Here is a 57,671-nt window from a genome sequence, read left to right as displayed (position 1 = left end):
CAGTTGCTTCTTGTTTGTTACCTTCTTGCTTGTTACCTTCTTCAGATTGTTGTTCTTCTTGTTTTTTGTTCGTATCTTCGTTTTCTTTTGCATTATCTTCTGAATTACTGCAACCTGCGATTCCGATTGCTAATACGAAACCAGATAAAGCTACAGTCCATTTCTTCTTGATAGTCAAAGAAACACATCTCCCTTGCTGAAAAATCAATTCTGTTAGACTGTATCATATCTAGTTGTCCGTTGTAAAACTGTTGTGTCATTTTTGGTACATTAGCACTCTAAATTAGCGATAACAACATGATAGTGGAGTCTTTTGCATAGGTATGAATGTAAAAAAATAATTTTCGTAAAAGGATGTGTAATCTATGCAATCCTATGAGAGGGAGCTTGCCCAAAAGGCATCCATGTATAATATGTTGTCCAATTACTACAAGTACTTAGATCCACAACGGCATGTTATGTATTACTATCAGCATTTACAATGTATGAATCAGCTTATTCATTTGCAGAATCAACAGATGATGGGGGGATATTTTCGCTCAGAACATAACTCTTCTCAACAACAATCTTTTGTACGTGCGTTTCATGCCTCACCAAATGCCCCAGCAGTAGATATTTATGTAAATGACCAAAAGCTTTTAGAAAATGTCCAATACAAACAAACAAGTGATTACATTCCTGTTATGCCTGGATCATACCGAATAAAAATCACACCAGCTGGTCAATCTCAAGCAGTTCTTACCCAAGATGTAGAGGTTCCATCAAATGCAGCTATTACGTTAGCAGCAGCAGGAAATGTTGAAGACTTAACCCTTGTTCCATATCAAGATGATCGTACCCCAGTTCAAGAGAAAGCCAAAGCAAGGTTTATCCACTTGTCTCCTGATGCCCCAGCAGTTGATATAGCTGTTAAAGGAGGAGATGTTTTATTTTCAAACGTAGGATTCAAGCAGTCTACAGATTATCTAACATTATCACCAACTACAGTAGACTTGGAGGTCCGTCCGGCAGGATCTAATCAAGTTGTTTTAACCATTCCAAATGTGAAATTGGATGCAAATCAAATTTACAATGCTGTGGCGGTTGGATATGCTCAGGGCAGCCCTCAATTAGAAGCTATTTTTATATAGAAGGTTGTAGATATTCTGAGCTCACTAAGGTGGTGAGCCTTTTTTTCTTAACAAATCATCCTAAATTATAGTAAAAAGTCAAAATATTTTATATAATTAGGGAAACGAAATAAAGGAGGAACGAACATGACACAAACTACATATGATCAACAATGGGATTTAGATGTGATTTTTGAAGGTGGAAGTGACTCTGAAGCTTTCCAGCAATACCTTCAAGATGTACAAGAGAAATTAGAAGCTCTTTCAAAGGTGGTAGAAGAGTATAAGCTACCTACAGATGTATCTCAGGTTAAAGAACTATATCATGTTATTGAAAAACTAGAAGGTGTTGCAGTTGGACTAAGAGAAAGCTCGGCATTTGTAAGCTGTTTAAGCGCTCAAGATGTAAGCGATAAGAAGGCTGGACAGCATCGTGCCAAAATTAGCGAATTGATCGCGCAATATTCAACTGTAATGACAACTCTCGATCAAAAGCTTATAAAAATTGAAGATGGCCTTTGGGAAGATCTGCTGGCTCAACCTGAACTTAAAGATATTTCATTTGTATTGGATGAAAAGAGACAAAAAGCTAATGAGAAGCTTTCATTAGAACAGGAAGCCCTAATCAATGATTTAAGCGTTGACGGTTATCAAGGTTGGGGGAACATGTACAGCACAATCGTTGGTCAAATGAAGATTCAATTTGGAGAAGACGGCGAACAGAAAGAACTATCTGTTGGTCAAGCATCAAATAAAATGAGTTCTTCAGACCGTTCTGTTCGAAAAGAAGTATTTGAAAAGCTCCAAAATGCATGGGGAGAAAACGAGGATTTATTTGGAGAAACTTTAAATCACCTAGCAGGTTTTAGACTTCAAAAGTATAAACACCGTGGTTGGGATAATGTCCTTAAAGAGCCAATGGACATCAATCGTATGAGTGAAAAAACGTTAAATGCTATGTGGGATGCAATTAATAAGTATAAAGATCACTATGTGAAATATTTACATCGAAAAGCAGACATGCTGGGGTTAGAGAAATTAAGCTGGTATGATGTCGGTGCTCCAATCGTCAATTCAGATCAAACGGTTTCATATGATGAAGGTGCTGATTTTATTGTCGAGCAATTTAACCGATTCGGACCAAAAATGGCTTCATTCGCTAAAATGGCTTTTGAAAAACGCTGGATTGAAGCGGAAGACCGTAGTGGTAAACGACCTGGTGGATTCTGCACAAGCTTCCCAGATAGTAAACAAACACGTATCTTCATGACTTATTCAGGTACAGCATCTAATGTTGCGACACTTGCTCATGAATTAGGTCATGCATTCCACCAGCATGTGATGGATGATGTACACACGATGAACCAAGGGTATGCAATGAATGTAGCAGAAACCGCTTCTACATTTGCTGAAATGATTGTGGCAGATGCAGCTGTAAAAAACGCCAGCACAGAAGAGGAACGCTTATCTTTATTAGAAGATAAAGTTCAACGTAGTGTAGCATTCTTTATGAATATCCATTCTCGTTTCTTATTTGAAACTCGTTTTTATGATGAGCGAAAAGAAGGACTTGTTTCGGTTGATCGATTAAAAACTCTAACAGAAGAAGCTCAACGTGAAGCCTATTGTGATTCTTTAAGTGAATATGAGCCTTATTTCTGGGCTTCTAAACTACACTTTCATATTACAGGTGTACCTTTCTATAACTTCCCATACACGTTTGGTTACTTGTTCAGCCTAGGAATCTATGCGAAGGCACTAGAAGAGGGTAGTGACTTTGAAGAGAAGTATATCGCACTTCTACAAGATACGGGTCGTATGAAAGTAGAAGACTTGGCGAAGAAACATCTTGATGTAGATCTTGAGCAACCAGAGTTCTGGGAAAATGCAGTGAAACTTTGTGTGCAAGATGTGGAAGAATTTCTTGAGCTAACAGAAAAATAATGTATGGAATAGGATAGGGTATAAGCCTTATCCTATTTTTTATTAAACAATAATAATATTATGTAAACAGATGTGTTTTATTTGAATGTTTCGACTTCTTTTCGATAGGCTAGATATATATAAGAAGATAAGGAGGATTGATCATGAATCTGAAAATTGGCTGTTTACAAATGGATGTAACTTACGGAAATCCTGAAGAAAATAGAGAAAGTATTCAACGTAAGATAAATTATTTACATAAAGAATTAAATAATGTCGATATACTTGTTCTCCCTGAACTATGGGACACAGGGTATGACTTGTCCCGCTTATCTCAAATTGGTGATTGGGAAGGGAGAACTGCACAAAGTTTCTTGTCTAAACTAGCAAGACAAAATGACTTTAGTCTCATAGGTGGCTCGATCGCCAAAACTAACGAACAAAGTTCAACCAATACCATGTATGCTTATAACAGAAATGGTGTAAAGATAGTTGAGTATAGCAAAGCCCACCTTTTTCAATTGATGGATGAACATCACTATTTGAATAGCGGTGATCAAAAAGGTTCCTTTGAAATAGAAGGAGTTCCTAGTACAGGTATGATTTGTTATGACTTACGTTTTCCGGAGTGGATTCGAACCCATACATCTGAAGGGGCAGAAATTCTGTTTGTTGTAGCTCAATGGCCTTTAGCAAGAATTGATCATTGGAGGTCATTATTGATTAGTCGCGCTATAGAAAATCAATGTTATGTAATTGCATGTAATCGTGTAGGGGAAGATCCTAAAACAGAATTTGGTGGTCATTCAATGGTCATAAACCCATGGGGGGGTGTAATCTCCGAGGCTGGTACGGAAGAAACTTTTCTCACTGCCACTATCGATGTAGATGAAGTGAAAAGAATTCGAAAACAAATTCCAATATTTCAGGATCGACGTCCTGAAATCTATTAAATGTACACAAAAAACGCTTGGATTCACCAAGCGTTTTTTTCCTTACTTATTTTCAAAACTTTTATACGTATCCATAAACTTCTTATCAATTCGGTGTTTTAGTAGCCATGCTAACTTCCCTTTAAGAGCAATACCTCCGTACAGTAAGAATCCTTCTTTATTTCCAATAGACATGATCGCTAAATACTTAGATTGTGGTTTATAATATTGTCCTTCGCCCGTAGATAAGAAACCCTTGATATTTTCCCAAAGTACAGGAGCTTCTCGTATAGCAAAAACCCCATTTTTAGGAGTGTCAGGTGCGTGACTTAAACTCACACAGTCTCCTGCACCGAAAATAGAAGGATATTTTTCTACTTGTAAAGTGGACTCCACTTGTAAGTAGCACTCATCATCAATTGGTAAATTAGATAGTCGAAAAAGTTCTGGAGCTCGGGGACCTGCTAACCACATCACATCTTTGTAGTTAAATTTGTTATTCTCTGTTATTACTTTCGTTGAGTTCATTTCTTGAACATTTTCATTTACATACAGTTCGATACCACTATTTTCTACAATATTTGTTATCTTTTTAGAAGTCGTTTCAGGGTAGTTTTCAAGCAACCTAGGAGAACCACTTAGTAACGTAACAGGTGTTTCATAACCATGTTTAGAACGCCAGGATTGAAGAGATAGTGCGATTTCAGTCCCCGCTACTCCACCGCCTACAATAATAGGGTTTTGACTTTTTCTCATCTGTTCAATCATTTCGGGGAAGTGATAATTCGGTTTAATTCTTCTTGCATATTCCTTAACCCCTTTAAGATCTGTATGTGCCGTTAAGGAACCAATGTCAAAAGATAAGGCATCATAACTTAACACTTCCCCTTGATCAGTTAGTAGAATCTTTTGTTCTGGGTCTACGGATACAACCGCCTGCTTATACCACGATAGGTTTGCTTGGTTACTTAACTCCTCTAGATTCACTCGTATTTCATCTAGTTCATATATTCCTTCTGTGTAACCACTAAACATACCAGAATAGTATTGATACTCAGAAGGAGATATAAGGACTACCTCTACATCAGGTAATGGGTTAGTGATTAAATTTTTAATGATATGTAAATGGGCATGCCCTGCTCCGGCTAAAATTAATTTTTGCATTTAGATTCCCTCGCTCATATTTGAATTGCTTTCTATGATATCAAAAGAAATGTAGAAATAGAAAATGAAGCCTTTTATCTATTGTTATTCAGGGATTTAATTAGGCATATACCCTCTGGGGTTGACATCAGTTCTTATACGTATTATGATACCCATATAGGTATTGAAAGAAAGCAATTATATATTTAAATTATACTGAAAAGAATTTCTAAGGAGGACTCAACATGAATGTTGATAAACAATTAGATGCTAAAGGGTTAGCTTGCCCAATGCCAATCGTAAAAACAAAGAAAGCAATCGGTGAAATTGAAAGTGGTCAGGTTCTTGAAGTTGCCACTACAGATGCTGGTGCAAAGCAAGATCTAACTGCTTGGACATCTTCTACTGGACACACACTGTTAGATGATAAAGAAGAAAATGGTGTATTTACGTTCTGGATTCAAAAGGGATAAATTTTACGTTTAAAAATACCCTTACAAGTATAAGTAATAACTAGAGGAGGATCAACATGTCTGAAACAAAAAAAACGAACATTATTTTATTTAGCGGAGATTATGATAAGGCCATGGCTGCTTATATTATTGCGAATGGGGCAGCAGCTTATGATCACGAGGTTACGATTTTCCACACTTTCTGGGGACTAAATGCTTTACGTAAAGACGGCAAAGTAGAAGCACAAAAAGGATTCTTAGAAAAAATGTTTGGTAAAATGATGCCAAAAGGTGCCGATAATCTAGGCCTTTCTAAAATGAATATGGCTGGTATGGGACCAAAAATGATTAAAAAGGTTATGAAGAAGCACAATGCACAAACTGTACCAGAGTTAATTGAAATGGCACAAATGCAGGATATTAATCTAGTTGCATGTCAAATGACTATGGATTTACTAGGTTTCCAAAAAGAAGAGCTTCTAGATGATATCACGTATGCAGGTGTAGCTGCTTATCTAGCTGATGCTGAAGATGGCAATGTGAACTTATTTATCTAAGCATATAGAAGGGATTTAGTCCTTATTAAGGACTAGTCCCTTTAATATTTAATTTTTAAATACCCTACTGGGTAATTATAAAATATATGATTATTGGACGTAGAAAAGGGTTTTACTGGAGGAGGCATATTTATGGATATTATGTTTTGGATCACCATATTTTTAATTGGGTTTGCAGGTTCCTTCGTTTCAGGAATGGTAGGGATCGGAGGCTCCATAGTTAAGTACCCTATGTTATTATATATACCACCATTATTAGGTTTTACTGCCTTCACAGCACACGAAGTAGCTGGTATTAGTGCAGTGCAAGTATTTTTCGCCACAATAGGTGGTGTGTGGGCATATCGTAAAGGTGGATATTTAAATAAGCAGTTAATTCTTTATATGGGTGTAAGTATCCTTATTGGTAGCTTTATTGGTGGATATGGTTCTAAGTTAATGTCTGATGATGCTGTAAACTTGGTTTACGGATTACTTGCCACCATTGCTGCTGTAATGATGTTTATTCCTAAAAAAGGTCTAGAGGATCAAAATTTACAAGAAGTAAACTTTAATAAAACAATTGCAGCATCTCTTGCTTTCATTACAGGTATAGGTGCTGGAATTGTAGGGGCAGCAGGTGCATTTATTCTTGTTCCAATCATGCTTGTTGTATTAAAGATCCCAACTCGGATGACAATTGCAAGCTCTCTTGCTATCACATTCATTTCTTCCATCGGTTCTACGATCGGTAAGGTAACGACTGGACAAGTTGAATATGTACCAGCTGCAATCATGATCGTGGCTAGCTTATTAGCTTCACCACTTGGTGCAAATGCAGGTAAAAAGATTAATACAAAAATTTTACAAACGATATTGGCTTTACTCATCCTGGGTAGTGCTGTTAAGATTTGGGTAGACTTTTTCGGATAAGAGAGGAGGGATTGTTCTTCGGAGCAATCCTTTTTTGTGTTCTGTAAATGAAAACTTTAAGATAAAGTATGCATGCACTATCTATCTGAAGACTCTTTTGATATAATTTCGATGGAAACAATTCAATATTGGAGGATTATGATTATATGCTTAATGTTCAAAACGTGAGCCTACGCTTTGGCGATCAAAAGCTTTTTGAAGACGTTAATATAAAATTTACTGCTGGTAACTGTTACGGGTTAATTGGAGCAAATGGTGCCGGAAAATCAACATTCTTGAAGATTCTTTCTGGAGAGATTGAATCTCAAACAGGGGATGTATCTCTAGAAAAAGACAAACGAATGGCTGTATTAAAGCAGAACCACTTCGAATACGAAGAATATGAAGTTCTTCAGGTTGTGATCATGGGACACCAACGCCTATATGAAGTAATGAACGAAAAGAATGAAATTTATATGAAAGCGGACTTCTCTGAAGAGGATGGTATGAGAGCTGCAGAACTTGAAGGCGAATTCGCTGAAATGAATGGTTGGGAAGCTGAGTCAGATGCAGCACGCCTTTTAACAGGTCTTGGTATTTCAGAAGATCTTCACAACAAAAAGATGGCAGACTTAACGGGTGCTCAAAAAGTAAAAGTACTTCTAGCTCAAGCTTTATTCGGAAATCCAGATGTACTACTTCTTGACGAACCAACCAACCACCTGGATATCCGTGCAATCCAATGGTTAGAAGAATTCCTTATTAACTTTGAAGGTACAGTGATTGTGGTTTCCCACGATCGTCACTTCCTTAATAATGTTTGTACGCACATTGCTGACTTAGACTTTGGTAAAATCCAAATATATGTAGGTAACTATGATTTCTGGTATGAATCCAGTCAGTTAGCTCAAAAGATGGCGAAAGAAGAAAACAAGAAAAAAGAACAAAAGGCCAAAGAGCTTAAAGAATTTATTCAGCGCTTCAGCGCAAACAAATCAAAATCAAAACAGGCAACGTCTCGTAAGAAGATGCTTGATCAAATTACACTTGATGATATCCAACCATCTTCACGTCGTTATCCTTATGTAGCCTTCAAACCAGATCGTGAAATTGGAAATGATCTTTTACACGTAGAAGGTTTAACAAAAACAATTGATGGCGTTAAGGTTCTCGATAATGTAACCTTTACAATGAATAAAGATGACAAAATTGCATTAGTGGGGGACCACGAAATCGCATATACCACACTATTTAAAATTATCATGGGTGAAATGGAACCAGATGCTGGTACGTACAAATGGGGCGTAACAACATCTCAGAGCTATTTCCCTAAAGATAACTCAGCTTTCTTTGAAGAGAACGACAAGAACCTAGTTGAATGGTTGCGTCAATATTCTCCAGATGATGAGACAGAGACGTTCTTAAGAAGCTTCTTAGGCCGTATGTTATTCTCTGGTGAAGAAGTGAAGAAGAAAGCAAAAGTCCTTTCCGGAGGCGAAAAAGTACGTTGTATGCTTTCTAAGATGATGCTTAGCGGTTCCAACGTACTTGTACTAGATGAACCAACAAACCACTTAGACCTAGAGTCGATCACAGCATTAAACGAAGGTCTAATAAACTTTAAAGGTTCCATGATTTTCACATCACACGACCACCAGTTCATCGATACAATTGCAAATCGTATCATAGAAATCACGCCAAATGGCATGATTGATAAGTATATGTCGTATGATGAATTCGTGAATGATGAAAAAGTTGAACAACAATTAAAAGAACTAGCTCAATAAGAGTGATGAAAGTGTAAGGGGTTATTACCCCTTACATTTTTTTACGATTTAATCCAAACAGTAAAAGAATATTGTCGCTTCCTGTTATAATATTGAGAAATGTGCGCTTACCCGGGAAATGGGAAATGAACATAACCTTTTAAGTATGTGTTTTTTCCAGTACAATTGAATAAAGATAAAAGGGAGGGGAGGAATTAGGAGTGGAGGTTTTACTCAATACATATAGCTCTGTAATCATGCTCATCGCAGTTATTTTAACTTTAATGACATCTTATACGTCTCTTGATTTATTCTCATTATTACATACTTCAGATCGACATAAACGTTCTTTGTTTTTAGCGGGAATATCATCCATGGGAATTGGTATTTGGGTTATGAACTTTCTAACAATGCTTGCTGAAGAGCCGTCTAATATAGCTAGTAACCAGCTATCAATCTCATTACTTTCGTTCATATTAGGCGTTTCCTTTACAGGGATAGCATTTTATAATGTCATCAGCAAGAAGAAACATTACCTATTTATAGGTAGTCTCTTATTAACATTAAGTGTGTTTTCTAACCATGTTATGGGGATGTACGCTTCCAATGTTGGTGTACGTTATGATATCGGAATCTTTATTTTATCAACTCTTCTAATTTATGGCTCATTTTTATTTGTTCTATGGATTCTTACCTATTATAATTTTGCAACGAACGCAAATAATTTATGGATCAAACCACTTAGCTCCATCATCGTAACTGGAGCTATATTAGAAGGGTATATTTTACTTACGCAAGCAGCTCAAACCGATATTAAGGATTCAATCCTAAGTGATTCGTCATCAGCACAAGATTCTTTTGTGCTCTATCTTGTATTATTCATCTCGATCCTAATTATTGCTGGATTGCTTTGGTCTAGTACACTTATCAGTAATCGACTTGCTACGAGTGATTCTTATATCAATGATATTAAGTTCGCCTTAGATGAATCTTCAATTGTTGCGATTACAAATGCTCAAGGGAAAATCACGTATGTGAATGATAAATTACTAGACATTACAGGTTATGAAGAATATGAACTCATAGGTCAAGATCATAACATGTTAAATTCAGGATACCATTCAAAGGAATTTTTTAAAGATCTATGGAAAACGATTGGATCAGGAGAAGTGTGGAAAGGTGAAATTAAAAACAAGAAAAAAGATGGGTCTTTTTATTGGGTAGACACAACAATTGTTCCTTTCTTAAATAAAAAAGGCAAACCCTATCAGTACATTGCGATTCGAACGGATATTACTGATCGAAAAGAAGCAGAAGTACAGTTGAAAGAAACGGTAAAAGAAGTTCAGGACATTCAATTTGCATTGGATCAATCCACCATTGTAGCTATTACGGATGAAAAAGGAATCATACAGAATGTAAATGATAAGTTTTGTGAGATATCAAAATATAGTCGAGAAGAATTGTTAGGGGAAGACCACCGTATTTTAAATTCAGGTTTCCATGATAAAGCATTCTTTAAAGATTTATGGAGAACTATCGGATCTGGTGAAGTATGGAAAGGTGAAATTCGTAATAAAGCCAAAGATGGCAGTTATTATTGGGTAGACACAACCATCGTTCCTTTTATGAAACAAAATGGCAAACCCTATCAATATTTAGCGATACGAAATGATATTACAGAACGCAAGAAAACAGAAGAAGTACTTCGTAGACAGGATAAACTTAGTGCAGTTGGGCAATTAGCAGCTGGGGTGGCTCATGAAATCCGTAACCCATTAACTTCCATACGTGGATATGCAGAATTTCTACAACTAGATGAGGAAGAAGATGAACGAAGTGAACTTTTAGCTATCATAACGGAAGAAATTGAACGTGTGAATGATATTGTGGAAGACTTCATGATGCTAGCAAAACCCAAAGAAGTTCAATTAGGTACAAAAAACATCGTTCCAATGATTCAACATGTTATGCAGCTATTGGATTACACGGCACGAAAAGCCAAAGTGCAAGTGAAATTCGATTGTTCCCTTGATGAAGTTAAAGTGAATTGTGATGAGGGGCGATTGAAACAAGTATTCCTCAATTTTATTAAAAATGCGATCGAGGCAACACCAAAAGGTGGGGAAGTTAATGTGAAATGTCAGCTAGAAGCAGATCAGGTTCATATCTTTATACAAGATACTGGTGTTGGCATTTCAAAAGAACAACTAGACAAGATTGGAGAACCATTTTACACAACTAAAGAAAGTGGAAATGGGTTAGGGTTAATGGTTAGTTTTCAAATTATCCAATCTCATAATGGAAAGGTTCTAGTGGAAAGTGAACAGCATAAAGGAACTACTTTCCAAGTAACATTACCCACTTTATCAAATTCAGCATGATAGTAGTTAGAAGAGCTTGGGAATCCCCAAGCTCTTACTTATTTTTCTAGTATTACGCTTTCTCGAAATGAAGCCATACGATAGAATTGATTATATATACATTTCTCATGTATAGTAGTAGTGCTTTATTTCTTTATTACTTTAATAGAAGCATAAAAAAAAGGAGGGAACGTAAATGAAAAAGACCGATCTGCGATTTAAAGTTGCAAACAGAGAAGCTTTAATCGGTGTTGGATTGGCCATTTTTAATTTCGTTTGGTGGTTTGGACTTGCTTATGGTTTGGGAGATCGAACACCAGAAGATTATACATATATTATGGGATTACCATCTTGGTTTTTTTATAGTTGTATATTAGGTTTCTTAATTATGGTCGTTTTAGTCATTGTTGCAGTAAAGTTTTGGTTTACTGAAGTTCCTCTCGATGATGAAGGAGGAAACCTAGAATGAATCTAACAATTATCATATCCTTGGTTGTATTCTTAATCACAATTTTTATGGTAGGCCTTTGGGCCAGTCGTTATGTAAGATCCTCTAATTCATTCCTTCAAGAATATTTCTTAGGTGGTAGACAGTTAGGCGGATTTATTTTAGCAATGACCATGACAGCTACATATGGGAGTGCCAGTAGTTTTATTGGTGGTCCAGGGGTAGCCTATACCCAAGGACTCGGTTGGGTATTGCTAGCCATGTCTCAAGTGGTAACAGGATACTTTGTTCTTATGGTTTTAGGGAAAAAATTCGCAATCATGGCAAGACGCTATAATGCTATTACTCTTATTGATTTTTTAAAAGAACGCTATCAAAGTAAATGGGTTGTTCTTTCTGCAGCCTTTAGTATTGTGATTTTCCTGTTTTCAGCTATGGCAGCTCAATGGGTTGGTGGAGCACGTTTAATAGAGTCCTTAGTGAAAATAGAATATGAAAGTGCTCTATTTATTTTTGCTTTATCCGTTCTTCTTTATGTCATTATTGGTGGATTTCGTGCTGTTGCACTTACGGATGCCGTACAGGGTACGATTATGTTTTTTGGAACATTTATTTTGTTAGTGGCAACCATCATCGCAGGTGGGGGCATTGACCAAATTATGACTGACTTAGTTAACGAAAACCCGAACCTAGTTACACCATATGGAGCAGAAGGCAACCTTAGTGCTACATACGTGTCTTCCTTTTGGATATTAGTTGGGGTTGGTGTTGTTGGATTGCCTCAAGTAACGGTTCGTGCAATGTCATATAAAAGCTCTAAGTCTATGCATCGTGCGTTAATCGTAGGAACGATAGTTGTCGGATTCATTATGTTGAATATGCATTTAATCGGTGTTTTTGCTCGACCGATCCTTCCTGGAATTGAAGTTGGCGATAAAGTGATGCCGCTTATCGCTCAAGAAGTACTTCCTCCATGGCTTGCTGGGTTAGTTCTAGCAGCTCCGATGGCAGCGATTATGTCTACAGTAGATTCTCTTCTACTCTTAGTTAGCTCTGCAGTAGTTAAAGATGTGTATCTGAATTATATTAAGCCTTCAGCAAGTGAAAAAAAGGTTAAACGATTAAGTATTGGCATAACAGCTTTTTTAGGAATAAGCGTGTTTTTACTAGCACTACAACCACCTGATTTATTAATTTGGTTAAACCTTTTTGCCTTTGGTGGTTTAGAAGCAGCATTTATTTGGCCTGTTGTACTAGGATTATATTGGTCGAAAGGAAATAAATACGGAGCTTTAGCTTCCATGCTTGTAGGAATTGGATCCTATATCTTTATCGATCAATATTCCAAAGCATATCCAAAGTTTGACGTTCATCCAGTATTAACGGAAATTTATCAATGGTTTGAACCAATTATGAACATTCTTCCGGGTATGATGGAGGTTCATACAGTCGTATATCCAGTCTTATTGTCCTTACTAGCTTTTGTTATTGGTAGCTTGTTAACAAAAAATAAAACTCTGCAATAAACTATTTAAGGTTTTGGAGGAGTACTTATGGTTGATATTATACAACATCAAGACGTAACTGCTATTAAAGGAACAGTCACATACAGCTCTGTAACATTACAAGTTTATAACTTTATAACCGATGGCATGCTGATTGACACAAGTACTATTCAGTTACTTGATGAACTTATCCCAGTTTATAAGAAGTATCCGGTTGATTTTGTTGTGATTACACATGCACATGAAGATCATACTGGTACTGCCAATTGGCTACAAAACAATCTGGATGTTCCGATTTTTATTCACCAAATGAGTATTGAAGAAAGTAAAAGAGAGGCGGATTACCCTCAATATCGAGAATTGGTCTGGGGAATTCGAAAACCTTTTAAAGCAAAACCGCTTCCGGATTCTTTTCAATCACGTAATGATTCTTGGGAAACGATTCATACGCCAGGTCATGCTCAGGATCACTTGGCTTTATATAATAAAGAGAAAAAGATTCTTTTCTCAGGCGATTTGTTTGTAACCCCTAAGCCTAAGGTTATTATGGCAAGTGAATCCATCCCAAAAATGATTCAATCGCTAAAAAGAGTTCTCACATATGACTTTCAAGAAGTATTTTGTTGTCACGCAGGCTATCTTCCAAATGGAAGAATCCTTCTAAAACAAAAATTAGACTATTTACATGACCTGAAAGAAAAAATAGTAAATCGATATAATAAAGGAATGTCGTTGGAAGAGATTGACCAAGAGTTGTTTCCCATCACACCTCCTATAGCACCCTTTTCAAGATATGATTGGGATTCAAAACATATTGTTAAATCTATATTAACGGATATATGAGAGTCTTCATTCTGAATTAGATACCCAATATTTCCAATAGGCGATAGAGCATCCGTGCTTTATCGCTTTTTCTATGTCAAAAGGTCTAATTTGTCATCTTTTTGTTAAATAGATGTAATGCTTGCAATTGAATCGTTACTAGACTGTTCTTTGATTCAATCTATTCTCTGTTATAGTAGAATTTAGTAGCTTAATAGCTCAATGGGGAGGCATCACGAATGAAAAAAACAATCATGAGTCTAGCAACAGTTGCAGGATTATCTGCAGCACTAACAACAAATGTATATGCAGCAGAAAGTATAGAAGTAGATCCTGGAGACACACTTTGGGGATTATCCCAAACACACGATGTTTCCGTAGCTAATCTAAAAGATTGGAATAACCTTGATTCAAATCTTATTTACCCAGGAGATCAACTTAAGGTAGTACCAGCAACAACAAACACACGTGTGGATAGTAATTCAAACTCCTACACCGTTCAATCAGGTGATACACTTTGGGCTATTTCTCAAAATACTGGCGCTAGTGTGAGTCAAATTAAAGGATGGAATGGTTTACAATCTAACACCATCTATCCTGGACAAACTTTAGCCCTTTCAGGTGGAGTAGAAACCAAAGAAACAAATGATGTTGCTCGTGAATTAGAAGTATCAGCAACGGCTTATACAGCAAATTGCGCTGGATGTTCAGGTGTGACAGCAACTGGTATAAATCTTTTAGAAAATCCAGATAAAAAAGTAATTGCTGTGGATCCTGATGTTATTCCTCTAGGTACAGAAGTGTATGTTGACGGATACGGTTATGCTGTGGCAGGGGACGTTGGGTCTGCGGTAAATGGAAACAAAATTGATGTATTTATCCCTTCAAGACAAGAAGCGCTGAACTGGGGTAGAAAACAAGTAACTGTTCAAATTCTAAAATAAAACATACAAAGGCTGTCTCTATCCATGAGGCAGCCTTCTGTATATCTTTTTTCGATTTTGGAATTCTAAATATGAATCGCTAAATCTGAAAGGAGAATCATTATGACTCGTGGACAAAGTAAAAAAGGGGCAGACAAAACAAAATCCCGCTTACCTCAAACCCCTAAAAAAGATATTGTAGAAGATGGACAGGACGTTGAATTTTCTCAAGAGTTTGCTGATCAAGACGATTTAAAAGCTCAACAAAGAGAGAAAGAAGCAGATCAACGAGCAGCGCAAAGAAATCAACAACAATAAGTGTTGAAAGCTATCCAGCTAATGGGTAGCTTTTTCAAATTACAAAAATATTATATGATGTAGATGTCTAGCTCCAGCGCCCAGTAACGAATGGACTTGGGCCCACACGACGTGGGTCAGATCGGCGTTGTCACAGGACGTGACGAACTTAGTCGATCATACTTTCTCCGTACGATAAGTCAACATCGATTCGTTCCACTCCCAAAGAGTTTCCTTTACACGTTTGTGACATGAAATTTTAACAAGGAACAAAATCGACGTAGTTAAAATTTCTAGGTGAAAGTACCACGGCAACTAAGCTTCTGTCTGCGCCTGTCGGCTTGCCAATCAGCAAGTTTGGTTAATCGTACTACGGGCTCAGTCCAGTCCCTTCGTTACTAATAGGTCGCTTGCGCTTTTCTAATATATCATTTGAATTTTAATGCTTTATCATACAAAATAGGAGCGAATCCTTTAAATATTGGAGGTAAGCCTTTTGAAATTACAAGACAAAAAGGTCATTCAAATAGTAAGTGACGATTTTGAAGATCTTGAACTATGGTATCCCGTAATGCGGTTACGTGAAGAAGGAGCAACTGTTCGCATTGTTGCTGAGAAGCCTGAAGAAGAGTATATCGGAAAGTACGGTGTTCCCGTCGTTTCTGATCTAACTTTTCAAGACATCGATCCAAATGATTATGATGCAATTTTAGTACCTGGAGGTTGGTCTCCAGATAAACTGCGTCGATATGAAGATGTTTTAAATATGGTCCGTGAAATGGACAAGCAGGAAAAACCAATCGGACAAATTTGTCACGCAGGTTGGGTACTCATTTCTGCAGATATTTTAAATGGGCGCAAAGTGACAAGTACACCAGGTATTAAGGATGATATGATGAATGCTGGCGCTACATGGATTCACGAACCTGTAGTTGTCGATGGTCACATTATCTCAAGTCGTCGTCCGCCAGATCTGCCTGACTACATGCGTGAATTTATTAAAGTCTTAGCAGAAAAGTAATTTAAAAAGCTACACGATAAACGTGTAGCTTTTTTTGGTATACAAGTTCCTATTTTACAGAAACTATGCTTATTCCATAAAAGGTTAGGAGTAAAAGGATGACACTTTTTCGACTTGGCTATGTAGCAATGAGCGTACATGTTCAAAATGCTTCTCCATCACAGACGATGACTTATAGCCGTTTTCAAAAGCTTCAAGATCGGGAAGCAGCAATTGCAAAGCTTGAACGTATTTCTAAATCAAATATTAATAATACACTTCGCTTATTGAAACATAATAAAGCTCTTGATATAGAGTTTTTTCGATTAAGCTCTAAACTTGTTCCATTAGCCACTCATGAGGATTTAAAGGATTGGGATTACATTCATGCATTAAAAAATGAGCTAAGAGAGTTGGGGAGTTATGCCAAAAGTGAAAACATGCGTATTGACTTTCATCCAGATCACTTTGTTGTGATTAATTCCCCAAAAGAAGACAAGTTTAAAGCTTCTATTAACGTCTTAAAATATCACTATAAGTTACTTCATTCTATGGGCATTGATCCGACTCATCGCTGTGTTCTTCATCTTGGAGGGAGCTATGATGATAAAGCGAAGTCTCTGGAACGTTTCATCGAAAATTGGGGTTCTGTACCAAGAGGCATTCAAAAAATGATTATGATTGAAAATGATGACACGATTTATACAATGGATGATTGCTTATATGTTTGTGAAAAGCTTGGAATTCCATTTATATTCGATCTCCATCATCATATGGCCAATCATGAGGATTCTAATTGGTTGAAAAACTGGGACAGGGTACTGAACACTTGGGAACATTCCCCGCTTCCAGTTAAAATGCATATCTCAAGTCCAAAAAGCGAAGCAGAATTTAAAAGTCACGCAGATTATATAGATCCAGAAATGTTCTTAAACTTTGTTAAATCTGTTAATCAATCTACTGATCAAATCGATTGTATGATTGAAGCGAAAAAGAAAGATGATGCTTTGTTTATTCTAAGAAAAACTTTAGGAGAACAGTCAAACATCGAATTCAATACAGAAGCAACATTTCAACTAAAGGATTAAAACTATATGATTTTAATATGCCATTAAAATTGTTTAAATATTTTTTATATTTAAACGAACATGATATATTAAGGGAATAAGAGTGTATTTCTTTATTTTTAGAAAGGGGTGTTGCATATGAGCCAGGTGAAATTGCACCTATCAGGCCAGAAAAAACCAACAGAAGCAACCCTTCAATCGAATAACAAGATTGAAGTAAATGGAGCTACTTATTCCCAGAATGATTTACAGTTGGATGCTCCTATAGACGGTACAATTTATGGAGTTATTCTAAATTATAAAGGAGCCTTAGAAGAGTTAGGCAGCCAGATGTATGAAGCCCCACACAAACAACCTCCACAAGCTCCAATTCTTTATATTAAGCCAGCGAACACAATGAATGCACCAAATCGTGCTGTTCCAATGCCAAGTGGGGAAACTCAATTGGAAGTTGGAGCTTCTATTGGCATTGTTATTGGTAAAACAGCATGTAAAGTTACAGAATCAGATGCTATGGAATATGTTCAAGGCTATACAATCGCTAATGATATTTCGATCCCTCATGAAAGCGTTTACCGACCGGCTGTTAAATATAAAGCACGAGACGGATTTTGTCCCATCGGTCCTTGGGTGGTTGAAAAGGAATCGATAAAAAATCCTGATGATTTTAAATTACAAGTCTATGTAAATGATGAACTGCGGCAAGAAAACTCAACTATGAATCTAGTTCGTTCTATCCCCAAATTGATACAAGACATCACAGAATTTATGACTTTAAATGAAGGAGATTTGCTTTTAACTGGAGTTCCAGAAAATGCTCCACTTGTGAAGGCTGGAGATCATGTGAAAATCTCAGTTAAAGGGATTGGAGTGCTTGAAAATATAATTAAACATGAAAGTGATTGGATGTTAGGAGGGGTTTCAAATGAAACGAGCTCGAGTCGTATATAAAGGTTCAATCTACAAAGCAGAAGAACAACAAGGGAACATTAAGCTACATAATGGGCTTTTTGTTTCTGAGGATGATATAGAATGGTTACCACCAATTGAGCCAGGGACTGTATTTGCATTGGGATTAAATTACTCAGATCATGCTAATGAACTTTCTTTTAAAGCTCCTGAAGAGCCACTCGTATTCCTTAAGGGGCCAAACACCTTTACGGGTCATCGTAGCCAAACACACAGACCTTCTGATGTAACACATATGCATTATGAATGTGAGTTAGGTGTTGTCATAGGTAAACAAGCTAGAAATGTGAAAAGATCTGATGCTTATGACTATGTAGCAGGTTATACAATAGGTAATGACTACGCATTTCGTGACTATCTAGAAAACTATTATCGTCCAAACTTACGTGTGAAAAACAGGGATCATAGTACACCGCTTGGACCATGGTTTGTAGATGCATCTGATATTGTTGATCCAATGAACTTACAACTTCGAACGTATGTAAATGGAGAAATGACGCAAGAAGGATCTACAAAGGATATGGTTTTTGGAATCCCATCTTTAATTGAATACTTAAGTGGATTTATGACCCTAAACCCTGGAGATATGATTTTGACTGGAACCCCAAAAGGGACAGTTGACACAAAAGTAGGGGATGAGGTGGTTACAGAGATAGAAGGGATCGGCTCGCTTCATAACACGATTATTGGAGACGATGAATTTATCTATTAAATGGGGGAGGAGAATAAACATGCCTCATATCATTGTAGAGTACACAGATAATATTAAACAGGAAGTTTCCATGCCCTCTTTATTACAAAAATTAAATGATGTTCTTGTTTCAAAACCAGATGTTTTCCCAGTGGGAGGTATTCGTTCAAGGGCAATCGAACTTCACGATTATGTTGTAGCAGATGGAAAAGAAGACGATGCATTTGTTCACATTACACTAAAAATTGGTGGTGGACGGACTGAAGAACAAAAAAAAGAAACGTTAGACGAACTGTTTGAAGCTACTAAAGATCACTTCCAACCGCTGTTCGACAAACGTTATTTAGCATTATCATTAGAATGGTTTGAATTTGAGAATAAGACGTATAAGCACAACAACATTCATACTAGATATAAATAAGTTAAGGACTTACGAGTGAATCAGTCTGAAAAGATTCTATAAAACGTGTAGCATGTTTGGATAAATGACGGTCTTTTAACCAAATGATCGCTGACTCTGATTGAATCATCGTATCCTCTAATTCTAAAACTTTTAATCCATAAGCGGGAAAAGCTTTTAAAGTAGACTGTGGGAGCAGAGTTGCTCCTACACCTGCTTTAACCAAAGATAATAACATAGCTGCATCTGCACATTCACAGATAACATTTGGCTGCAAATTATGCTGATTAAAATGATCGAGCACAAGCTCATATAAGCCTAGCTCACCAACACCAGCCCGGTGAAGAAGCATTAATGGTAAATCAGATAACTGATCCATACTAATCGTTTCTTGTCCAGATACTCCCCACTCATCCGACACAACAGCCACGAAGTTATCATTCGGCAAAGGATAAGATGAGAATTCACTCATATCTAATGGTTTCCTTACTATAGCTAGTTCAATATCACGATCTTTTAAATATTGAGCTAAACGGAAAGAATCACCCTCAATCAACTTAAATGATACATTGGGATATTGATTACGAAATTGCTTCATTCTCTCAGGAATATAGCAAAAGCATGTCTTAACTGAACCAATTGATAAAACCCCACGCAAACCTTCACCTGTTTCTGTCACCTCTGTAAACGTATCATTTACCTTATATAATATTTCTTTCGATCGATTATAAAGTACGTGTCCAGCTTCCGTTAGCTTTAACTCACGACCATGTCTTTCAAATAGAGAAACGCCCAATTCTTGTTCGAGTAATTTTAATTGTTGACTTAATGGGGGCTGGGCCATATAAAGCTTTTTAGCAGCTCGGGTTATTTGTCCTTCCTCAGCAATCGTTGCAAAGTAAAGGAGTTGTTTGACGTCCATTCGTTACGCCTCCTCATCTATATGATTTACATATGGATTCCAAACGTTTTGTATATTTTTCATATATATTACCACAAGATACAATAAAATCGTAGGATATTTCTGATAATTCGGAAAAGAATCCTTGAGCGGTAGTTAAAGGTTAATAGGATTACAATCTTAAAGGAGTGTTGGTATGGCAGACTTACAAGCAGCAAAGGAAAAGCTAAGAGGATCAATTGCCCCTATTATTACCCCATTTAAAGAAGATGGTTCAATTGATTATTCGAAATTTGAACAGCTGATTGATTGGCACATTCATAGTGGTACTCATGCTATTTCAGTTACAGGAACCACAGGAGAGCCTAGTTCCTTAACTGTAGAAGAGCGAGTAGAGGTTATGAAAACAGCTTCTAAAACTATTGATAATCGTGTTCCATTTGTACCAGGAACAGGTTCTACCAATCATGAGGAAACCATGTATTTAACCAAAAAAGCAGAAGAAATCGGAGCAGATGCTGCTCTTGTTATTGTCCCTTATTACAACAAACCTTCACAGCACGCATTATATAAACATTTCAAACGTGTGGCTGAATCAGTAGACTTGCCGATTATTATTTATAATATTCCAGGTCGTACAGCTACAAATCTACATGTAGAAACTCTAGCTAAGCTTAGCAAAGACTGTCCTAATATTATTGGTGTTAAAGAATCAAACAAAGACTTCGAGCACGTGAATCGGGTTCTATTGAATTGCGGGAGAGACTTCTTACTTTATTCTGGGATAGAGCTTTTATGTTACCCAATGCTTGCCATTGGAGGAGCAGGACATATTAGCGCTACAGCCAATGTTGTCCCAAGTAAAGTTGCAGAAATCTATGATGCTTGGAAAGAAGGAGATGTAAAGCGAGCACAAGATCTTCACTATGACCTCATGCCTTTGAATGATGTGTTATTTAAAGATACAAACCCGGCACCATTAAAAGCCGCACTTGGAATGATGGGAAGAATTGAACCGGTTCTCCGCTTACCAATGGATGTTCCGACAAAAGAAATTCAAGATGAAATTCGGAACGTATTACGCGACTATGTTGACCTTCCAGATGAGGTAACAGCTAAATAATTTCGAAATTAGAAAAGAAAGGAGCCTATACATTGAGTAACAAAACAGAACAAGAAAAGGGAGTTGCGGCTCACCGTAAATTAGATAATATCCAGTTATATATCAATGGTGAATTCTTAGATGGCCAGGCTGGTGAAACCTTCGAAAACATTAACCCTTTTACGAATGAGGTGACCAATTACGTAGCTGAAGGGCGCAAAGAAGACATGCAAGAGGCTATTTATGCTGCTCAAAAAGCGTTTCGTAATGGCCCTTGGGGCAAAATGAAAGTAAAAGATCGGATGGAGTATATCCATCGCCTTGCTGATTTAATTGATGAGGAAGTGGATGAAATTGCTGTGATGGAATCTTTAGATACAGGACTACCAATCCATCAAACTCGTAAAATGGTTTCCCGTGCAGCTGAAAATTTCCGATTCTATTCTCGTATGGTTCAATCTAAACTTCACGGTGAATCATACCCGGTAGATGATGAATTTATCAACTACACTGTTTATAAGCCACTAGGACCTGTTGGACTTATTACACCTTGGAATGCACCATTTATGCTTGAAACGTGGAAGGTAGCACCTGCTCTTGCCACAGGGAACACGGTAATCTTAAAACCAGCCGAGTTATCTCCACTTACAGCAAATAAATTAGCTGAATTAGCAGATAAAGCTGAAATGCCACCGGGAGTGTTTAATGTTGTCCATGGTTTTGGGGAAACGGCTGGGGCAGAGCTTGTTTCTAACCCAATTGTGGAAGCGATTTCATTTACTGGAGAAACTGTTACTGGCTCGACCATTATTAAGAATGCAGCTGATTCCTTAAAGAAAACCTCGATGGAGCTAGGCGGGAAGTCACCACTTATTGTCTTTGATGATGCGGACTTTGAGCGTGCTTTAGACGCTGCCGTTTGGGGGATTTTCTCCTTTAATGGAGAGCGTTGTACAGCAAACTCACGAGTATTTGTTCACAAAAACATTAAAGATGACTTTGTTAAAGCTCTGCGTGAACGAGTGACCAAAGTAAAAATTGGTGACCCGATGGATTCCTCCACCCAACTTGGTCCACTAATTCATAGAGAGCACTATGATAAAGTTACCGGTTATATTGAGTTAGCGAAAGAAGAAGGTTGTGAAGTGGTCCAAGGTACTGTTCCTGAAGAAGTAAGTGCAGGAAACTTTATCCCGGCTACATTACTCTTAAATGCAAAAAATAGTATGCGTGTTTCTCAAGAAGAAATCTTTGGTCCAGTGATGGCAGTGATTGAATTCGAATCAGAAGAGGAAGTCATTGAAGCTGCAAATGACGTTAAATATGGATTAGCAGGCTATGTATGGACCAATGACATTAAGAAAGGTCATCGAGTAGCAAATGCTGTTGAGGCAGGGATGATCTGGATTAACGCACAAAACGTACGTGACTTACGCACTCCATTTGGAGGTATGAAAGGAAGCGGAATTGGTCGTGAAGGCGGTCATTACGCATTTGAATTTTATACAGAACCGAAGATTATACATGTGGCGATGGGAGATCATTATATCCCGCAGTTTGGAAAGTAATCTAAAGGAGAGGTGAAAATATGCCAGCAAAAACAGGTCAAGAATATATCGATCGTTTAAAGAAAGCCAATAACAACGTCTACATTCACGGAGAACGTGTAGATGATGTGACAGAGCATCCAGCTTTTAAAAATGTAATTCAATCCATGGCTCATCTATATGATCTTCAGTATGAAAAGAAGGATAAAATGCTCTACAAGTCTCCTACAACAGGTGACTTAGTTGGTAAGACATTTATGCAGCCGACTTCTGTAGAAGAGATTATCGAACGTCGGGAAGCCATACAGGAATGGGCTCATACATCAGGAGGTATGATGGGGCGATCTCCAGATTATCTAAATGCAGAAGTTATGGCTATGGGAATGAACAATGGTCTTTTTGCTGAATCAGACCCAATGTTCGCTGAAAATGCTCGAAAATACTATGAGTATGCACGGGAAAATGATATTTCCTTAACTCATACACTTATTCATCCTCAGGTAAACCGTGCTAAAGCTCAACACGAGCAAAAAGACGCAAATGTTGCTCTACATTTAGTAGAGAAAAATAAGGAAGGGATTATCGTAGATGGTGTACGTCTATTAGCCACACAAGGCGGTATTACAGACGAGATCCTTGTCTTCCCATCCACCGTAAAACGTTCTGGTGAAAAAGATGATCCATACTCTTTAGCCTTTGCTATTCCAAATAATACACCTGGATTAAAATTCATTTGCCGTGAATCCTTTGATCAGGATAAGAGTAAGTGGGATCATCCTTTGTCTTCTCGATTTGAAGAAGGAGACGCCATCGTAACATTTGATCATGTATTTGTACCTTGGGAGCGAGTATTTGTATGTGAAGATTCAGCTGTATGTAACCGTACTTTTGGTGAGACAAACGCTGTTGTACACATGGCTCATCAAGTAGTTTCCAAGAACATTGTCAAAACTGAATTTTTACTAGGTGTTGCTCTAAACATGATGGATGCAATTGGAATCGATCAGTTCCAGCATGTTAAGGATAAAGGAACTGAAATCATGCTAGCTTTAGAGACAATGAAATCTCATCTTTATAGAGCTGAGCATAATGCAACATTAGATGAGAGCGGAACCATGACACCAGATTTTGCTCCATTAGATGCTGCTCGAAACTGGTATCCTAGAATCTACCCTAGATTAACAGAAATCATCCGAATCCTTGGTGCATCAGGATTAATGGGTATCCCTACAGAAGCAGATTTCTCCCATGAAGAGATTGGTCCAATTCTACACAGAGCTCTTCAAGGCAAAAATCTTGAAGGATATGAGCGTGTACAGCTATTCCGTCTAGCTTGGGATATGACATTAAGCTCGTTTGGTAGTCGTCAAATGCACTATGAATACTACTTCTTCGGAGATCCGATTAAGATGGGCATGACCTATTTTGATAAATATGAAAAAGATTCTTATAAACAGCTAGTCGAAAATTTCTTAGCTAAAACAGATTCTGAAAAGCCTAGTTTTGAAAAAGTCTAAGGGGGAAGAAATCTATGGATTTTAACATTATTCGTGCTGCTCGAGCAGTGCTTCATGTTCAAGATTTAGAGGCCTCACGTAAGTTTTACGTAGATGCCTTAGGCTTTATTGAAACAGAGAGTGATGATCAGCATATTTACCTTCGAGGTTTAGAGGAACATAACCATCATAGTCTTGTATTAAAAAAAGAACAGGAACCAGGTATTGAAGTGATTAGCTATAAGGTTCAATCTGATGGCGATCTAGAAATACTGGCTAAATTTTTCGATGAAAAAGGCTTAAAGACCAAATGGGTAGAAAAAGGTAAACAAAAAGCAATGGGACGAACACTTCGTATCCAGGATGTATCTGGTTTACCTGTTGAGTTTTTCGCAAAAATGGACGTTGTTGAGCGTATGCTTCAGCGATATGATTTATATAAAGGAGCTCGAGTACAACGAATTGATCACTTCAACTGTATGGTTGAGGATGTTCAAAAAGCATATGATTTTTATATAAATGAACTTGGCTTTGCTTGTTCTGAATATACCGCTGCAGAGGATGATCAAATTTGGGCTGCATGGTTGCATCGTAAACCAAGTGTACATGATGTTGCATTTATGAATGGCAATGGCCCAAGACTTCATCATATCGGCTTTTGGCTAGGTGAACCTATGAGTCTAATTCACACATGTGACGTATTAGCCTCTATGGGGTACACAGCTAGCATTGAACGAGGGCCTGGACGACATGGGTTATCGAATGCATTCTTCCTATATTTAAGAGATCCAGACGGTCATAGAATCGAATTATATAATGGTGATTACTTAACTAGTGATCCAGATTTTGAACCAATTCGTTGGGATATTAATGATAAGCGTCGTCAAACTTTCTGGGGGCATGAAGCGCCTGATTGCTGGTTTAACGAAGCATCCCATGTATTAGATATCGATTCTGGAAAACCACTTGAAATTCGTGAACCAAAATTAAAGAAACGAAAACCAACTTTTGTTATATAAGCTAATGGAGAGCATGCACATAAGTGTATGCTCTTTTTATATGAAAAAACAGAAAATATTTGAAACATTTTCCTTTCGGGCGCGTATAGTAAATAGAATAAAAAAAGGGAGAGTCGATTATGACATATCGTGTTAAAAAATGGGGGAAGCTTGGAGTTATCACATTAGCCCCTATACTGAGCTTATCTTTATTAGGACAACCTGCTTATGCGGAAACCTCCGATTCAAAACAACAACAAGAGTCTATACATAATGTAGCCAACCCTGAGAACGTGAAATTTAGTAAAGAACAAGCTATTGATAGAGTTAAAGAGTTATTTCCTGTTTTGGAAAAGGCAGAAGTTGAATCTGTACAATTAGGCCAGACGAATCGATATCCGATTCCGAAAAATCAAATGGTGTGGGAAATTGATTGGAGATACGCTATTGAAAATGGTAGTCATGGTTTTTCAAGTAAAGTAGATGCGATGACAGGGGATATTCTAAATGTTCATATTCCTTCCATTCTTACAAATGATGAACCGTCCTATTATCCTCCTGAGGTAACGAAAGAAGAAGCGAAGGAAAAGGCAAAACAATTCATCAAAAAAGCCGCTCCAAACCATAAGTATGATACACTTCTTACTGGTGAAATGCCTTATTATACAAATGACCCTTTGTTTGGCCCAATTTCCTATTATTTTAGTTTTCAACCAGAGATTAATGGTGTGCCATCTCCAAATGAGCGTTATCATGTTGAAATCTCAGGTGATGGAGATTTAGAAAGTTTCAATGTACCATCTGATTCTTATGAATATCCTTCTTCTGATGCGAAGCAAACTTTATCTGAAGCTACAGAACAATTTAAACAAGACTTAAAACTTCAATTAAGTTATATAACAGATCGAATAAATCAGGAAGAATCTAGAGTATATTTAGGCTGGGAGCCAAATCATCAAGGTTTTTCAGAAGTTATAGATGCTGAAACGGGAGAGTATCTCTTAGCAAATGGAGAACCTCTAGATGTTAAACAATCCACCTTTAAAGTAATACCAGAAGGTGATAAAACCTTTAAAGCAGTGGAACCTAAAAAGGGTGAACGCATTACGGCAGAACAAGCAGCAAATGTTGTCACCAATGCTGTAAATATTCCTGAAGGGAAACAACTCCAAAGAACTTCACTAAGAGAAGATGGTTCTTGGAATTACAAAAAGCCTGTATGGCATTTAAAATGGTTGGAGCCAGGAGCATTTGGGTATGAAAATGAAGTTCGAGCTTATGTAGATGCTAAAACAGGACAACTAGTTGAAGTAACAACTCGTTCACTTCGCCCAGGAACAAACTCATTAGAGATAGAACAAGATGAGTCCCTTACAAATGAAGAAATAACTCAACTTGCTCTTTCTAAAATTCAATCGCTATATCCAAATGCAACGAAAGATTTAAAGTGGAAACTGAATAAAGAAGCTAGTCTTTATTCAAGTCATGAAAACGTGGTTTCTTTCCAATTTCAACGCTACCTAAATGACATACCGGTCCAAAATGATGGAGTTACCATGACGTATTCCCTCGATGGTGAACTTATTCATTATAATGTTCAGCAAACGCCACAACTAGAAGAAAAAGTAAGTGATCTGAAAGAAACAATTTCAAAGGATGTGGCTAGGGAAGCATATTTGAAACATTTAATGGCTGAACTTCAATACAACCTTTTCCGTGAAGGGATCGGGGAAGATGGTAAGGAACAAAGTGATATGAAGCTTGTTTACAAAAGAACATTAAAAGATGTTCCTCATCAGCATGTAGTTTTAGATGCCGAAACGGGTAAATGGAGATCACTCTATAGTAATAATGGAGAAGAACAAACATATAATCAGCCAGCTAATCTAGAGGGACACTGGGCAAAAGACGAACTAATGGCATTGGCGAAACATAAGATTCTCCAAGTAAATGATGCAGGTGAAATCAATCCAAATGAGACGATCACATATGGCAAGTGGCTACAAATGATATCAAAAGCCATTGAACCAAATTATGAACGTTACATGGAACGAAATATGGATCAAGAAAAAAACATTAGTAAAGAAAATGAGTTTTATACAGCTCTTCTGTTTGCAGATGGAAGAGAGTGGTTAGACGAGGAGTTAAGTCAGGTCCCTGTTGAAAAAGCACTTACACGTGAGCAACTAGCTAAATCTGTTGTAAATATTCTTCAATATGATCAGTTTGCTACTTTTTTGAAACAGAAATCAAACTTCTCTGATATAGCGGATAATATTGATAAAGGAGCTATTCAGGTAGTAGATATACTTGGCATTATGAAAGGGAATCATGGAAAATTCTATCCTAATGAGAGTGTTACAAAGGCAGAAGCGGCAGTTGTAATGATGAGGATGGTAAAGCTTCAGGATAAATTGGACCAAGAATTTAGAGATGAACGTTATTAAAAAGCAATAAAAAATGCTTCGAGCTTAAATGGCTCGAAGCATTTTTAGTTCTCGTCTAATACCTCACGAAAGACTTTTAAAAACTGTTCTCGGTCTTCTGAGGTAAAGGGTTTAGGACCTTTTGTTTTTTCTCCGGCTCTTCTTGCTTTAGCACTTTCATGACGTGTTTGAAGAAGTTGATCAATATTCGATTGCGAAAAGATGAACCCTTTATGATGAAGTACTTTGCAGCCTTTACCTAAACCAAGTGCTGCGAGACCATAATCTTGCGTTACGATCAGATCTCCTTTTTTAGCAAGCTTCATGATACGATAGTCAGCAGCATCGGCACCTGTGTCTACATGAACCGTTTCTACACCTGTTGGATCAGGTTCAAGAGAAAAATGCGAAAAACTCTTCACAAGAACGACAGGTACGTCTGCTTTTTGTGCTTCTTCTATAATGATATCTTTTACGGGACATGCATCAGCATCAACATAAACCTTCATTTATCTTTCTCCTTCTATAGTTCCTTTATTTTTTTCATCTCTTAGTGAAACTAATGTGTAAATTGATGCCAATAAAGGAAATAAGGCTGTTATTCCTATGCTCCATTGTACACTTAAAAGGTCAGCAATACTACCAGCTAATAGTGCACCTATTGCATAACCGCTATCTCGCCAAAAACGATAGATCCCAAGTGAAGTTGCTCTTGTCTTAGTTGGTGCAACATCACTAATAGAAGCAATAAGAGTTGGATATACCATTGCTGTTCCAAGTCCTAAGATGATAGAAGCTATTAGCCAAAAGCCAAATCCGCTTCCGAAAGTAATTCCTATAAGTGCTATCGCTTGAATGAACATGCCGGAAGTAATGAGGATTTTTCTTCCTATTCGATCACTTAATGGACCTGTAATGAGCTGAAATATTCCCCAAGTTGCTGGATAGATTGCAATAATAAGACTAATCTGTCCTGCTGACAATCCAGTGTTTATGAAAAATAAGGGAAATAGTCCCCAAGCCATACCATCCTTAAGGTTTGTTGTTAAACCTGCGAAACTAACACTTGATAAGTGACGGTTTTTAAAAGACGTTTTTAAGAACACCTTCTTGAAGGGCTCAGTCTCTTGTTTGTCATTTGATGTATTCTTGCTCACTAATGAGGATGTATCTGGAACCATAAAAGAAAGAATAAGTCCGACTAAGACTATGCCGAAGCCTATTAAAAATGGCTCGGGTCTTGGTGAATACATGGAAGCTAAGTAACCTGTTATGAATGCAAAAAGGGCAACCCCTATATATCCAGCAAATTCATTTAGTCCAACTGCTAGTCCTCTTTGATGGGAGGAGGATAAATCGATCTTCATATTTACGGTCATAGACCATGTTAATCCCTGGTTAATACCAAGAAGAACGTTAGAAAATATAATGACCCACCAAGCAGGTGCCGTAATAATTAATAATGGAACAAATGCTCCTACAATCCATCCTGCAATCAAAACGTTCTTTCTACCAAAACGATCAGCAAGACTCCCTGCAAAAAAGTTCATTAATGCTTTTGAAAAGCCAAATGTGATAATAAAAGAGAGCGTGGCAGAGGTGGATGTTAAGCCAAATTCATCTTCGCCTATAATAGGAAGGACCGTCCGTTCTAGTCCAACCATAGAGCCAACAAATAAATTTGTAAGCACTAACAATATAAAAGAGGTTAGATTACGTTTGATTCCTGTTTGTTGTAACATGATTACCTTACCTTCCTATACGGGTATGTGTATATAAAAGTAACAATTTTGGGAGGTTAATTCAAATAATTAATGTTCACAAAGCAATGGGGGTTATGCATGAAATGAACATGATATTGGAATTAAGTCCAATTCTTCATGTAGTATATAGAGGCAGTTCACATTAAAGGAGAAGCTATTATGAAGTTAAGTGTATTAGATCAATCTCCCATTTCAAAAGGACAAACAGCAGAAGAAGCTTTACATCAAACCTTAGAATTAGCTCGTTTTACTGAACAACTTGGATACCATCGTTATTGGGTAGCTGAGCATCATAATACAAACGGACTTGCTAGTTCGTCACCCGAGGTATTAATTTCTCGTATTGCTGCTGAAACCAGGCAAATTAGAGTCGGATCAGGTGGAGTACTATTACCACAATATAGCCCATTAAAAGTAGCGGAAACTTTTAAAATGCTAGAAGCCTTTTTTCCAGGAAGAATCGATCTTGGGCTTGGTCGTTCACCGGGGGGATCTCAACAAACCCGACTAGCCCTTACAGATGGTCTTTCAAAGACATTAAGTGCTTTTTCAAGACAAGTAAAAGAAATACATGGGTATTTATACGATACACTTCCAGAGGACCATGCATATAAAGGGGTTCTTGCAACACCTCGAACAAAGAGTAATCCAGACACTTGGATTCTAGGCATAACAGAGAGAGGGGCCAAACATGCTGCTATAAACGGGACTGGATTCACATTTGGCCATTTCATTAATCCAGATCAAGCTGAAGAATCTATACAGACTTATTTGAACCATTTTAAGCCTTCGGAAGCACGAAGGGAACCAGCGATTAATGCCTGTGTATTTGTTGTATGTGCCGAAACGAAAGAAGAAGCGGAAACATTAGCTTTAAGTCAGGACAAGTGGCTTTTACAAGTTGAGAAGGCTATTGATACACGTGTTCCTTCAATTGAAGAAGTAAAGGAGTATACATTTTCATCACGAGAGTTTGAGAAAGTGAAGAACAACAGACGACGAGCCATTATCGGCACACCTGAAGATGTTTATGAAGAACTAAAATCCTTAAGTGAGCAGTATCAGACAGATGAGTTTCTCATTATTACGAACATATATGATTTTGAAGCGAAGAAAAGGTCTTATGAATTGCTAGCTAATATTGCAAATTTATGAGTTACCAATAAAAAGAAGCCTAGTCCGGTTAAAATTTGGGTTAGGCTTCTTAATTTACTAAGCATGTTTATACTTATTTTTGATCAGGGTAATCACATAACTCAATAATTGTGCCCTCAGTATCAGCAGGGTTTATATAAATTAATCTGCGACCATGGATATTTGTTCTCCGTGTATCTTCAAGGAAACGAATCCCTTGTCCTTTAAGTTCTGAGATCGCTTCATCTAGTTCAGGAACTTTATAGGCAATATGATGAACACCTTTTCCTTTTTGCTGAATGAAGCGGTGGATTGGGGATGTTTTGCTAGTTGGTCTTAGCAATTCAACTCTAGAACCATCAATATCTATAATCGTTATATGGGTCTCAACACCTGGTGCTTCACTTGTATATTCATCTACAATTACGCCACCTAGTATGTTTGTATAAAATGATACCGCTTCTTCCATTTGGCGGACAGCGATCCCCATATGGTCAAATTGTTTATGTGCTAATTGCTTCAATACGAACGCTCCTTGTTCATAATGTGGTTCATGATGTCTTGTAATTCATTCGGCTTTTGAAACTCAATTGGAGAAACGCCTTTATCAAATTGAATAAAGTCAGATTCAATTAAAAGCACGTAACGACCATTGACTTTAGCTAAATGGATATCCTCACCATAATCAGCCAGTTTTCCTTTTACGGTCGTTTCCCCAATTTTCATATTCAATTCGATCTCAGGATTCTCTTCAACCATTTGACTTGTTGCTTCAACTACTTGTTCTGTAGTGAGACGTTCTTTTAATTCTCGTTTTTCACTTGCTTCCCATATTTCAAGGTCTTCTTCAAATTGTTTTAATTCTTCACTATCTTCCTCAAAGGTTTCCTGAACATGTTCTTGTACCATACTTTTCACTTGAGTTTTCTGAATTTCAGGCATGGACTCTCCATATGCGACGAACTTTAAGAAATCCTCAAAGTAACGGGCATGTGAAGCCTGATGGATTTTTAACTCATTTGGCTCAAGCATCCCTTTTTCAGGCATATACGGATATTGAATGGATTTCATATTCTTAGTCGTTATAGCCATTTCTACAGAACGGATCAAGGTAGATTCGTCTGAAATAGAGGCAACTTTTGGTTCAAAGTCACATTTCAACAAGAAAATAAAGGGTTCGTCAAAATATTTCTCTAATGTAGCTGAAATCACAAGAAATGCTCCGCCTCTTATGGCACTCGCATCCACATAAGCATCAACAAACATTTCAGAAACCTGATAAAATTCTTCTTTGGATTGTGCAACTTGTGCTCGACGGAAGACATTATAATTCGGGTTAGAGTCCAATTCGTGTCCAGGTTCAACAATGAAATGTCCAAGTTTAGTGGGTACCTGTTCAGACCTTGGATGACGTTCCACTTTGCGGTTTACAATCTTCTTTAGTTCCCCATCTAAGAAATCCTTCAGGGCACTATCACTGTATTCTTCATAATCCATCGTTTGAAAGTGTTTATATTGTTTTTGTAGATCGTCACCTTTTCCATCTACTTGGATCACGTAAAAGGAAGCGTAATTCATTCGAAACTCCATATTCTCACCCTTATCTATCTATTCAATTCTTTAAGTATAGTTAACACAGAAGAACTCGTCAATCTAAGGGAAAACATAAAATCGTAGTATCGCCATATAATGTAATAACAGCATGAGGTGGAGGGATGAGGGTGTATTATCCATACTATTATCAATCAATGGATCGTCAAAATCAGCAATTAATCCGAGACATTGAACAGGCTATAAATGGAGAATATAGCGCAATTCAATGTTATAAGGTTTTGATTGATCAGGCAGATTCTAAAGAAGAAAAAGAACAAATAAGGGAAATTCGTAAAGATGAAAGAAATCATTATCGTCAATTCACGCAAATTTATATGAATTTAACTGGTCGCCAACCCACTCCTAAGCAGATTGAAGAGTGTCCAAAATCATATCGGAGGGGAATCGACGTAGCCTTTAAGGATGAACAGAAAACAACAGATTTTTATCTGGATATTGCAGATCAAGCAACAGAGTCCTATATCCAAGCAGCATTTCGACGAGCAGCTGCAGATGAACAAAATCATGCAGTCTGGTTTTTATATTTTTTAACTCGAAAACGTTAAACGAGATATCGTAAAGTTTTCACATAATACAAAGGGGAAATATGTTACAATCGGTCTAGATCAATGCTTAAAGGAGTACGTGCTATGAATCTGGACCTTTTATTACCTTATACCACTTCTGGTGCCATGCTTATTGGTATATTGTTTTCACTTATCTATGCTATATATATGAAAAAGAAAGAAAACATGAGTTGGCTCTTCTTCTTTCTTACTTTTAGTGCTGGAGGTATTTCAGCCGCTTTTGGTGTATCGATTTTGAGTATATTTGATATATTAAAATAAGTTATTGGTAAACGCTCATTCACTGTGAGCGTTTTTTGTTTGGTTAGGGACTATTCCTTGTTACAATAAACGATAACACTAGTAGGTGTAAGGAGATGTTTGAATGAAAGCAATTATACATAAAGGAAAAGTTGGGTTAGACGGATTGCGTTTTGGAGAAATCGATGAACCTGTTGTGCAGTCAAATGATGTAAAGGTTAAATTAAAAGCTGCAGGAATGAATCGACGTGATCTTGCTGTTACATCAAGACATAAAACAGATGATCCTGATTTGATCTTAGGCTCAGATGGAGCAGGAATTGTAGAAGAAGTCGGAAGTGACGTAACTCGCTTTAAAGCCGGAGACGAAGTGGTTATCAATCCAGGATTAGGTTGGAAAGAAAAAAGCGATGCACCTCCTCAAGGGTTTGAAATTGTGGGATTACCTGGTCATGGTACATTTGCAGAGTACTATGTTTCATCTGAAGATTACATCGAGCCAAAGCCACAATTTCTCTCATGGGAAGAAGCTGCTGTACTTCCACTAGCTGCTCTTACTGCCTATCGTGTCTTATTCTCTCGTGCCAGAATTACAAAAGAGGATACAGTGATGTTGCCTGGTATAGGAAGTGGCGTGTTAACCTTTGCTTTAAAGTTTGCCAAAGCAATAGGCTCTCGAGTGATCGTCTCTTCTCGTAGTAAAGAAAAACAACAAGAAGCTTTACAGTTAGGTGCAGATTTAGCTATTGATACAGAGTCGGACTGGAATAAAGAGCTTGCAGGTGAGTCAATTGATGTCCTTGTAGAGAGTATTGGACAAGCTACGTTTGATAAATCACTAGGTATTATACGAAGAGGAGGAACAATTGTAACGTTTGGTGCCACCACTGATGATCAAGTAGAGATCGATATACGGAAGTTCTTCTATGGCCAATATAATTTATTAGGATCAACAATGGGGAGTCGAGAAGAATTACAAGACATGCTGCACTTTGTTGAGGAAAACAAGATTAAGCCTGAAATTGATAAAATGTTCCCTATGTCCGATTATGAAGAAGCATTTAGGTATATTCGCGACTCTAAGAACTTCGGAAAGATTGGGTTTACTATATCTTAAAACGTTCAAATTAAGGAGTACGTTTAAAATACGTGCTTCTTTTTTGTATAGGCAATTATAAAATTGGAGGCTTGTGTATAACTCATTAATAAGAGCGTGGCCACATCCAGCTCCAGCGCCCAGCAACTAGTATGCTTGGGCCCACACGACGTGGGTCAGGTCGACGTTGTCACAGGACGTGACGGTTTTAGTCGATCATTCTTTCTCCGTAAGATAAGTCAACATCGAATCGCTTTGCTCTTCGTGTTTCCTTTACACGTTTGGTGATATGAAATTTTACCACCGAAGAGATTCGACGTGGGGAAAATTTCTAGGTTAAAGTACCACGGCAACTAAGCTTCTGTCTGCGCCTACCGGCTTGCCAATCAGCAAGTTTAGTTAATCTTACTGCAGCTCAGTCCAGCATATACGTTGCTAACCGGGCGCTTACGCTTTTGTTCAATAGGCGAACACCCTTTTTTATTCTTTACATATAATATTTGTAACGAAATGAAAGGGTGATAGGATGACCGGGAGAATACGCAACTATTATGCAGGTGGTAATACAGCTAAAGGGTTCTATAGTCTTTTTGACTCCGCTCTAAAAGGTTTAGAAAAGTTGTATATACTTAAAGGTGGTCCAGGCACAGGGAAATCGACATTAATGAAATCGGTTGGAGAAACGTTTACAGATCAAAACATGAATATTGAATATCTACATTGTGCTTCAGATAACGGATCCATTGATGGAGTGATACTAACTGATTATAAAATAGGTATAGTAGATGGGACAGCACCACATGTTATTGAACCAAAGGCACCTGGAGTTATTGAAGAATATATAAATCTAGGAGTTGCCTGGGATTCTGAAAAGCTCTCTTTACACAAAGAAGATATTTTAGCCCTGAATAAGAAAATTTCTGATACGTATGAAACAGCATATGATACTTTTGCTGCTTCTCTTCGTGCACATGATGAAATAGAAGATGTCTATATTTCAAACATGGATTTCACAAAAGCAAATGAACTAACAGAAGAGCTGACAGGACGCATTTTCGGTCAAAAACAATTGGAGAAAGAACCTACCATACGTCATCGCTTTCTTGGTGCTGCAACGCCAAATGGTGCCGAGGATTTTATACAGAACCTTACAGAAGACATAGACAAACGCTTTTTCATCAAAGGTCGAGCAGGATCCGGAAAATCGACAATGCTTAAGAAGATAGCTGCTGCAGGGGAAAGCAAGGGTTTTGATGTTGAGGTCTATCATTGTGGATTTGATCCTAATAGTTTGGATATGTTGATTATTCGTGAACAGAGTATAGCTATATTTGATTCAACTGCCCCTCATGAGTACTTTCCTGACCGGGATAAGGATGAGATCGTGGATATGTATGGGCGGTGCATAAAACCTGGTACAGATGAAACGTATGCAAAAGAAATAGAGAGAACAACAAAAGCATACAAAAATAAAATGAAAGAAGCGATCTCTTACTTATCTGAAGTTAAATCCTTAAGAGATGAGCTGGAATCTTATTACATTGGTGCAGTTGATTTTTCAATTGTGAATGAAATACGGGATGATTTGATAGACAAAATACAAAAATGGATTGCTCGGTAAGGAACGAGTTAAGAAGTGCTCTTTTAGAGTACTTCTTTTTATTATATCCTCTAATTTGATTCATAACTCATATAGAAGAATATTACACAAGAATGGTACACTGTTATCGAAGGAGCGAGAAGGAATGACAGAAAAATTTCAGGTGTTAAAACAAGTCCCCTTATTTGCAGAATTAAATGAAGCGGACTTAATTGCATTACAAGATATTACATTAAAACATACATATCATAAGAAAGAATACGTGTTTATGGAAGGGGAAGAGCGAGAGGCTGTGTTCTTTATCCATTCAGGTACCATAAAAACTTTTAAAGTAGAGCACGACGGAAAAGAACAAATCATTAATTTTCTTCAGGCCGGAGATATGTTTCCTCATGTAGGTTTTTTTGAGGAAACACCCTATCCAGCAACAGCTGAAGTGATGTCTGAAGCGGTATTGTTTATGATACGCATAGATGATTTTAATCAATTTATGTTAAATCATCCTGAAATCGCTATGAAAGTTATGAAAATCTTAGGCCAAAAAATCGCTATATTAACTCAACGAATCCAAGAAATGAACACGCAAAACGTACAACATCGCGTAGTTTATGCATTAATTCGTCTGGCGCAAGAATCAGGACAATTTGACAAACAAGAGATCTTTATTGACATGCCAATTACAAATCAAGATGTTGCTAACATTGTTGGCTCTTCGAGAGAGACAATTAATCGAGTACTCAATCATTTGAAAAAAGTCGATTTAATTCAAGTCAGTCGAAAAGGCATTTATATAAAAGATATAAACCAACTAAAAGAATATGTACGTTAGATACAAAAGAGCCAAGTTCACCACTAAAATGGTGTCCTTGGCTCTTTTAAAATGTACATAAAGTTGTCACTGCAAATGTGATGTATATCACATTTTTAGCAGGACTCGTTTATTAAAATAAAGATAGATCAACAAAACACTTCATTGGAGGTTGCTTTTATGCTATCAACTCAACAGAAAGAAATTATTAAGTCTACTGCACCTATTCTAGAAGAAAAGGGAACAGAAATTACATCTCGTTTTTATGAAATGCTCTTTCAAAACCATCCGGAACTATTAAATATATTTAATCAAACCAATCAGAAGAAAGGACGCCAGCCAACAGCACTAGCAAATTCAATTGTTGCTGCAGCATATAATATTGATCAGTTAGAAAATATTCTTCCGGTCGTTAAGCAAATCGCTCATAAACACAGAAGTTTAGGTGTTCAACCTGAACATTATCCAATCGTAGGAGAACATCTTTTACTAGCTATTCAGGATGTATTAGGTGAAGCAGCAACGGACGACATATTAAATGCTTGGAAGGATGCTTATCAAGTCATTGCTGATGTATTTATCGAAGTTGAAGACAATATGTATAAAGAAGCAGAAAATCAAATTGGTGGATGGAGCGGTTATAAGCCTTTCTTTGTAGATCAAAAAGTTCAAGAAAGTGACGAAATTACATCTTTCTACTTAAAACCTGTCGATGAATCTCCTTTACCTGTGTTTCAACCAGGTCAATACATCGGTGTAGAACTTACCATACCAGGAGATACCTACCGTCATATTCGTCAATATAGTTTATCTGATGCACCAAATAAACCGTATTATCGAATAAGTGTAAAGCGAGATGGAAAAGGTAGTGTATCCAACTACTTACATGATTATATAAAAGAAGGAGATACTTTCCCAGTAAGTGCACCAGCTGGAGACTTTGTACTCGATTTAAATAAGAATACACCTATTGTTTTATTAAGTGGAGGAGTTGGACTAACACCTCTTACATCCATGCTTAATACAGTTGTTAAAAATCAACCGGAACGCGAAATTATATTTATTCAAGCAGCACGTAATGGGAACGTACATGGGCTTAAGGAAGAGATAGTACAGTTATCAAACAATAACGAAAATGTCACGTCACACATCGTGTATTCTGAACCGACTGAAGCGGACCGAAAAGATGGAAACTATGATAAAGAAGGTATAATTAGCTTCGAATGGTTACAAGAGGTTTTACCTCACAATGAAATGGACTTTTACTTCTGTGGACCTGAACCTTTTATGGACACCGTTTACAATGCATTATATCAATTGGGTGTTTCTGAAGAACAAATCCATTTTGAGTTCTTTGGTCCAGCAAAGCAGTTAGAAATAAAACAAAATGTAAGTGTATAATTTAAACTTCGATTTGAAGAACACTAAAAAGAGACTAAATCAAACTATTGATTTAGTCTCTTTTTTATACAACCGAACAACATTAGATATTTAGGTTCATATCTAACACTCAATCCCTTTATTTAAGGCAAACGAGTTTATGTAAAATATATAATATTCACAATTTTTGATAATAAGATTATTGACACAATATAAATGTAGTGTATAATAATTTAACAACATACATATTTATTCATAAATACAAAATTAAAATTAATGAAGAAGAGAGTAGTTACATGGAATGTGATCAGCGAACTGGGGATGGTGGAAGCCCAGGACAGGAAATGTAATGAACCGCACTTTGGAGATGTCAGGTTGTATAGAATATTCGTGTTTATACATTTTGACCGGGTTGCTACCGTTATAAAGCTTAAAAGTTGGTTCCTTATGATGGAACAATAAGAGTGGTACCGCGGGTGAAAAAAACACTCGCCTCTTTCAAATAAAAAGAGGCGAGTGTTTTTTTATACATTTTTACAGTTTGAATAAGAAGATCTGCCAACTTATTATCCTATCAAACTTATAAACTTGGAGGGATGACTATGAAAGTAGGGATTATTGGTGCTAATGGTTATGGGGGGGTTGAGTTAATACGGTTGCTTCAAAACCATCCTTTTGCCGAAATTGAGTTACTCGTTTCTCATTCAACAAGTGGAACGAATATAAAGGAGCTCTATCCACACCTCTCAACCATAATAGAAATGGATTTGGCTCAAATTAATGTAAATCAAATAGCAGACAGTGTAGATGTAGTATTTTTCTCTACCCCACCTGGAGTAAGTCTAGAGCTCCTACCCCAGTTTTCAGAAAAGGGCGTATTATGCATCGATTTATCAGGAGACCATCGTTTAAAAGATCCTGAAGTATATTCACAGTGGTATCAAAAAGAGCCCGCATCATCCAATCTTCTGAATCAAACAGTTTATGGACTCTCAGAAGCAAATAAAGAAAAAATCAAAGATTCTAATCTTATTGCTAATCCTGGATGTTATCCAACAGCTGCTTTACTTGGGATCTTACCAGCGATCAAAGAGGATTGGGTAAAATCAAACAGTATCATCATTGACGGTAAAACAGGGGTTTCGGGAGCAGGTAGGAAAAACTCACTTGCAACTCATTTCAGTGAAGTGAATGAAAATGTAAAGGCCTATAAATTGGGAACTCATCAACACATACCAGAGATCGAACAGCTTATTGAATCTTTTTCTGGAAACACAGAAAATATCACTTTTTCAGCTCATCTTGTTCCTATGACCCGAGGCATTATGTGTACGATATATGCTGATTTAAAAGAGCCAATGTCTTCGGAAACCGTAACGGCTTTATATCAATCTTTTTATGAACATCATCCTTTTGTAAGAGTAAGGGAAACAGCTGATTTACCAAAAACAAAAGAGGTTTATGGCTCTAATTACTGTGACATAGGTATTCATTGTGATGAACGAACAAACAGACTAACGATCGTCTCAGTAATTGACAATCTAGTAAAAGGTGCATCAGGTCAAGCCATACAAAATATGAACCTACTATACGGATGGGATGAAACAACAGGACTAACAGGTGCCCCTATTTATCCATAAACACGGGAGGGATATAGTTGAAAAGTTTTGTAACAGAAGTTGATTTATTAGAAACAGAAGATTATAAAGTTATATCTGATGGCAGTGTAATATCACCTCAAGGTTTTCAAGCTGGTGGTTTTCATTGTGGGATCAAACGAAAGCGACCGGATCTCGGCTGGATTTACTCTGAAGTTCCTGCAGATGCAGCTGGAGTTTATACGACAAATCAATTTCAGGCCGCCCCTCTAAAAGTGACACAGGAAAGTCTTGCTATTGAACAAAAGCTTCAATCTATCCTTGTTAATTCGGGTGTGGCAAATTCCTGTACTGGTGAAGAGGGGCTTCAAAAAGCTTATAACATGAGAGCCTCTTTCGCACAGCATTTCTCGTTACCTGAACATTATACAGCCGTAGTCTCAACTGGTCTTATCGGAACACAAATACCGATGGAGAAAGTCAAACAAGGGATCAATCAAATACCTTTTCATGTACAAGAAGCAGAGCAATTTGGGAGGTCCATTTTAACAACGGATACATTTATCAAGCATATTGCAATTGAATTGAACATTGATGGCCAAAAAGTAATCATCGGTGGAGCGGCTAAAGGGTCTGGTATGGTCCACCCGAATATGGCGACGATGCTTGGTTTTCTTACAACAGATGCCAAAGTGGACCAAGATGATTTATCAGATGCTTTAAGTGAAATCACACAGAGCACATTTAATATGATTACAGTTGATGGGGATACGAGTACGAACGATATGGTATTGGCAATGGCAAATGGAATGGCTGAAAATAATCCCCTAACTAAGGATCATCCAGAATGGCAAGTGTTTAAACAGGGACTCAAAATCGTATGTGAAAGCCTCTCTAAGATGATTGCAAGGGATGGAGAGGGGGCGACTAAACTCATTGAGGTTGAAGTTAAAGGAGCTTCTACAAATGAAGCTGCTCAAAAGATTAGTAAAACGATTGTAGGTTCTAATCTTGTCAAATCTGCAGTGTTTGGGAACGATGCGAACTGGGGCAGGATTGTCAACGCTCTCGGTTATGCTGGAGAACCTATTCAACTTGAAAAAATTAATGTCTACCTAGGAAATATAACTGTGATAGAGAACGGAAACCCAGTTTCATTTAATGAAGAAGACGCTTTATCCTATTTAAACCAAGAGAATGTACAAATCATTGTAGATTTAAATCAAGGAGATAGTGACGCAACGGCTTGGGGATGCGACTTAACTTATGATTACGTCAAAATCAATGCAGCATATCGAACATAAAAGGAGATTTTTATATGAAAAAGCTCATTATTAAATGTGGTGGTAGCATCTATGAAAAATTACCTGCTTCTTTTTACGAAGATATTGTGACATTACAAAGAAGCGGTCAATGCCAACCGATAATTGTTCACGGCGGAGGTCCTTACATCACAACAGCTCTTAATAAATACGGTGTTAAAACAACCTTTCATGAAGGGCTGCGGGTAACAAGCTCTGAAGTACTAGATATTGTTGAAATGGTATTAAGTGGCACCATTAATAAACAGATTGTCGCCAATTTAAAAAAAGTAAAGGGAGATTCATTTGGCTTAAGTGGTGTTGATGGTCAGCTCATTCAAGCTGCCCCCATTTCAGAGAATCATCCACTTGGGTTTGTAGGTGAAGTACAACGTGTCCAAACAGATATTGTGGAACACCTTACTGAACAAGGATACATTCCCGTCATTTCACCTCTTGGCATTGATGATAATGGACAAAAGTATAATATCAATGGTGACGTTGCAGCTGCTGCAATTGCTCAGGAACTCCATGCAAACATCTGCTTTATAAGTGATGTTCCAGGTATCCAATTGGAGGAAGAAGGACTAACTACTGTACTAAAAACAGCATCTCACCACCAAATTGAAAGCATGATTACTGAGAATAAGATCAGTGGGGGAATGCTACCAAAAGTTAATGCCGCTTTAGAAAGTCTTAAATTTGGGGTATCAGAAGCCATCATACTGAATGGTTTAGATCCAAATAGTTTACTAGATTACCTTAATGGAAAAGAGGTTGGAACAAAAATCACTCTTGATAAGGAGGAAACTTTTTATGCCACTTAACCAAGAAATAGCTGATCATTCAGTAATGTCAACATACAATCGCCTTCCTATAACACTTCTTTCTGGTAAAGGCAGTTATGTCTGGGATGAACATACTCATTATTTTCTAGATTATACCTCAGGCATTGCCACATGTAACCTTGGTCATGTTCCAGAACGTGTAAAAGAAAAGGTTGAAGAACAGGTTAATAAGTTATGGCATTGCTCCAATTTATATCATATCCCTACTCAGGAAAAGCTCGCATCTAAATTGACTGAATTAAGTTGTACAGATCAAGCCTTTTTTTGTAATAGTGGGGCTGAAGCGAATGAATCAGCTATTAAACTTGCAAGAAGATATTCACAAAAATGTAAAGAGCAGAACCCTGGTGAAATCGTAACATTTTCTCAGTCATTTCATGGTCGGACATTAGCAACGTTAACAGCAACAGGTCAGGAAAAAATCCAAGATGGTTTTGCTCCGTTACCTGGAGGCTTCCGTTATCTTCCTTACAATGATTTCGAGGCATTAAACGAAATTCACCAAGAACATACCAGTGCTGTTATGCTCGAACTCATTCAAGGCGAAGGTGGAATCATTCCGGCCAACCCGGAGTGGATTCAACAATTAGCTAACATCTGTCATGACAAAGGCATATTACTTATGGTTGATGAAGTTCAAACAGGGATCGGTCGAACAGGGACTTTATTTGCTTATGAGCAATTTGGAATTGAACCTGACGTGATCACATTGGCAAAAGGGCTTGGTTCAGGATTTCCGATTGGTGCTGTTCTAGCAAAAGAATACGTTGCTAACGCTTTTGTTCCAGGTAGCCATGCCAGTACATTTGGCGGAAACCCTCTTGCTACTACAGCGGCTTTAGCTACGATCGAAACCATACAAGAACAAGAAGTACTAAAGCAGTGTAATGAAAACAGTACCTATTTAAAACAACAACTCGAAGATTTAAAAGCTCAATTTCCAGAGGTCATCTATGACATTCGAGGGGAAGGCTTCCTTTTAGGGATCGAAACAAGCCAACAGGCAATCGATATCGTGCATAAAGCACGTGAACATAATGTCTTGATTCTAACAGCTGGTCAGCATGTAGTTAGAATTTTGCCTCCACTTACAACAGATAAAAGTGAAATAGATGTATTTATTAATGTAATGAGAACTATTTTTAAAACCTTAGATTAGGAGGGTCGTATATGGATAAGGGATATTTACTATTAGAAGATGGAGAACGATTTGAAGGTATCTTGATTGGGGATGATGATCTCTCTACAGGGGAAGTAGTCTTTAATACTAGCATGACAGGGTATCAGGAAATTCTAACAGACCCTTCTTATGCAGGCCAAATTATGACCTTTTGCTACCCTTTAATCGGTAATTATGGTGTAAATCATTTAGATGACGAAAGTCAAAATGTGCATGTATCCGGGGTTATAATAAGCGATTTATGCAGTAAGCCGAATCACTATGCATCATTTCAAACCTTTGCAGATTACCTCAAAAATGAAGGCGTTCCGTGCTTAGCTGGGGTAGATACACGAGAGCTTGTGAAAAAAATCCGTAATAACGGAACGATGAAGGGGGTCATAACAAAAAATCCTGCCTCCTTTTCATCATTTAATGATCTCTCTCTATTCGACACTTCATTAGTACCTCAAGTATCTACAAACGTGGTCAAAACCTATGAGGGAAACGGTCCTCATGTTGCACTGATTGATTATGGATATAAGAAATCAATATTAAACGCGCTACTGGAAGAAGGATGTAAAGTAACCGTAATGCCGTATTGTACAACCTATTTACAAATATGCCAGTACAATCCTGATGGAGTCTTGCTTAGTAATGGCCCTGGAGATCCAACAGCTTTATCAAAATGGCTTCCGGAAATTAAAAGCATAACAAAAAAGTATCCAACACTGGGGATTTGCCTTGGTCACCAGCTCATTGCATTGGCTTACGGTGCGAACACAGACCAATTGCCTTTTGGTCATAGAGGAGGTAACCACCCTATTAAGGAAATTGAAACAGGAAAGGTGTGGATTACTTCACAAAACCACGGCTATGTGGTGACCGAACAAAGTATTAACGATGATGAGTTTATGATCACTTATAAAAATGTAAATGATCAGTCTATTGAAGGGTTAAAGCATCGTAAGTACCCAATTGAAAGCGTGCAGTTTCACCCTGAAGCACACCCAGGGCCGATCGATACCTATCCCATATTTAAGCAATTTTTACAAAATATCAATCAAACAGGTGAGATGACATATGCCTATGCAAAAGAATATTCATAAAGTTTTAGTGATTGGCTCAGGTCCTATCATCATAGGTCAGGCAGCTGAATTTGACTATGCAGGAACACAGGCCTGTCTAGCACTAAAAGAAGAAAATATAGAAGTAGTCCTTATTAATAATAATCCGGCAACCATCATGACCGATGAATCAATGGCAGATAAGGTATATATGGAACCATTAACCGTATCTACCATTGAACAAGTAATCAAAAAAGAAAAGCCTGATGGAATTATTGGAACACTCGGCGGCCAAACAGGCTTAAATCTAACCGTACAATTATATGAAAATGGAATTCTAGATCAGTATGACGTTGATGTTCTAGGAACTCCAATTCAATCCATACAGAAGGGAGAAGACAGAGAAAAGTTTAGAAAGCTAATGCTGGATATTGAGGAACCGATCGCTGAATCGAAAATCATTCATACGTATGAAGAAGGATATGAGTTTGTTCAAAACATTGGCTTTCCAATCATCATTCGTCCTGCCTATACGTTAGGTGGCTCAGGCGGAGGAGTAGCTTCAAATGAAGAAGAGTTAGACTCCATTTTAAAAAATGGATTGCATTTAAGTCCGATCAATCAAGTATTAATAGAAAAAAGTATTAAAGGTTGGAAGGAAATCGAATATGAAGTTATGCGAGACTCCAATGATACTTGCTTGACGGTTTGTAATATGGAAAATATAGATCCAGTTGGCGTGCATACAGGAGATTCCATAGTAGTTGCACCATCACAGACCCTTACAGATATTCAATATCAAAAACTTAGAACGGCTTCGGTTAAAATTATTCGGGCATTAGGAATTATCGGAGGGTGTAATATTCAATTTGCGATTGACCCTGATTCTGATCAATATTGCATTATTGAAGTGAATCCAAGGGTCAGCCGATCATCAGCACTTGCCTCAAAAGCAACGGGCTATCCAATTGCCAGTATGGCAGCAAAATGCTCTATAGGATTCCATTTAGATGAAATTCCAAATCCGATTACAGGAACAACATTCGCAGCATTCGAACCGGCACTTGACTACGTCATTGTCAAATTACCTCGTTTTCCTTTTGATAAGTTCACGGAAGCAGACCGTGAATTAGGAACGCAGATGAAAGCTACAGGTGAGGTAATGGCCATTGATAGAACTTTTGAGGGAGCCCTGTATAAAGGTATACGTTCATTAGAACTAAAAGGAATCTCAGGATTATACGATCCATCATTTAAAGATGTTGAAGAAAGTACACTCTATTATCATTTAAAAAAGGCAACAGACATACGTTTATTTGCTATTGCTGAACTATTCAGACGTGGTACAGAAACCGTACAGGTTCAAAAGGTCACAAAAATGGATTTATGGTTCTTAGAAAAAATAAGAGACCTTGTAGAATTGGAAATCCAGTTATCTTATTATACTTGGGATCAAGTGCCTGATTCCTTGATTAAGCAAGTAAAACTCCTAAATATGAGTGATCATCGGATTGCTCAAATCTATGAAGTTGAAGAAGAAAAGGTCAGGGAAAAAATTAGATTACTAGGTTTGCACCATCGTTACAAGCTTGTCGATACTTGTTCAGCTGAATTCATAGCTCAAACCCCATATTACTACTCAACTAAGCATGGTGAAGATGAAGTAGAAATCAATCAGAAACCGAAAATCCTCATCGTTGGGTCTGGGCCAATACGAATTGGTCAGGGAGTAGAGTTTGATTATTGTTCTGTACAGGCGACTTTCGCAGTGAAAGAGAAAGGATATGAAGCTATTGTTATCAATAATAATCCGGAAACCGTTAGCACAGATTATTCCACCGCAGATCGACTCTATTTTGAACCCTTGGCTTTAGAAGACGTTTTAAATGTTGTTGAGAAAGAAAAAGTTGATGGGATTCTTTTACAATTTGGAGGACAAACTGCTATTAATCTTGCCAACGGATTAAAGGATGAAGGGGTACCGGTTTTAGGTACTACTACTGATGCAATTGATCAGTTGGAAGATCGCAATCATTTCTATCAACTATTACAACAAATAAACATACCCCATATACAAGGAGAGACTGTATATAACAGACATGAATTACGTGAAGCTGCTAAGAAATTAGGTTTTCCGATACTCGTGAGACCGTCCTATGTGATCGGTGGGCAATCGATGTATACATTCTATTATGCTCATGATTTGGAGAATTACATGAAACGTCAAATCGAACATTCTACAGAATCTTGGCCACTATTAGTTGATCGGTATCTACCAGGAGATGAATGTGAAATTGATGCTGTCTGTGACGGGGAGAATGTCTATATACCAGGAGTTTTTGAGCACATCGAGAAAGCGGGTGTACATTCCGGAGATAGTGTAACTATTTTTCCTTCCGTTTCTTATTCAGATTATATAAAAGATACGATCGCTGATTATACCAAGCGTATTTGCAGATCATTAAACATTCGAGGGCTATTGAACATACAATTTGTTATTCACGAAGACATTGTATATATCCTTGAAGTGAATCCACGTTCATCCCGTACAGTTCCGATTGTAAATAAAGTAACAGGCCACTCGTTGATAGAGGCAGCGGTAAGGGTTCAACTAGGAGATGATTTACAATCTCAAGGATTGAAAGATGGACTAAATGACAATACCTCTTACTACGCTGTTAAATCCCCTGTTTTCTCAACGAGCAAATTACGACATGTTGACCAGGTATTAGGACCAGAAATGAAATCGACAGGCGAACGTTTAGGCCTTGGAGAAGTTGTAGAAGATGCACTAGATAAAGCTTTATTTATGGGAGAAAAAAATCCATTACACTTTTCTGAACAAAAGAATGTTATATTTGTTACCATCTCGGAACGAGAAAAAATAAAAAGTATAGAGGTATTAAAAAGAATTAAAGAAAAAGGGTTTCAGATCATTTCTACTCCTGGTACAGCCAAATTCCTTAACGACCATGGGATAACTGTATCAGAATCAGTAAAAAATATAGATTCTATTAAACATTGGATGTCAAATGGCCAAGTGGCTGGCGTGTTAAATATACCTAAGCAGGGACGAAACAATGAAACATTAGGTTCTAACATAAGAGAACTTGCCATTCGCTATCAAGTCCCATTATTCACAGCGATCGACACGTTTGAAGCGGCTATGAAACTTTCAGAGCGTAAGTGTGTACTGTCCGTAGCAACTCTTACAGAATATCGAAATTTGGCTGCAAATTCATCTATCCAAGAAGGAGTGAAGTAAATGAGTATCAATATTGTACAAGAGAAGAGTTCATCTCAAATGACGAAAAAATATAAAGACTTTTTAACTCTTGATGATTTTAATAGCAAAGACATTTATGAACTATTAGATCAAGCCATGGAAATGAAAAGACAGCTAAAGAATGGAATACCACATCCTTATTTAAAGGGTAAGGTATTAGGAATGATTTTCGAGAAATCATCTACACGAACACGCGTATCTTTTGAAGTTGGTATGAAACAGTTAGGTGGTGATGGAATATTCTTAAATGCGAACGACCTTCAATTAGGAAGAGGCGAATCGATTGAGGATACAGCGAAAGTTCTATCCCGCTATGTAGATGGCATCATGATTCGGACGTTTGATCATTCAACCATTGAACAACTTGCTCATCATGCGGATGTACCGATTATTAATGGGCTAACGGATATGCATCATCCAACACAAGTACTCGCTGATCTATTAACGATTTATGAGTATAAAGGAACGTTATCTAACCTTAAATTATGTTATGTTGGTGATGGTCATAATAACATGTGCCATTCATTGCTTGAAGGCGCGGCATGTGTAGGTATGGATCTATCTATTGCAACCCCAGAAGGTTATCAACCTGCAGAAGAAATCTTTGAAAAAGCAAAGCAGAAAGCTCTAGGTAAGGGGAGCCAAATAACCTATACAACTTCACCTAAGGAAGCCGCTGAACAGGCTGATATAATTGTAACGGACGTGTGGGCAAGCATGGGGCAAGAGGAGGAAGAGAAACAACGCCTTGAAGCATTCCATTCTTACCAAGTTAACGCCTCTATATGTGAAGCTGCCAAAGAAGACTTCATCTTTCTTCATTGTTTACCAGCACATAGAGAAGAGGAAGTCACTTCTGAAATTATAGACGGACCAAACTCAGTCGTATATGACGAAGCCGAAAACCGTTTGCATGCTCAAAAGGCAATATTAAAAAACTTATTATAAGTATATTAGTCTAACTCATCTTCTAACAGTAGTTCAGTTTTGGATGCAAAGTGTATTTGCATCCTTAATTGAACTACTATCTTTGCAAGTCAGTAAAATGGTTACGATTTAACAGGTGGAGTAGGTGTTGGTTTTGCATAGTCTCCATTATTATACGTTTCATCTATCATGTTTCTTATTTCTTTTATTGATTTTCCTTCATTATACTGGTTGATAGACTCAACAGCTGTCTCTAGGCAAACTCCACATTTTGTTGCATGATCGTCCCAAACGACAGAATCTTTTTCGGTATCATCATATACAAAACAGTCATAATTACTCTTATGATCAACAGATTCACCACAACCACAATAACATGGCATTTGTTCAACAACTTCTTTGTGGTTTACAACCGCTTCGTAAATCACACTCATTTGTTCTGGCTTTTCTTCTAAGAAAGAGGGAAGTACACTGTGAGATTTTGTTTCTTCACGTATATCTCCAATAGCTGAATCACTAAAGCCCTGATCTGCATTTTCTTCATGTTTACCACAACCAGAAGCGGCTATAGTCATAACAAGTAGACCAGCTAGCAGAGTAGATACCTTAAGTTTTTGTAACATCTTTCATCAACCCTTATCCATTATATTTACCACTAGCATTATATCATGAAGTATAAGAGATTGTTTGTTTTCGTTTTTTACAAAGCTATGACAATACAAAAGCACTCTCCAATAGGAGAATGCTTTTTATAATACTAACAATACTGAACCTAATGATATTAGAAGAACTCCAATCATTTTCTTAATCGTAATTTTCTCATGTAAGAAATAAGCTGATAAAATCATGGTCCATATATAGGTGACTGATGTAATAGGGTAGACAACAGTATAGGGGAGTAACGTTAATAAATAGATATTAAGTAGTGCACCTGTCATATAAAACGTTCCTCCGATGCCCAGCTTTGTAATAAACGGAACATTGAATCCCAGTGGGTGATCACTAGCTTTTTTAAAGAAAAAGCCGCCAAGAGAACCGAACAATGTCATAAAAATGATGAGTAATAGCTTAATGATCTCCACCCCCTATGAGAATAACTCCTATAATAATGAGTAACATCCCAAGTAAGTGTAATAGACCGATGCTTTCGCCGATAAAAAACACCCCAAGGAAAAGAGCGAATACATACCCTAAACTAAGCAAAGGGTGGAGGACCGACAAGCTTCCGAACCGGAAAGATACAATCATTAGTACAGCACCAAGGAAGTAAAAGATAAAGCCTCCTATTAACTCCAAGTTAATACCAGCGCCTGAAAGCTTCCAATACATTTGACCAAGAGATATTAGAAAGGCTGCTAGTGTCATGAGAATAATACCTGTTCGATTTTCTTTAATGGATTTTGTAAATCTACTCATATAAAACCCTCTTGTCATCTCGTCCAATCCACATCACTGCAATTAAGAATAGGGCTAGTGGTACATTGGAGAATAAATATCTAAATTCTTGCGCAGGGAGGCTAGCTGCAACAGAACCTACATTTAACAGAACAGGTAAGGCAATCAACCAGATGCTACCACTTTTACCGTGTTTCATAACGGCAGCAAACGTTAGAAATAGGATCGTTAATAAATAACTAGCTGGTCGCCATATCGTTGTTAGAAAGTTCTCTTGGCTATCCTCTAAATACTCCCGCATATCTTTCGTGAGTTTTTCGTCAATCACTTTATTTTCTAAACCAAATTCATTGTTTAAATAAATGTTTGTTACGTATTTCGATGTGTAACCAGGTTCTTCGGGTTCATGCATTTGCCATACAACAGATGTTTCTCTTAAAAACGCCTCTATAGCCAGGCCAGGATTTTGAATAACCATTCCAGACCAGACCTTCAGAAATTGACCAAAAGTCTCTGAAATGTAGACATCATCATATTCACCTGAAAACTTAAGTGGATCAACTTTGTAAGGGTGATAATATTTTTTCCATATCTCAAGTGGCATAACTTCATTTATATATTCTTTTTGTTCTTGCGTCATTTCTCCATTTTCCACAATATTAGCTATTTGTTGTGTTGGGATACCCAGTGCTTCTTTAAGTTCAGTAGGTTCCACATTGAACGCTGAAAAGACTGGACCTGTTACGATTAAATAGATCCCAATAATTGCTACGAAATTCAATAACAAAGGCTTCCAATGTTTCCTGAACACAATAAAGAGAAACACACCTGTTACAAGAAAAACAGGGAATCCATTATGACGAAAGAAGACCACAGCTAATGAAGTGATCAATAGAAGGATTAAGTTTCGCTTTTTGTCTAACCAAAGTCCTCTTGTGAAAACCATGTTAAATATGAGTACACAAAAAAGGAATAGGACAAAGCTATATAAAATATCTTTCCAAAGTGTGATAGAGAAGATGCCAAGTACAGGCCAGGCTGCAGCTACAATACTAAATAGAGCTAAGGCCAGAAAAGAAACACCTTTTTTCTCTATTGATTTCATACTGTATGCCCAAATTAAAGCCATAATCAAGATTTGAAAGGATGAAATAATCGCTGGTGAATCCCAAAGTTGCAGCAAAGCAGTTAGTAACCAGGTATGAACAATAGGATGCCAATTATTCCATTCGTAGGAGTGAGCTTGCCCCCATTGGGCTAAGGAATCCGGAGTCATTGTACCTGGATAAAAAGCGATCAAGTAAAGAGCCCACCCAATAACAGGGATCATAAAATAAATCAAAAAACTGAACTTTAGAGAACTTCCCTTAACATTAAGTCTAAATATAATTTCTATTAAACCAAGTAATAACCCTACATAGACAACATATGTAATCAAATAGGTCACAATCTGCATGATTGTGGTCTCAATATGAGATTGATCAGGGGCTGTACTAATCATAATAAGTATTGGGAAAAGGAGAATAAATAGAAGACTCCATAGGTTATGCGACTCTTTTAAGATTTCAAATCGGTCATATTTATTCGAGACAAAATAGATTGTCACTGCAAATAGACAAAACATAATGAATCCGATAATCATAGTGAATTTATAAAAAGGCTCATAGAAAGAAATGATACCTGCTGTAGCTATGAAACTTGCTACAACAGATACCATTCCACGTATGAGAACATTTGAGTTACTCATCGCCCTTCCTCCTGATTCGATCATAAAGTTGATTTAGTTCTAGTTCATATTGTTTTCGGTTCGTAGCTGACATAACGTCTAAAATTAAGCCGCAAGCAAATGATAGAACACCAAGAATCATAAATCCTGTTGCAAGTATTGCGGAAGGGACCTTCGAAACAAAACCTGTATAAATAAACTCTGATATTACGGGTATTCCTACTAATAGTCCAAATAAGATAAATATCATTGTCCATAAGGAGAAAAACACAAAAGGCTTATACTCTTTGAATAAAGTAAAAATCATTTTCAGTACTTTAAATCCGTCTGAAAACGTATTTAGCTTAGATTCACTACCTTCAGGACGATCACGATAATCGATTGGAACCTCTTGAATGAGGAATTTTTTATCTAAAGAATGAATGCTCATTTCTGTTTCAATAGCAAAACCAGAGCTCATAACTGGCATAGACTTTACAAAAAGCTGATCAAAGGCGCGATATCCCGTCATAATATCTGTAATATTGCTTTTATATAAACGATTAATAAGACCTTTAACTAAGTTATTGCCAAAACTATGAAAGCTCCGCTGATTCTCATCATAATACGTCCCATTACTAAGACGGTCACCAATTGTCATATTCGCTTTCTTTTCCCGAATAGGTTGAATAAGATCATGAACAAACTTAGGTGGATACGTATCATCCCCATCAGCCATGACATAGATATCTGCCTCAACCTCACGAAACATAGAACGGACTACATTTCCTTTTCCTTGTCGCCACTCTTTCCTTACAATAGCACCATGCTCTTCAGCGACTTCAGAAGTACGGTCAGAAGAATTATTGTCATAAACATAAATATCGGCATTAGGAAGTTCTGAACGGAAGTCCTCAATCACTTTCCCAATGGTTTGTTCCTCGTTATAACAAGGAAGAAGTATTGCTATTCTTTCCATAAAGCACCTCTTATTCTGCAATTTCACGCACAAACTCTAGAATATCAGATACAGGGATAGCTTTCTATAATGAATGTATCGTACATCTATACTCCTTATTAGTAAGTTATACCCATTTATAAGATGTGCATGCGTTAAATTATATCAGACACAAAAATCCGTCTCCCAAAAAGGACACGGATTTTTAGCGATATTTTTATGTGTTTAATTTAGGCAGACATCTTTCTGCATTCATCAGCACAAGTACGGCAAATCTGAGCACATTCCTGACAGTGTTTGTCCTCGAACTTTTCACATTCCGTTGCACATTGCTCACAAATAGTCGCACATAGCGTACACAGTTGCTTCGCGAACTGGCTGTTACGTGACATATATTGTGTAGCTTGAGCACAAATTTCAGCGCAATCATTGAGTGTGCTTATGCAATGTAGGCGGTTTTGCACATCCGACTCATTCATACAAGCGTAGTAACATTCCTCACATGCTCGAACACATTTAAGACATTCTTCAATACAAGCATCCATATTCGATGGTGATGTAGATAATACTCCCATAAATGAACCCTCCATAATTTTTTTAACAAAACTTATATTGTCTAGAATTGTTGTTCTTTATTCAATAACAAAAAACTAACGTGACTCCTATACAACCAATCACTTTTTTGGAGGGTTTACAGGTTTCTAATGTTGTGAATCATGAAAATGTACACAATTTAGACATGTTTCTTGCACAGTTTTTTGATAATTGATTTGTATAATGCAGATACCATTTAAGAAAAAGAAGGGAAGTATAAAAATTGCGACAAAAAATAACTTTACTTAGTGTTCTACTAAGCATCTTACTATTAGGAGCATGTGGTCAATCTAATCAAAGTGATGAAGAGTTCTTGACAGAGTTTGATGGAAAATTAGAACACGTTCATGGAATAGGGTATATGGGTGAGAAAGGCATCGCTTTCGCTTCCCACGATGGCTTAAAGTTTTATAAAGATAAGAAATGGAATGCGACAACTAAGCAAAACAATGATTATATGGGTTTTAATGTAGTGGATAAGGGTTTTTATACAAGTGGACACCCCGGTAAAGGATCCAAACTACCTAACCCTCTAGGAATCCAAAAAAGTACTGATGGTGGAAAGACCTTATCTGATGTCGCCTTCGAAGGAGACTTTGACTTTCATTCGATGGGCGTGGGTGATATAAATCACGCCATATACGTCTTTAACGGACATGGCAATTCCCAATTAAGTTCTGGATTACATAAGACATTAGATGAAGGAAGCTCTTGGGAACGTGTTAAAGGAGAAGGGATTAAAGGAGAAATTGTAGGCTTAGCCGTGCACCCCACTAATGAGAAAATGGTTGCTGTATCCACAAAGAATGGCGTTTACTTATCCAAAGATGGAGGGGAGATATTTTCACCTCTTGAGGAAAACCTAAATGGAACAGCTGTTTATTTTAGTGAGAATAAACTTTGGTATGGAACTTTCCATTCAAAACCTAAACTTACGTCATATGATTTAGAAGAAGAAACGAAAGAAAGTATTACACTTCCTAAATTAGAACAAGATGCTGTTGCTTTCTTTGATAAAAAACAAAATACTGATGAAATGGTGATTTACACTTATCAAAATCATGCTTTCATAACGAAGAATAAAGGTGAAAAATGGAGTCAAATTGTAACATCAGGAAGTATCGATTAAGAAGAAAATAAAAATCTGCTTATCACTAAGCAGATTTTTATTTTTTCTCAATCTGCATAGAATCTGCAAAATAGATGGGTAGAACTAAAATATAAGCAAAGTCTTTGTTCATTTAATAGAGTGGGAATAGACTTAAAAATATAAAAAATTATCACAATGAGGGAAATGTAAATGAACAAACTTTCATTTAAATTAGGAATGTTTATTTTTATATTTATGATTATCGTAGAAGCTATTCTCTTTTTCTTCTTATATAAAAGTTTAGCTGACAATCGAATAGAAGAAGTGATGGATAACCTCTTATCACGTGGCAATAGCCACAGAGATGTGCTAGAAAAACGGTTTGATGAAAGTACTTTAAATCATGTAGCTTTAATGGAATCGGAAGCTAAGACGATTGTGGTCATCACGGATTACGAAAAAAGTGTGTTAGCAAAATCAGAACCTGTAAATGAGTCACTTGATTCCATGATTCATAGTAATATTTCCGAGATCACGCATAAAGGCTTAATCCTTCATGATGAATGGAAAGAAAATAAGTATGTAGCAACTGTAAGCCCAATTCGCATTGATGGAAACGTTGAAGGCTTTGTGTATATGTTCGCAAATACAGCTATTATTAAAGGAGTCATTAAAGAACTTTCTAACCAATTTATGTTAGCTGGGATCATTACACTATTTCTTACGGTATTCGCTATTTTCATATTAAGTCATTTTATTACAAGGCCACTAGTTCGTATGAAATTAGCTACAGAAGAGTTGATGAAAGGTAACATGAAGGTTTCATTAGGATATAAAAGAAGTGATGAACTAGGTCAGCTGTCTAATTCAATAGTTATTCTAGCTGGTGATTTAGAACGACTTAAAGAGGAAAGAAAAGAGTTTTTAGCTAGTATTTCACATGAATTACGAACACCAATAACTTATATTAAAGGTTATGCGAATATCGCCAGTAGAGAGAAGATATCAGATCAAGAACGAGAGAAGTATTTGCGTATATTGAAAGAAGAATCAGAGCACTTAACACTTCTTATAAAAAACCTTTTTGAATTAGCTAAAATGGACCAAAACCAATTTGTTATTTACAAAGAAAACGTTTATATATGTGAAATTATACAAAAAGTTAAAGAAAAGATGACCCCAATATTTAAAGATAAACAGATTTCCTTCGAATTAAAATGCGAGCCTGACCTACAAGTTGCTGTCGATTCAGAAAGGTTTCATCAAGTTCTCATTAATTTAATAGATAATGCAATTAACCATTCTGGAGAGTTATCAAAAGTTCGTTTACATGTTGAGCAATCAAAACCAGGACTCATTACGATTTCAATATCTGATGATGGGAATGGTATACCGAAAGAAGAGCTCCCATTTATTTTTGAACGACTATACCGAGTAGATAAATCACGTTCTAGAAGCCTAGGGGGATCAGGGTTAGGACTATCTATTGTTAAAGAAATCATTGAAAAACATGGTGGCCAAGTACACGCAGAAAGCAACTTAGAAAAAGGGACTACCATATCGATAGAATTACAAGAGGATGGATAAATATGACCAATACCATTTTATTAGTAGATGATGAACAACGTATGCTTGACTTACTCGATCTTTACCTTTCACCACAAGGCTATCATTGCAAAAAAGCAATCTCAGGCCCAGAAGCAATAAAACAAGTCGAGGAAGAACACTTTGACCTTATTTTACTCGATATTATGATGCCTCAATTTGATGGTTGGAAAACTTGTAAAGAGATAAGAGAAATTTCTGAAGTGCCTATAATCATGGTGACCGCACGGGACCAAAAGACAGATATTGTGAAAGGATTGAAAATAGGAGCAGACGATTATATAACGAAACCATTTGATGAGGATGAACTGTTAGCAAGAGTTCAAGCCTTGCTAAGGAGAACCACGAATCAAAATATAATTGAAATTAACGACCTAGTGTGGGATGGAGAGAAATATAAACTCCATTATAGAAATCAAAATATTACACTTACACCAAAAGAGTTTACAATGCTTGGTCACCTTATGAAAAATACAGAACGAGTGTTTAGCCGGGAACAACTTATCGACCTTGTGTGGGGATTTAATTCTGAAATTGATGGAAGAACAGTAGATTCTCATGTAAGAAACATAAGAGAAAAAGTTCGCCAAAGTGGTTTTCCTATCGATCATTACTTTAAGACTGTATGGGGAGTGGGATATAAGTGGATAAATGAGAATAATTAAAGTAAACTGGAATCTTTTAAGTTTATATAATACCAATACTGGTAAGGGATTTTTAGGAGGTGATATGATTGATGAATGGGAATGGAATGGGTGGTTTCTTCGGTGGCATGGGAATCACATGGATCTTAATCATAGGCATTTTGATTATTATTGCAGCAATATTTTTTAATAAACAATCCAATAATAGTGGAGAGAAAAATAATCAAAACCGTTCTCTTGAAACCCTAAAAGAACGGTTAGCTAAAGGTGAAATTACAGAAGAAGAATACGACCGATTAAAACAAAAATTAGATGAAAAATAACAGAAATGTTTAGAGGAGGTAACGCTTATGTCTCATGAACATAACGATGAACATCATAATAATCATGAACACGAGCATCACGAAGGAGGTCATGATCATCATGATCATGACCATGGAGCAATGGTAGAAGATTTTAAAAAACGTTTTTATATTTCATTAATTGCTACCATTCCAATTTTAATATTATCTCCTATGATCCAGGATTTTCTTGGGTTTGAATGGACATTTCCTTTTGATCAATACGTATTATTTGCACTAGCTTCATTTGTTTTTTTCTATGGTGGCTTACCTTTTTTAACAGGTGCGAGAGATGAACTTAAACAAAAAAATCCGGGTATGATGACACTTATTGGACTAGCGATTGTAGTGGCCTATGTGTATAGTTCAATGGTTGTCTTTGGACTTGAAGGCCGCAACTTTTTCTGGGAACTCGCAACGCTAGTTGACATTATGTTACTTGGTCACTGGATTGAAATGAGGTCCATCATGGGTGCATCAAATGCACTTGAAGAGTTAGTTAAGCTTATGCCTAACGAAGCTCATAAAGTTGATAAGGATGGCAATGTAGAAGATGTCGCTGTCTCGGAACTTACAGAAGGTGACCATGTCCTTGTTAAACCAGGTGAAAAAGTGCCTGTAGATGGAGACATCATTGATGGAAAAACAACAATTGATGAGTCGATGTTAACCGGTGAATCGGTGCCTGTAGAAAAAGGTGAGGGCGAAGAAGCGATCGGTGGCTCTGTAAACCAAGAAGGTTCTATCACCATTACCGTTCAAAAAACTGGAGATGATACGTACCTTTCTCAAGTAATTGGGTTAGTTAAGGAAGCTCAGGAATCTAAATCAAAAACTCAAGATATATCGAACCGAGCAGCTAAGTGGTTATTTTATCTAGCGCTAGGAAGCGGTATTCTTACATTTATTATTTGGCTAGCACTGGGCCATCCTGTCGATGTTGCTATGGAACGAATGGTAACGGTTATGGTTATTACATGTCCACACGCATTAGGCCTTGCAGCACCCCTTGTAGTAGCGGTATCAACATCATTATCTGCTAAAAATGGACTCCTCATTCGAAATCGAGCGAATTTCGAAGGGGCTCGCCAGCTAAATGCAGTTGTATTTGATAAAACAGGAACATTAACCAAAGGAGAATTTGGAGTTACTGACATCATTCCAGAAGAAGGTTATCAAGAACAAGACGTATTAAAGTGGGCCGCTTCACTAGAGCAAAAATCT

At 37.1% G+C, this 57,671-nt stretch carries 55 protein-coding genes and 1 other annotated feature (2 of these 56 only partly in view); of the genes, 42 read left to right on the top strand and 13 right to left on the bottom strand.

The annotated features are described in order from the left end of the window. Positions 1-178, bottom strand: the 5' portion of a protein-coding gene (locus tag H514_RS0103865) for a SurA N-terminal domain-containing protein (protein WP_027445767.1). It extends 563 nt beyond the left edge of the window; 178 of the gene's 741 nt are visible here — the first part of the coding sequence; it begins with the start codon at positions 176-178; its stop codon lies off the left edge, out of view. 187 nt (positions 179-365) lie between these two features. On the opposite strand from H514_RS0103865, the gene H514_RS0103860 reads away from it, so the two are divergent. The 3 genes from H514_RS0103860 (at position 366) to H514_RS0103850 (ending at position 3,985) form a co-directional block, all read left to right on the top strand. Next, complete coding sequence (locus tag H514_RS0103860; RefSeq protein WP_027445766.1) at positions 366-1,130, top strand: DUF4397 domain-containing protein; 765 nt, start codon at positions 366-368, stop codon at positions 1,128-1,130. A 126-nt stretch (positions 1,131-1,256) separates the two neighbouring features. Continuing rightward, positions 1,257-3,053 (top strand): M3 family oligoendopeptidase, encoded by a 1,797-nt coding sequence (locus H514_RS0103855; RefSeq protein ID WP_027445765.1) that lies wholly within the window; start codon positions 1,257-1,259, stop codon positions 3,051-3,053. 143 nt (positions 3,054-3,196) lie between these two features. Beyond that, positions 3,197-3,985, top strand: coding sequence for a carbon-nitrogen family hydrolase (locus tag H514_RS0103850; protein WP_027445764.1), 789 nt, complete (start codon positions 3,197-3,199; stop codon positions 3,983-3,985). A 42-nt stretch (positions 3,986-4,027) separates the two neighbouring features. Here H514_RS0103850 and H514_RS0103845 read toward each other — a convergent pair whose 3' ends face one another. Beyond that, positions 4,028-5,128 (bottom strand): NAD(P)/FAD-dependent oxidoreductase, encoded by a 1,101-nt coding sequence (locus H514_RS0103845; RefSeq protein ID WP_027445763.1) that lies wholly within the window; start codon positions 5,126-5,128, stop codon positions 4,028-4,030. 224 nt (positions 5,129-5,352) lie between these two features. Here H514_RS0103845 and H514_RS0103840 point away from each other — a divergent pair, with 224 nt between their 5' ends. The 15 genes from H514_RS0103840 (at position 5,353) to H514_RS0103770 (ending at position 19,279) form a co-directional block, all read left to right on the top strand. Continuing rightward, positions 5,353-5,580 (top strand): sulfurtransferase TusA family protein, encoded by a 228-nt coding sequence (locus H514_RS0103840; protein ID WP_027445762.1) that lies wholly within the window; start codon positions 5,353-5,355, stop codon positions 5,578-5,580. Positions 5,581-5,636: 56 nt separating this feature from the next. Then, positions 5,637-6,116 carry a DsrE/DsrF/DrsH-like family protein gene (locus H514_RS0103835; protein WP_027445761.1) on the top strand — a complete coding sequence of 160 codons (480 nt, stop codon included), beginning with the start codon at positions 5,637-5,639 and terminating at the stop codon, positions 6,114-6,116. A 132-nt stretch (positions 6,117-6,248) separates the two neighbouring features. After that, entirely contained in the window at positions 6,249-7,028 is a 780-nt protein-coding gene (locus H514_RS0103830) for a sulfite exporter TauE/SafE family protein (protein ID WP_027445760.1), read from the top strand. Positions 7,029-7,174: 146 nt separating this feature from the next. Further along, positions 7,175-8,794 (top strand): ABC-F family ATP-binding cassette domain-containing protein, encoded by a 1,620-nt coding sequence (locus H514_RS0103825; RefSeq protein ID WP_027445759.1) that lies wholly within the window; start codon positions 7,175-7,177, stop codon positions 8,792-8,794. Positions 8,795-8,994: 200 nt separating this feature from the next. Further along, a complete protein-coding gene (locus H514_RS0103820) occupies positions 8,995-11,157 on the top strand; it encodes a PAS domain S-box protein (protein WP_027445758.1) in 2,163 nt (720 codons plus the stop codon). 175 nt (positions 11,158-11,332) lie between these two features. Then, positions 11,333-11,605 (top strand): YhdT family protein, encoded by a 273-nt coding sequence (locus H514_RS0103815; RefSeq protein WP_027445757.1) that lies wholly within the window; start codon positions 11,333-11,335, stop codon positions 11,603-11,605. Beyond that, on the top strand, positions 11,602-13,110 hold the full coding sequence (panF, locus tag H514_RS0103810) for a sodium/pantothenate symporter (RefSeq protein WP_027445756.1): 1,509 nt from the start codon (positions 11,602-11,604) through the stop codon (positions 13,108-13,110). The genes H514_RS0103815 and panF overlap by 4 nt, the downstream gene beginning before the upstream one ends. A gap of 27 nt (positions 13,111-13,137) precedes the next feature. Next, entirely contained in the window at positions 13,138-13,932 is a 795-nt protein-coding gene (locus tag H514_RS0103805) for an MBL fold metallo-hydrolase (protein WP_027445755.1), read from the top strand. Between the two features lie 218 nt (positions 13,933-14,150). After that, positions 14,151-14,855: a LysM peptidoglycan-binding and 3D domain-containing protein gene (locus H514_RS0103800; protein ID WP_027445754.1), complete on the top strand. Its 705-nt coding sequence runs from the start codon at positions 14,151-14,153 to the stop codon at positions 14,853-14,855. A gap of 102 nt (positions 14,856-14,957) precedes the next feature. Beyond that, a complete protein-coding gene (locus H514_RS0103795; RefSeq protein ID WP_027445753.1) occupies positions 14,958-15,152 on the top strand; it encodes a YfhD family protein in 195 nt (64 codons plus the stop codon). Positions 15,153-15,627: 475 nt separating this feature from the next. After that, a complete protein-coding gene (locus H514_RS0103790; protein WP_027445752.1) occupies positions 15,628-16,152 on the top strand; it encodes a type 1 glutamine amidotransferase domain-containing protein in 525 nt (174 codons plus the stop codon). 98 nt (positions 16,153-16,250) lie between these two features. Continuing rightward, positions 16,251-17,219, top strand: coding sequence for a UV DNA damage repair endonuclease UvsE (gene uvsE / locus H514_RS0103785; RefSeq protein ID WP_027445751.1), 969 nt, complete (start codon positions 16,251-16,253; stop codon positions 17,217-17,219). A 117-nt stretch (positions 17,220-17,336) separates the two neighbouring features. After that, positions 17,337-18,149 (top strand): fumarylacetoacetate hydrolase family protein, encoded by an 813-nt coding sequence (locus H514_RS0103780; RefSeq protein ID WP_027445750.1) that lies wholly within the window; start codon positions 17,337-17,339, stop codon positions 18,147-18,149. Then, complete coding sequence (locus tag H514_RS0103775) at positions 18,124-18,879, top strand: fumarylacetoacetate hydrolase family protein (RefSeq protein WP_027445749.1); 756 nt, start codon at positions 18,124-18,126, stop codon at positions 18,877-18,879. The genes H514_RS0103780 and H514_RS0103775 overlap by 26 nt, the downstream gene beginning before the upstream one ends. Before the next feature lie 19 nt (positions 18,880-18,898). Continuing rightward, positions 18,899-19,279 (top strand): 5-carboxymethyl-2-hydroxymuconate Delta-isomerase, encoded by a 381-nt coding sequence (locus tag H514_RS0103770; RefSeq protein ID WP_027445748.1) that lies wholly within the window; start codon positions 18,899-18,901, stop codon positions 19,277-19,279. Between the two features lies 1 nt (position 19,280). On the opposite strand, the gene H514_RS0103765 is transcribed toward H514_RS0103770, so the two are convergent. Beyond that, positions 19,281-20,180: a LysR family transcriptional regulator gene (locus H514_RS0103765; protein ID WP_027445747.1), complete on the bottom strand. Its 900-nt coding sequence runs from the start codon at positions 20,178-20,180 to the stop codon at positions 19,281-19,283. A 175-nt stretch (positions 20,181-20,355) separates the two neighbouring features. Here H514_RS0103765 and hpaI point away from each other — a divergent pair, with 175 nt between their 5' ends. From hpaI to H514_RS0103740, 5 genes are all read left to right on the top strand, one after another. Further along, positions 20,356-21,282 carry a 2,4-dihydroxyhept-2-ene-1,7-dioic acid aldolase gene (gene hpaI, locus H514_RS0103760; protein ID WP_027445746.1) on the top strand — a complete coding sequence of 309 codons (927 nt, stop codon included), beginning with the start codon at positions 20,356-20,358 and terminating at the stop codon, positions 21,280-21,282. 32 nt (positions 21,283-21,314) lie between these two features. Beyond that, positions 21,315-22,829, top strand: a complete 1,515-nt coding sequence (gene hpaE, locus H514_RS0103755; protein WP_027445745.1) for a 5-carboxymethyl-2-hydroxymuconate semialdehyde dehydrogenase — start codon at positions 21,315-21,317, stop codon at positions 22,827-22,829. A 20-nt stretch (positions 22,830-22,849) separates the two neighbouring features. Then, the gene (gene hpaB / locus H514_RS0103750) at positions 22,850-24,325 is read left to right on the top strand and encodes a 4-hydroxyphenylacetate 3-monooxygenase, oxygenase component (RefSeq protein WP_027445744.1); all 1,476 of its coding nucleotides are present in this window, start codon (positions 22,850-22,852) and stop codon (positions 24,323-24,325) included. A gap of 14 nt (positions 24,326-24,339) precedes the next feature. Next, the gene (gene hpaD / locus H514_RS0103745; protein ID WP_027445743.1) at positions 24,340-25,323 is read left to right on the top strand and encodes a 3,4-dihydroxyphenylacetate 2,3-dioxygenase; all 984 of its coding nucleotides are present in this window, start codon (positions 24,340-24,342) and stop codon (positions 25,321-25,323) included. A gap of 119 nt (positions 25,324-25,442) precedes the next feature. Continuing rightward, complete coding sequence (locus H514_RS0103740) at positions 25,443-27,749, top strand: YcdB/YcdC domain-containing protein (RefSeq protein ID WP_027445742.1); 2,307 nt, start codon at positions 25,443-25,445, stop codon at positions 27,747-27,749. Positions 27,750-27,793: 44 nt separating this feature from the next. Here the strand turns inward: H514_RS0103740 and H514_RS0103735 are convergent, their stop codons facing one another. Together H514_RS0103735 and H514_RS0103730 are read right to left on the bottom strand one after the other, a co-directional pair. Continuing rightward, a complete protein-coding gene (locus H514_RS0103735) occupies positions 27,794-28,237 on the bottom strand; it encodes a YaiI/YqxD family protein (protein ID WP_027445741.1) in 444 nt (147 codons plus the stop codon). After that, complete coding sequence (locus tag H514_RS0103730; protein WP_027445740.1) at positions 28,238-29,470, bottom strand: MFS transporter; 1,233 nt, start codon at positions 29,468-29,470, stop codon at positions 28,238-28,240. Between the two features lie 180 nt (positions 29,471-29,650). Between H514_RS0103730 and H514_RS0103725 the strand changes: the two genes are divergently transcribed. Beyond that, on the top strand, positions 29,651-30,646 hold the full coding sequence (locus tag H514_RS0103725) for an LLM class flavin-dependent oxidoreductase (protein WP_027445739.1): 996 nt from the start codon (positions 29,651-29,653) through the stop codon (positions 30,644-30,646). A gap of 73 nt (positions 30,647-30,719) precedes the next feature. Here H514_RS0103725 and H514_RS0103720 read toward each other — a convergent pair whose 3' ends face one another. Both H514_RS0103720 and H514_RS0103715 read right to left on the bottom strand, forming a co-directional pair. Next, a complete protein-coding gene (locus H514_RS0103720) occupies positions 30,720-31,115 on the bottom strand; it encodes a VOC family protein (RefSeq protein WP_036841646.1) in 396 nt (131 codons plus the stop codon). A 29-nt stretch (positions 31,116-31,144) separates the two neighbouring features. Then, a complete protein-coding gene (locus H514_RS0103715) occupies positions 31,145-32,215 on the bottom strand; it encodes a DUF3900 domain-containing protein (protein ID WP_027445737.1) in 1,071 nt (356 codons plus the stop codon). Between the two features lie 125 nt (positions 32,216-32,340). On the opposite strand from H514_RS0103715, the gene H514_RS0103710 reads away from it, so the two are divergent. From H514_RS0103710 to argF, 13 genes are all read left to right on the top strand, one after another. Continuing rightward, on the top strand, positions 32,341-32,784 hold the full coding sequence (locus tag H514_RS0103710) for a ferritin family protein (RefSeq protein WP_036841614.1): 444 nt from the start codon (positions 32,341-32,343) through the stop codon (positions 32,782-32,784). An 84-nt stretch (positions 32,785-32,868) separates the two neighbouring features. Then, complete coding sequence (locus tag H514_RS0103705; RefSeq protein ID WP_027445735.1) at positions 32,869-33,066, top strand: hypothetical protein; 198 nt, start codon at positions 32,869-32,871, stop codon at positions 33,064-33,066. Between the two features lie 103 nt (positions 33,067-33,169). Then, positions 33,170-34,162, top strand: coding sequence for a zinc-binding dehydrogenase (locus H514_RS0103700; protein ID WP_027445734.1), 993 nt, complete (start codon positions 33,170-33,172; stop codon positions 34,160-34,162). Positions 34,163-34,667: 505 nt separating this feature from the next. Continuing rightward, a complete protein-coding gene (locus H514_RS0103695; protein ID WP_027445733.1) occupies positions 34,668-35,762 on the top strand; it encodes a PRK06851 family protein in 1,095 nt (364 codons plus the stop codon). A gap of 124 nt (positions 35,763-35,886) precedes the next feature. Beyond that, positions 35,887-36,570: a Crp/Fnr family transcriptional regulator gene (locus tag H514_RS0103690; RefSeq protein WP_027445732.1), complete on the top strand. Its 684-nt coding sequence runs from the start codon at positions 35,887-35,889 to the stop codon at positions 36,568-36,570. 159 nt (positions 36,571-36,729) lie between these two features. Continuing rightward, positions 36,730-37,950, top strand: a complete 1,221-nt coding sequence (gene hmpA, locus H514_RS0103685) for an NO-inducible flavohemoprotein (protein WP_027445731.1) — start codon at positions 36,730-36,732, stop codon at positions 37,948-37,950. Positions 37,951-38,196: 246 nt separating this feature from the next. Then, positions 38,197-38,429: a binding site (T-box leader), on the top strand. Between the two features lie 102 nt (positions 38,430-38,531). Then, complete coding sequence (gene argC, locus H514_RS0103680; RefSeq protein ID WP_027445730.1) at positions 38,532-39,569, top strand: N-acetyl-gamma-glutamyl-phosphate reductase; 1,038 nt, start codon at positions 38,532-38,534, stop codon at positions 39,567-39,569. Positions 39,570-39,586: 17 nt separating this feature from the next. Beyond that, positions 39,587-40,831, top strand: coding sequence for a bifunctional ornithine acetyltransferase/N-acetylglutamate synthase (gene argJ, locus H514_RS0103675; RefSeq protein ID WP_027445729.1), 1,245 nt, complete (start codon positions 39,587-39,589; stop codon positions 40,829-40,831). A 14-nt stretch (positions 40,832-40,845) separates the two neighbouring features. Then, positions 40,846-41,655 (top strand): acetylglutamate kinase, encoded by an 810-nt coding sequence (gene argB, locus H514_RS0103670; protein WP_027445728.1) that lies wholly within the window; start codon positions 40,846-40,848, stop codon positions 41,653-41,655. Next, the gene (locus H514_RS0103665) at positions 41,645-42,835 is read left to right on the top strand and encodes an aspartate aminotransferase family protein (protein ID WP_027445727.1); all 1,191 of its coding nucleotides are present in this window, start codon (positions 41,645-41,647) and stop codon (positions 42,833-42,835) included. Before argB ends, H514_RS0103665 begins: the two co-directional genes overlap by 11 nt. A gap of 11 nt (positions 42,836-42,846) precedes the next feature. Then, positions 42,847-43,944 carry a carbamoyl phosphate synthase small subunit gene (locus tag H514_RS0103660; RefSeq protein ID WP_027445726.1) on the top strand — a complete coding sequence of 366 codons (1,098 nt, stop codon included), beginning with the start codon at positions 42,847-42,849 and terminating at the stop codon, positions 43,942-43,944. Further along, positions 43,919-47,167: a carbamoyl-phosphate synthase (glutamine-hydrolyzing) large subunit gene (carB, locus tag H514_RS0103655; RefSeq protein WP_027445725.1), complete on the top strand. Its 3,249-nt coding sequence runs from the start codon at positions 43,919-43,921 to the stop codon at positions 47,165-47,167. The genes H514_RS0103660 and carB overlap by 26 nt, the downstream gene beginning before the upstream one ends. Then, positions 47,168-48,136: an ornithine carbamoyltransferase gene (argF, locus tag H514_RS0103650; protein WP_027445724.1), complete on the top strand. Its 969-nt coding sequence runs from the start codon at positions 47,168-47,170 to the stop codon at positions 48,134-48,136. 101 nt (positions 48,137-48,237) lie between these two features. Here argF and H514_RS0103645 read toward each other — a convergent pair whose 3' ends face one another. The 6 genes from H514_RS0103645 to H514_RS25345 all read right to left on the bottom strand — a co-directional run bounded on the left by H514_RS0103645 (position 48,238) and on the right by H514_RS25345 (position 52,565). Further along, the gene (locus tag H514_RS0103645; RefSeq protein WP_027445723.1) at positions 48,238-48,738 is read right to left on the bottom strand and encodes a PCYCGC motif-containing (lipo)protein; all 501 of its coding nucleotides are present in this window, start codon (positions 48,736-48,738) and stop codon (positions 48,238-48,240) included. 126 nt (positions 48,739-48,864) lie between these two features. Further along, the gene (locus H514_RS0103640; RefSeq protein ID WP_027445722.1) at positions 48,865-49,197 is read right to left on the bottom strand and encodes an EamA family transporter; all 333 of its coding nucleotides are present in this window, start codon (positions 49,195-49,197) and stop codon (positions 48,865-48,867) included. Then, entirely contained in the window at positions 49,184-49,531 is a 348-nt protein-coding gene (locus H514_RS0103635; protein ID WP_027445721.1) for an EamA family transporter, read from the bottom strand. The genes H514_RS0103640 and H514_RS0103635 overlap by 14 nt, the downstream gene beginning before the upstream one ends. Beyond that, positions 49,524-51,257, bottom strand: a complete 1,734-nt coding sequence (locus H514_RS22450) for a DUF6020 family protein (RefSeq protein WP_051255019.1) — start codon at positions 51,255-51,257, stop codon at positions 49,524-49,526. Before H514_RS22450 ends, H514_RS0103635 begins: the two co-directional genes overlap by 8 nt. Continuing rightward, positions 51,250-52,194, bottom strand: a complete 945-nt coding sequence (locus tag H514_RS0103625) for a DPM/DPG synthase family glycosyltransferase (RefSeq protein WP_027445720.1) — start codon at positions 52,192-52,194, stop codon at positions 51,250-51,252. Before H514_RS0103625 ends, H514_RS22450 begins: the two co-directional genes overlap by 8 nt. 209 nt (positions 52,195-52,403) lie before the next feature. Continuing rightward, entirely contained in the window at positions 52,404-52,565 is a 162-nt protein-coding gene (locus tag H514_RS25345; protein WP_324604028.1) for a four-helix bundle copper-binding protein, read from the bottom strand. 425 nt (positions 52,566-52,990) lie between these two features. On the opposite strand from H514_RS25345, the gene H514_RS0103615 reads away from it, so the two are divergent. From H514_RS0103615 to H514_RS0103595, 5 genes are all read left to right on the top strand, one after another. After that, entirely contained in the window at positions 52,991-53,896 is a 906-nt protein-coding gene (locus H514_RS0103615; protein ID WP_027445718.1) for a F510_1955 family glycosylhydrolase, read from the top strand. Between the two features lie 171 nt (positions 53,897-54,067). After that, positions 54,068-55,444 (top strand): sensor histidine kinase, encoded by a 1,377-nt coding sequence (locus H514_RS0103610; RefSeq protein WP_027445717.1) that lies wholly within the window; start codon positions 54,068-54,070, stop codon positions 55,442-55,444. 2 nt (positions 55,445-55,446) lie between these two features. After that, a complete protein-coding gene (locus H514_RS0103605) occupies positions 55,447-56,127 on the top strand; it encodes a response regulator transcription factor (RefSeq protein ID WP_036841622.1) in 681 nt (226 codons plus the stop codon). 71 nt (positions 56,128-56,198) lie between these two features. Beyond that, positions 56,199-56,429 (top strand): SHOCT domain-containing protein, encoded by a 231-nt coding sequence (locus tag H514_RS0103600; protein WP_027445715.1) that lies wholly within the window; start codon positions 56,199-56,201, stop codon positions 56,427-56,429. Positions 56,430-56,456: 27 nt separating this feature from the next. Next, positions 56,457-57,671: the 5' portion of a heavy metal translocating P-type ATPase gene (locus H514_RS0103595; RefSeq protein WP_027445714.1), read on the top strand. Its footprint extends 807 nt past the window's final position; only the first 1,215 of its 2,022 coding nucleotides appear in the window; it begins with the start codon at positions 56,457-56,459; its stop codon lies beyond the right edge, outside the window.

Origin of the sequence: Pontibacillus marinus BH030004 = DSM 16465, assembly GCF_000425225.1 — a bacterium.
In the GTDB taxonomy this organism is placed as follows: Bacteria; Bacillota; Bacilli; order Bacillales; family BH030062; genus Pontibacillus; species Pontibacillus marinus.
Note: the sequence above shows the minus strand (reverse complement) of the source record. Positions and strands in the feature narration are given on the sequence as shown.

Coding starts and splice junctions, on each gene's coding strand:
- H514_RS0103815 (WP_027445757.1), top strand. CDS start 11,333: ATGAAAAAGACCGATCTGCGATTTAAAGTTGCAAACAGAGAAGCTTTA.
- H514_RS0103800 (WP_027445754.1), top strand. CDS start 14,151: ATGAAAAAAACAATCATGAGTCTAGCAACAGTTGCAGGATTATCTGCA.
- H514_RS0103805 (WP_027445755.1), top strand. CDS start 13,138: ATGGTTGATATTATACAACATCAAGACGTAACTGCTATTAAAGGAACA.
- H514_RS0103695 (WP_027445733.1), top strand. CDS start 34,668: ATGACCGGGAGAATACGCAACTATTATGCAGGTGGTAATACAGCTAAA.
- H514_RS0103730 (WP_027445740.1), bottom strand. CDS start 29,470: ATGTTACAACAAACAGGAATCAAACGTAATCTAACCTCTTTTATATTG.
- H514_RS0103735 (WP_027445741.1), bottom strand. CDS start 28,237: ATGAAGGTTTATGTTGATGCTGATGCATGTCCCGTAAAAGATATCATT.
- panF (WP_027445756.1), top strand. CDS start 11,602: ATGAATCTAACAATTATCATATCCTTGGTTGTATTCTTAATCACAATT.
- H514_RS0103610 (WP_027445717.1), top strand. CDS start 54,068: ATGAACAAACTTTCATTTAAATTAGGAATGTTTATTTTTATATTTATG.
- H514_RS0103625 (WP_027445720.1), bottom strand. CDS start 52,194: ATGGAAAGAATAGCAATACTTCTTCCTTGTTATAACGAGGAACAAACC.
- H514_RS0103690 (WP_027445732.1), top strand. CDS start 35,887: ATGACAGAAAAATTTCAGGTGTTAAAACAAGTCCCCTTATTTGCAGAA.
- H514_RS0103855 (WP_027445765.1), top strand. CDS start 1,257: ATGACACAAACTACATATGATCAACAATGGGATTTAGATGTGATTTTT.
- H514_RS0103860 (WP_027445766.1), top strand. CDS start 366: ATGCAATCCTATGAGAGGGAGCTTGCCCAAAAGGCATCCATGTATAAT.
- argB (WP_027445728.1), top strand. CDS start 40,846: ATGAAAAAGCTCATTATTAAATGTGGTGGTAGCATCTATGAAAAATTA.
- H514_RS0103715 (WP_027445737.1), bottom strand. CDS start 32,215: ATGGAGTTTCGAATGAATTACGCTTCCTTTTACGTGATCCAAGTAGAT.
- argF (WP_027445724.1), top strand. CDS start 47,168: ATGAGTATCAATATTGTACAAGAGAAGAGTTCATCTCAAATGACGAAA.
- H514_RS0103710 (WP_036841614.1), top strand. CDS start 32,341: ATGAGGGTGTATTATCCATACTATTATCAATCAATGGATCGTCAAAAT.
- H514_RS0103725 (WP_027445739.1), top strand. CDS start 29,651: ATGAAGTTAAGTGTATTAGATCAATCTCCCATTTCAAAAGGACAAACA.
- H514_RS0103830 (WP_027445760.1), top strand. CDS start 6,249: ATGGATATTATGTTTTGGATCACCATATTTTTAATTGGGTTTGCAGGT.
- H514_RS0103635 (WP_027445721.1), bottom strand. CDS start 49,531: ATGAGTAGATTTACAAAATCCATTAAAGAAAATCGAACAGGTATTATT.
- H514_RS0103850 (WP_027445764.1), top strand. CDS start 3,197: ATGAATCTGAAAATTGGCTGTTTACAAATGGATGTAACTTACGGAAAT.
- H514_RS0103700 (WP_027445734.1), top strand. CDS start 33,170: ATGAAAGCAATTATACATAAAGGAAAAGTTGGGTTAGACGGATTGCGT.
- H514_RS0103740 (WP_027445742.1), top strand. CDS start 25,443: ATGACATATCGTGTTAAAAAATGGGGGAAGCTTGGAGTTATCACATTA.
- H514_RS0103825 (WP_027445759.1), top strand. CDS start 7,175: ATGCTTAATGTTCAAAACGTGAGCCTACGCTTTGGCGATCAAAAGCTT.
- H514_RS0103600 (WP_027445715.1), top strand. CDS start 56,199: ATGAATGGGAATGGAATGGGTGGTTTCTTCGGTGGCATGGGAATCACA.
- H514_RS0103795 (WP_027445753.1), top strand. CDS start 14,958: ATGACTCGTGGACAAAGTAAAAAAGGGGCAGACAAAACAAAATCCCGC.
- H514_RS25345 (WP_324604028.1), bottom strand. CDS start 52,565: ATGTCACGTAACAGCCAGTTCGCGAAGCAACTGTGTACGCTATGTGCG.
- H514_RS0103605 (WP_036841622.1), top strand. CDS start 55,447: ATGACCAATACCATTTTATTAGTAGATGATGAACAACGTATGCTTGAC.
- carB (WP_027445725.1), top strand. CDS start 43,919: ATGCCTATGCAAAAGAATATTCATAAAGTTTTAGTGATTGGCTCAGGT.
- H514_RS0103840 (WP_027445762.1), top strand. CDS start 5,353: ATGAATGTTGATAAACAATTAGATGCTAAAGGGTTAGCTTGCCCAATG.
- hpaI (WP_027445746.1), top strand. CDS start 20,356: ATGGCAGACTTACAAGCAGCAAAGGAAAAGCTAAGAGGATCAATTGCC.
- H514_RS22450 (WP_051255019.1), bottom strand. CDS start 51,257: ATGAGTAACTCAAATGTTCTCATACGTGGAATGGTATCTGTTGTAGCA.
- hmpA (WP_027445731.1), top strand. CDS start 36,730: ATGCTATCAACTCAACAGAAAGAAATTATTAAGTCTACTGCACCTATT.
- H514_RS0103770 (WP_027445748.1), top strand. CDS start 18,899: ATGCCTCATATCATTGTAGAGTACACAGATAATATTAAACAGGAAGTT.
- H514_RS0103835 (WP_027445761.1), top strand. CDS start 5,637: ATGTCTGAAACAAAAAAAACGAACATTATTTTATTTAGCGGAGATTAT.
- H514_RS0103705 (WP_027445735.1), top strand. CDS start 32,869: ATGAATCTGGACCTTTTATTACCTTATACCACTTCTGGTGCCATGCTT.
- hpaD (WP_027445743.1), top strand. CDS start 24,340: ATGGATTTTAACATTATTCGTGCTGCTCGAGCAGTGCTTCATGTTCAA.
- H514_RS0103720 (WP_036841646.1), bottom strand. CDS start 31,115: ATGGGGATCGCTGTCCGCCAAATGGAAGAAGCGGTATCATTTTATACA.
- H514_RS0103660 (WP_027445726.1), top strand. CDS start 42,847: ATGGATAAGGGATATTTACTATTAGAAGATGGAGAACGATTTGAAGGT.
- H514_RS0103845 (WP_027445763.1), bottom strand. CDS start 5,128: ATGCAAAAATTAATTTTAGCCGGAGCAGGGCATGCCCATTTACATATC.
- uvsE (WP_027445751.1), top strand. CDS start 16,251: ATGACACTTTTTCGACTTGGCTATGTAGCAATGAGCGTACATGTTCAA.
- H514_RS0103780 (WP_027445750.1), top strand. CDS start 17,337: ATGAGCCAGGTGAAATTGCACCTATCAGGCCAGAAAAAACCAACAGAA.
- H514_RS0103665 (WP_027445727.1), top strand. CDS start 41,645: ATGCCACTTAACCAAGAAATAGCTGATCATTCAGTAATGTCAACATAC.
- H514_RS0103645 (WP_027445723.1), bottom strand. CDS start 48,738: ATGTTACAAAAACTTAAGGTATCTACTCTGCTAGCTGGTCTACTTGTT.
- H514_RS0103765 (WP_027445747.1), bottom strand. CDS start 20,180: ATGGACGTCAAACAACTCCTTTACTTTGCAACGATTGCTGAGGAAGGA.
- hpaB (WP_027445744.1), top strand. CDS start 22,850: ATGCCAGCAAAAACAGGTCAAGAATATATCGATCGTTTAAAGAAAGCC.
- argC (WP_027445730.1), top strand. CDS start 38,532: ATGAAAGTAGGGATTATTGGTGCTAATGGTTATGGGGGGGTTGAGTTA.
- H514_RS0103775 (WP_027445749.1), top strand. CDS start 18,124: ATGAAACGAGCTCGAGTCGTATATAAAGGTTCAATCTACAAAGCAGAA.